Genomic DNA, 55,385 nt, shown 5'->3' on the forward strand with positions numbered 1-55,385 from the left:
GTGCAGGAGATGACCGCCGCGATCTCGGCCAGCGGATCACCCGCTTCCGACAGCATGTGGAGCTGTATGTCAGGAGTTATGGAAGAAAGCAGGAGATCTGCATCTTCCACTTGCCTGTCGACAAAGAGAAGGCGTTCCGGGACAAGTTCTTGCACGGGGAAAAGTCCTGTATTCGAGTATATATCTTAGCTGACGCGACTATTTGAACAAGCCGCTGATTGATTATTTGGATAGAAGTTAATTTCTCTAATTTTCATTGTCAAAGAAACAATAATGACGAATTGTGACAATCAAAAAAGGCGAAAAAAATTGGCATTTTTCAAGGTATGAGTGGCGAATTATTTGTTTTTCAAGAGATTATACTGCGCCAAGTTATATCCGTTCCTGTGCGGTAGGGCTTCATTAGCCGGGCAGCACGCGGACTGGACATAGCTTATCGCTCATTCCCATCCACGAGTTGGATCAGAATGGTCCGGAGATGTTGCAGCAGGGAAGGGGTGTTGCGGTTCTGGCATCAGGCTGCGCGCCGCGCATAATGGCACTGAGGTCTTATCGTCTGATGAAGCCCACTTGCTCAGAAGCGAAAGTCCGGCAGGGCAGTGAAAGCATTCTTCAGTGCATCGCCCCAGCCCTGGGATACCGACAGGTAATAGGGGTCATCAGCAGTGATCCGGCGTTCATGACTGACCTCGAAACTGTCTTCCTCGTACGTCATCAAATCCAGCGGGAGTCCGACGGACAGATTGGCCTTTATGGTCGAGTCGAAGGAGACCAGCAGAAGCTTGACGGCTTGCTCATAGGTCATCGTCTGTTCAAACGCGCGCAGGATGATGGGGCGACCGTACTTGGTTTCGCCGATCTGGAAGAACGGGGTGTCTTCGGAAGCTTCCAGAAAATTGCCTTCCGGGTAGATCAGGAACAGACGGGTGCCGCCACCGCGGATCTGGCCGCCGAGAATGATTGTCGCATCGAAGGTTGAATCCGCCCGCTCTCCTGTCGGGGACGCGGTCCGGATGACATCGCGCAACAACTCGCCGACCTGTCGGGCGACGTCGAACATTGACGGGGCGTCGAGGATTGATGGGCTGCGGTCTTCCGGCGCCTTGGCGCGTTCGTCGAGCAGGCTGACAACTGTCTGCGTCGTCGCCAGATTGCCGGCGGTCATCATGGTGATCACCCGCTCACCGGGTTTCGACCAGGTGAACAGTTTCTTGAACCGGGAAATGTTGTCGACACCCGAGTTAGTGCGGGTGTCCGACATGAACACGAGACCCTTCTCCAGCCGAAGGCCGACACAGTAGGTCATTCTTTAAGTATGCTCCGAACGCGCGGTTACTGTTGTTCCACCTGCAGGCTGACGGAGAAGGATTCGGCGCTGTTGCCGAAACGCATCCCGGATACAGGTGCCGCTTCTTTATAATCCAAACCCGAGGCGACACGAACATATCGTTCATCCGGCGAGATGACGTTCGAGACATCGAAGCCGACCCAGCCGATATTGGCCAGGAAGACTTCCGCCCAGGCATGTTCTGCTTCTTGCTCTACCTGGTCCTCGATCTTCAGATACCCGCAGATATAGCGGGCCGGGAACCCGATCGCTCGAGCTGCGGCGATAAAAATATGTGTATGGTCCTGGCAAACACCATGGCCCGCCTTCAGGGCTTCTTCTGCGGTCGTCGTTACCTCGGTTCGGCCGGTTTCGTAGGCCACTCGTTCGCGAATCAGAGCTGAGAGTGCATGCATACGCGACAGATCGGAATCCTCTTCGCCGAGTGCCTTCAGCAGTTTTCTCAATTCTGGTCCGACAGCAGTGGCAGCCGTTTCGCGACGGTAGTACCAAAACGGCGCATGCTGCGTTTCGAATCCGAGCACGCCATGAGTCTCGTGCGTGTCAATCTCGCCTTCGCAGAGGATCGTCATTTCACTCTGTCCGGGCTCGATGCTGCTCAGGACAACGTGGTTCGCATGCTGGTCAGTAAAACTGAGTTCCTGATTGGCGCCTTCGAGGCTCACATTCCACGACACAATCGATTGCATAGGGGATGGACGCGGCGTCTTGCGAAGCTGCTGGAGTGCGAAATGGACAGGCGTATCATAGTGATAGCTCGTCCTGTGGGAGATCCTGAGACGCATGATTAGCTATAGAATCTATAATCTTGTTCGATCTGGCCGCTGAGTTGTCCAGTATCCTGGATGAAACCTTTTAAAAATTCGTGCAGCCCGGTCGCTAGGATAGAGTCAATGGGGCGTCTGTCCAGCTTGCTGAAGATCTCTGTGGCCTGCTCCGCGCAAATGCTGCGTTCTCCATAGCGTTCGGAGAGCTGATCAAGGTTGTCGACGATCTCTTCCATGCAATGCGCGATGGACCGTGGCATTGACCGGTCCAAGATCAAGAAATCAGCGATGCTGGTTGGGTTTATGTCTTCGCCGTTCAACCAGCGATAGGACCGGTTTGCCGAGACGGAGCGCAGAATCGTCTCCCACTGCACATTGTCCAGCGATGAGCCGACATGTGAAAGCGACGGCAGCAGGACATAGTATTTAACGTCCAGAATTCGAGCGGTGTTGTCCGCCCGTTCGATAAAGGTCCCGAGCCGGGCGAAATTGTAGATATCATTGCGCAGCATGGTGCCGACGAGTGTGCCGCGCACCAGAGTGCTCTGCTGTTTGATGGTGGCCAGAACGGACGGCAGATCCCGTTCGCGGATCGGCCGTTGCAGTACCTGGTCCAGCACCATCCAGCATTCGTTGGTTGCCTCCCAAACCTCCCGGGTCAAGGCGGTACGCACCAGCCTGGCGTTGGTCCGGGCCTGTTCGATGACGGTGCGGACACTCGATGTATTGTCCCGGTCTCGGAGCAGGAAATCGACAACGTTCGGAGCGTTGTATTCGCTGTGGCGGGCGATGAAGCCTTCCGTCACACCGGCCGTGGCGATCACGGATTGCCACTCGCTGCTTGCCGCGCTGGAGCGGGTGAGAGCGATGCGGAAACCGGCTTCCAGAAGGCGCGCGAGATTCTCGCTGCGCTCCAGGTAGCGGAACATCCAGAACAGGCCGCCTGCGGATTTGCCGAGCATCAGTCCTCCAGCACCCAGGTATCCTTGGTCCCGCCACCTTGGCTGGAATTCACCACAAGCGAGCCCTTCTTCAGGGCCACGCGGGTGAGCCCACCGGGCGTGATGTCGATCCGGTCGGGAGAGACCAGGACGAACGGACGGAGATCGACATGGCGCGGTGCCAGACCGGCCTTCGTCAGGATCGGGACTGTGGACAATGCCAGGGTTGGCTGGGCGATGTAGTTACTCGGCTTTGCGTTGAGCAATTTCCGGAACCGTGCGATCTCCCGTTTGCTGGCGGTCGGTCCGATAAGCATGCCGTAGCCGCCAGAGCCATGTACTTCCTTGACGACCAGTTCTTCGAGATTGTCGAGAACATAGGCGAGCGAGTCCGGCTCGCTGCAGCGCCATGTCTGGACATTCTTCAGAATAGGTGCCTCACCTGTATAGAATTCGACGATCTCTGGCATGTAGGAATAGACGGCCTTGTCGTCCGCTACGCCGGTGCCGGGCGCGTTCGCGATGGTAATGCCGCCGGATCTGTAGACATCCAGAATCCCTGGCACGCCCAGCATGGAATTGGGATTGAAATTCATCGGGTCGAGATATTCATCATCGACCCGGCGGTAGATCACGTCGATTGGCTCATAACCGCGTGTGGTTCGCATCGCGACGCGGCCGTCGATCACGCGGAGGTCGTGCCCTTCGACCAGTTCCGCGCCCATTTGGTCGGCGAGGAAGGAATGCTCGAAATACGCGGAATTGTGGATGCCCGGAGTGAGGACCGCTATTCTCGGCCGGCCATTACAGGCATTCGGTGCGGAGCGGGCGAGCGTACGCCTCAGGTTTTTCGGATAATCGCCGACATTCTGCACTGGTATGCGTGAGAACAGCTCCGGGAACATCTGCATCATGGTTTCCCGGTTCTCCAGCATGTAGGAGACGCCGGAAGGGGTGCGGGCATTGTCCTCAAGGACGAAAAACTCGTTATCCTCGGTGCGCACCAGGTCGATACCGACAATATGCGTGTAAACGCCGCCCGGCGGGTTGACGCCGATCATCTTGGGCTCGAAGGCGGCATTCTCAGCGATCAGCCGTTCCGGGACGCGCCCGGCTTTGATTATTTCCTGCTGGTGGTAGAGGTCGTAGAGGAAAGCGTTGATCGCCCGGACGCGCTGTTCAATGCCGCGTGCCAGTTTTGACCATTGCCACGCCGACAGGATGCGTGGAACGACGTCAAACGGGATCAGCCGTTCCGTGTTTTCCGTATCGCCATAGACGTTGAAGGTGATTCCGGTCCTGCGGAAAAAAGCCTCCGCCTCTACGGATTTTTTGAGCAACTGACCGGGGTCCTCTGAGTTGACCCAGTCATGATACTCACGGTACGGCTCGCGGACATTGCCCCCGTCACCGAACATTTCATCGTAATCGTTCTTGCTCTCTGACATTGTTCGAAATTAGAGCAATTTATCTGGGTATTTCGCAAGTGCGAAGATTTCCAGCGAGTGGCAAAGACGTTATCGATGTCGGTTTGGCCGACCTTTTCCTGTTTGGGAAACATAGTTTTCAGGAAAATGGCTGGGCTAGCTGTTAAGCTTCCGAGCCCAGATATTCTAGAAGTTCAGAGGCAACCACATCCATCAGCATCGTTCGTGTGATTTGCGATTTCAGGACATAACGATTGATCTCGTCGTTCTCTCTGGCTTCCCGCTCGGACAGCAAACCCGGCTGGCCGGTGCGCAGAATGATCCGGATATCGCCCTGACCTAGTGTTTCGCGGATGTAATGCGCCAGCTTGAGGCCTGCGTCCGGTGTCTCCATCACCACGTCAAGCAGGATGACCGAGATACCATCGCATTTGCTCAAAACGTCGATCGCTTCGGCGCCAGAATATGCGTGGTGAAAATGCAGATTTCGACCGTGTATGGTCTCTCCGCCAAGGGCAAATAGTGTTGACTGATGCACGTCGGGATCGTCGTCAACGATGAGAATGCGCCATGGCACCTGACTGTCTGTGTCGAATTCGGTCCCGTCTTCGATATCTGACGCTTCATCCATAAAGACCAGCGCATCGTCGTCTTCATCGACGTTGCTTGCGTATGGACTATACGATCCCATTCCTGTCCCGAATATTTCCCACCCTTTGATCATGCCCGCCACCTGAGTGCTTTTGCTTATACCTGTTTTGTAACGTGTGTCCGCTTTTTGAGCGGGCAAGTTTATTTTACAGGCCGGGTGTTAATCTGAGCTTAATGAGCGCGCGTTCAAGCGGTGGAATTTTAAGACTTCTGGAATGGGGCGCGGCAGGCATTCCGGCGCCATGTGACGCCGGAATGAGGTATGTCATCAGCCGACGAAGGCGCGTTCGACCACGAACTCGGCCGGTTTGTTGTTGGCACCTTCATTCAGGCCGGCTTTCTCGCAGAGCTCCTTGACGTCTTTCAGCATCGCCATGGAGCCGCAGATCATGCCGCGATCCATTTCCGGATTGAGCGGCGGTACGCCGAGATCCTCGTATAGCTTGCCGCTTTCCATCAGGTCTGTGATGCGGCCCATCTGGGGGCTCTCTTCGCGGGTCGTGGTCGAGTAGAGCGTGAGCTGGGCCTGGGCGAGTTCGCCAAAGACCTCGTCTGCTTTCAGAGAGGCGACCAGCTCTTTGCCATAATCCAGCTCGGCGACGTCCCGGCAGGTATGGGTCAGGATCAGTTGGTCGAATTTCTCATAGGTCTCAGGATCGCGGATCACGGAAGCGAAGGGGGCGATGCCGGTACCGGTTGAGAACATGTAGAGTCGTTTGCCCGGCGTCAGTGCGTCATTGACCAGCGTGCCGGTCGGCTTCTTGCGCATCAGCACGGTGTCACCCGGTTGGATCTTCTGCAAATGCTCTGTCAGCGGGCCGTCCGGCACCTTGATTGAGTAGAACTCGATGTTCTCGTCCCAGGACGGGCTTGCAATGGAATAGGCGCGGTAGACTGGTTTCTCCGCGTTCGGCAGCCCGATCATGACGAACTCGCCGGAGCGGAAGCGGAAGCTCTGCGGCCTGGTCATGCGGAACCGGAACAGGCGATCCGTATAGTGCTGCACCTCGGTCACCGTTTCGGCGAAGACGCCGTCCGGGATCGGAAAGCCGCCGGTGCCGCGCTCTTCGGCGCTGGCGGGAGCCGCCGCGTGACTGTCCATCATGTTCATTTACCTGCTCACCTGTTGCGAGGGCCGACTGATTGTCGGCACCGCCGGCATTAACCCGGCGACCTGAATTCTGTCGGCCCGTTGAAAGGACAGCGACAGCCGTTATCTAGCGTTGGCGGTCGTTGTTATCAATCTTTCCATGCAGGGGCGGACCCGCAGCCCGGCCCTGCATGGCTCTGAGATGGTTGAAAGAGGCTCAGGCTGCTGCCTGGCCTCGGCTGTTTCGGTGTTGCTGTGCGTCACGACTCAGCGAGCCGTCTGCATTGAGGTGAATGCCGCATTCCGTCTTGTCGGACTGCGCCCAGCGGCCTGATCTTACATCGCCCTCTGCCACGGCTGGGGCGGTGCACGGCACGCAGCCGATCGAGCTATAGCCGTGTGCTTGCAAAGGGTGGCGCGGTAGATCCCGCACGGTGAATTCCGCATCGATCCTGGATGCATCCCAGTCTGCGAGCGGGTTCAGGCGGATGCGCTCGCCGAATTGCTCGATCATCTCTATTTCCGAGCGCAGGCCGCCATGGGCGCGCTTACGCCCGGTGATGATCAGGCCGAATGGCTGGATGGCCTGACGCATTGGGAGCACTTTGCGGAGATTGCAGCAGGTATCTAGATCGGTCTGCCAGAGCGTGCCGTCTCGGTCTTGGCGCCTGATCAGCGCGGTCGAAGGGGTGGCGTTGCGGATATCAGTCAGTCCGAGCCGGGCAGTAAGCTGCTCCCGATAGCGCAGGGTTTCCTCGAAATGCTTTCCGGTGTCGATGAAGATCACAGGCAAGTGCTTGTTCACCGAGGCGACGATATCCAGAAGCACGGCAGACTCCGTGCCGAAGGAAGCGATTACCGCGCTGCGGCCGGGAAATTCATTTTCCGTCAGGGCGGCGAGCATGTCTTGCTCGCTCAGGCTGCCGTATTCAGCGATCAGCCTGCTGCAAAGAGCCGCCGTTTCGGCTTCGTTCTGATCCCTGGACCGGGAGACAGTGTTCTCGTGTATCCGTTCGATTGCTTGCGCCATGCTCGTTCTATCCTTCCAGCGTCGCTCGCAGACGTTCCTTAGCGATTGGGCATGTCCCATCAATTGGACAAGACGGCGCGTTGACGGAATCGGTCCGTCCTTTTCATCGCTCAGGTCATGCAAGACCGCGCAGGACGCGGCATGCCCGCCACTCGGTTCGGGCCCACGGGAATACACCCGTGGCGCTTTAGCAGTTGGTGACGCGGATGCAAGCTGCCCTGTCAAATCCCGCGGGAATGGTTATCCGTTCCGATCCTGAAGGTAGGGACGGTGAAAGGGAGGGTCAACGTGCTGAAAAGGCAGGAAAGTTAAATAAACCAAACCGTTCCCGGATCGGCTTTCGCCGGATTAATTTCGTCTGCGGCCCCGGCGCTGGCGAGAAGATTCTTTGCTCTCTCCATCGCCCAGAAGTTCGGCTGTGGCGCCCGTCAAGGTGCCACAGGCCTGCACGATGGCGGCCATGTCGGGCATATCGCCCTTTGTGTGGCTATCAAGCGCCTCTCGCATGGCGCGGACATGTTCCGGTGTCGTGCCGCAGCAACCACCAATGATCCGTGCTCCAAGATTGGCGGCCAGCCCTGCATAGGCTTGCATCAGTTCCGGCGTGCCATTGTAACGGACCTCACCGTCCTCGAAGACCGGAATACCGCAATTGGCCTTTGAGAGAAGAATATCATCCGCCGCGAGGCTGTCATGGGCACTGAGCAAACCGACCAGAAGATCTGAGGCGCCGGTGCCGCAATTGCCGCCGAAGGCGAGTGGCTTGGTCGGCCGGGCATGCACCATTTCGACGAGGCGTTGCGGCGTCATGCCCATCATGGTGCGGCCGTTTGTATCGAAGGATAGGGTACAGGCAGCTGGAATGCCGACCTCATCGGCAGCATCGAGTGCCGCTGTAAGCTCTTCTTCGGAGGAAATGGTCTCGATCCAGGCGACATCGGCGCCGCCATCCTTAAGGCCGCGCATCTGGGCGGCAAAGGCGTGTTTGCCGTCGTCGACGGTCAGCGGGCCAAGGGGTACATAAAGATCGCCGGTCGGCCCGACGCTGCCCGCATTGACGATTTCGCGTCCGCTCGCGGCGATCTCCGCCGCGAGCAGCTCGGCTGCTGCCTTGTTGATCTCGTAGACCTTGTCTTCCAGCTTGTGGAGTTTCAGCCGGTTTGCCGTGCCGCCGAAAGTGTTGGTCAGCACGATGTCGCTGCCCGCCTCGATGAAATCACGGTAATGCGCCCGGACCTTTTCCTGTTCTTCAAGGTTCCAGAGTTCCGGCGTGTCGCCATGTTGCAGACCGCGCGCGAACAGGTTCGTGCCGGTGGCGCCGTCGGCCAGCAACCAGGGGCGGTCGGCAAGCATTTCGGAGAGCAGATTGGTCATGGCAGAGGTCCCAAAGCTGGACTCGTGATTGATTGATAGGGCAGCATCATCGGCCTGAATACCGGATCGCAGTCACTTTGATTGCGCGCATGCCGACACTATGTGTCGTTGATTGCTGGTTTTACCGCACCGACAGGAGTTCTCATGGCCGCCGATGTAATCGACTACCGGATCGAGGGGGATCATGCACCACTTCTGACCGTAACCCTGGACCCCGGAGAGGCTGTGCAGGCCGAAGCTGGTGCCATGGTGATGATGGACCAGCACATCAAAATGACAACGGAGCTGTCCGGTGGCTTGCTGGGCGGATTGTTCCGCAAGTTCTCGGGCGAGAGCCTGTTTCTGACGTATTTTGTGAACGAAGGCGACGAGCGGCAGGACGTTTCTTTTGCCGGTTCAATGCCGGGCCAGATTCGGGCCATGGATCTCAGCCAGAATGAGGGTCTCTTCTATTGCCAGCGGGATGCTTATCTCTGCAGTGCCCGCGGCGTCGATGTTTCCATCGCGCTGACCCGTAAACTCGGTGCCGGTTTCTTCGGTGGCGAGGGGCTGATTTTGCAGAAGTTGGAGGGCGACGGCCTCGCCTTTCTCAATGCTGGCGGTACATTGGTGGAGCGTGAACTTGGCGCCGGGCAACGGATCACTGTCGATACCGGCTGCCTCGTCGGTTTTTCCGGAACGTGTGACTACGACATTGCCTTTCAGAAAGGCATAAGGAACCTGGTGTTCGGTGGCGAGGGAGTTTTCGTAACGCACGTTACAGGCCCCGGCCGTGTCATCGTGCAGACCCAGCCGATCGCCGAACTGGCAATGTCGCTGGCACGGCTGATGCCGAAAAAAGACGGCTGACTATATAAATTCCGCATACACAAAAACCGCCTCTCGGCATGCGAGGGCGGTTCCGTGTTTGGATCGGGTAGTCTACCGCCGGAGCGGCGAAGCCCTAAAGCTCTAGAAGCCTTCGCGCTCCATGCGCTTGCGCATCAGCTTGCGGTAGCGGCGGACGGCTTCAGCCTTCTCGCGCGCCCGCTTTTCGGACGGCTTCTCAAAGTTGCGGCGCAGCTTCATTTCCCGAAAGACACCTTCGCGCTGCATCTTCTTCTTAAGCGCGCGCAGTGCCTGATCAATATTGTTATCGCGGACCGTTACATGCACGAAACCCGACCTCCAAAACAATTGTGCGAATTCAGAACGCAAAATGCCTCGGGGAAATTCGCCCCCCTTGAGACAAGAACGCGGTGTGTATCACAAGAGATTGCCGCTTGCAAAGGCCGAGCGTGCATAAATCACGCGGCTTTTGCATGGCGGCTTTGCAATCTGTTCTCGGCGCCAGTCTGACGCACTCATATTATAGCCGAGAGTTTACCAAATGGGGAGAGAGTTCTATATCCTAGGTATGACAGCACATCAGATCGTACGCATGGGCGCGCCGGTGCTCGGGCGCCGGGCCGATGAAATTTTGGACCCGGCCTCAGAAGAGATTGCAGCCCTTGCCGCAGACATGGCCGACTCGATGGCGGCAGCCGGTGGCGTCGGCCTCGCGGCGCCGCAGATCGGTGTCCCGAAACGCATCATCGTCTTCAAAGTCCCCGGAGAGCGCGCAACGGCGGCGGCGAATGACGGGCCGCTGGAGTTGCAGATCCTGATCAACCCGGAGATCGAGCCGCTTTCCGGCGAGATGGAGCTTGGCTGGGAAGGCTGTCTGTCGATTCCGGGGTTGAAGGGCGAAGTGCCGCGCTACCGGAAGATTGCCTATCGGGGGGTCGACCTTCAGGGTGAGAAGGTGCTGCGTCAGGCGGAAGGCTTCCATGCCAGGGTAGTCCAGCATGAAGTCGATCATCTGGACGGCATTCTTTACCCCGAGCGGATGACGGATATGCGCCGCTTCGGCTATGGCGAGGAACTGTTGCAGGCGGCGGTCGATGCGTCGCCGGAAGACTTTCGTGGAGACGGAAAATGACCGAAGACACCGATTCCGTGCTGGAACAACGCGAGGCGGAGCGCGGCCGGGTGCTCGACTGTATCCTGCCACATGTCATGTTTGACGGCTGGAGCCGCAAGACGCTGCGTCACGGTGCTGAGGACGCAGGAATTTCGATCGCCGAGCTTGATCGCCTGTTCCCCGCCGGGGTGACGGACTGTATTGGCTATTTCCAGAATCGGGCCGACCGGGACATGATGCAGGTATTCCAGAGCCGGAACCCGTCTGCGATGAAAATCCGGGAGCGCATTGCCGCTGCCGTACGCATCCGCTTGGAACAGGCGGCTCCGCATAAAGAAGCAGTTCGCCGGACCCTTGCCTATCTCGCGATCCCCGGCCATGGCGGCCTCGGCACGCGCAGTCTTTACAAGACAGTGGATGCGATTTGGACGGCGGCAGGAGATACGTCTACCGACTATAATTTTTACACCAAACGCGGCTTGCTCGCGGCAGTCTACAGCTCGACTGTTCTGTTCTGGCTGAACGACACTTCGGAAGACTATGTGGAGACCTGGGCGTTCCTGGATCGCCGTATCCAGAATGTTATGCAGATCCCGAAATTGACCGGACGCCTAAAGGAAGCCGGTGCGAAGCTGAAGAACCCCTTCGAGGCGCTGAAAGCCTGCGCCCCGAAACGGCGTTCTCCCTTTGCAGGTGCCCGTTAGGCTTTAGCTTCCAAGAACTGCTTCGATACCTGCCGCGACGGACAGCGTTTTCGCGTCACCCATTGTCTCGCCCATTACCATCAGGCCGACCGGTGCCGTGCCCGCTTCGTGGCAGGGCAGGGAGACGGCGGAGCGGTCGAGGAAGTTTCCGAGGGACGGGTTGCGCAGCATCAGCTGATTGGTGGTGTGGTAGAGGTGCTCGTCTATTTCCAGGCTGGCGATGCTCGGTGCGATTTGCGGCACGGTCGGCATCAGCACGGCATCGTAATCCCGCGTGGCGGCATTGGCGACGGCCTGGATTTCCACCCGGCGGCGGCTCAGGATCACGTAATCCGCTGCTGCCATCTTGGCGCCGCCCTGAATGCGGGTAGCCACGCGCGGGTCATAGTCGCTTTCCTTGCGGGACAGCAGCTCGCGGTGGATGGCATATGCTTCGGTCGGGGCGAAGCCACCGGCCTTGTTCGAGGCCGGGATCTCCAGCAGCCATTCGAAGCTCTTCTCTTCCAGCAGCGCACCGGCGGCCGACAGCTTGTCCAGCGCGGCCTCAAAGGCCTTGGCGACATGCTCGTCCATGTCGTCCATCACCATGGTCCCAGGTACCACGAGGCGCATGCCCTTGACGGAAAGCGGTGCGACATCAGACGGCGCCTCACCGGCCATGATCGCATCCAGCAAGGCACAGCAATTGACGGAGCGAGCCAGCGGGCCGATCGAATCGAGCGCCCATGAGAGAGGGAAAGCACCATCAGTGGGCACGCGGCGCGCGGTTGGCTTGAAACCCGTCAGGCCGTTCAGCGCGGAGGGAATGCGGACCGATCCGCCGGTGTCCGTGCCGATGCCGGCGGCGGCCATGCCGTCGGTGACGGAGATCGCGGCGCCGGAGGAGGAACCGCCTGGAATGCGGCCGGTCTCACGATCGAAAGGGTTTTCCGGCGTGCCGTAATGCGGGTTGAGGCCGAGACCGGAGAAGGCGAACTCGGTCATGTTGGTGCGGCCGAGGATCACAGCACCGGCGGCCCGGAGACGGGCAACGACCGGTGCGTCCTCGCCGGCAGCGGGTTCATCTTTACGGGCAACGGACCCGGCCATGGTGACGCGGTCCCGGATATCGAACAGATCCTTCACCGAGATTGGAATGCCTGCGAGTGAGGAAGGCACGACGCCTGCGGCTCGAAGGGCATCGCTGGCCTTCGCTTCGGCACGGGCGGCATCGGTGAAGACACCCGTGTAGGTCTTGCCACCTTCACCCTTTGCATCTCCGATCCGGGCCAACGCTTCCTCGGTCAGCTTTTCCGAGCTTGTTTTTCCGGCGGCAAGATCGGCAGCAAGGTCTTTCAGGGGGGCGAACATGGACTCAACTCACAAGTGGCAGGGAATGGATATCGTAGGCGTGGGAGATCGTGACACCGCGAACGGGATCCTCGATCTCCATGGTAAAACGGCTGGCGGGACGGATCCCGCCGATGGCGGCGAAGGTGCCGAGCATCATGACAGAACCGGATGGCAGGGCGCCATTGGCATAGAGTTCCATCATTTCCTCCGGGCGGCGCATGGCCGCGAGTGCGCCGTCCTGATAGGGGACCTCGGTGCCGTCGATGGTCGCACGCGCTCTCAGGCGAAGATCGTCCCAGTGATCCAGCAGGTCGTCGAGCGGCCAGGCTTCCCGGGCGAGAACTTTCGGGCACATCTGTTTCGAGCCGGCGACCGAATAGGCCTCGGCGGCCCGATCCGTGTGATCAGAGCCGACAGTGACCCAGATTCCCTCGTCGGAGGAGACCAATACGGCCTCGACTTCACCGGATGTATCCGGCCCCACGACCTGGATAGCGTCGTCCTGCATCAGGATGTTGACGGCATTGCGATAGAACAGCGGGGTCTCGCTAGGCGGTGTGACGCCGATAGCTTTCAACTCTTCGATGTGATGCTGTAGCGCATCCGTGTCGCGGCCGGTCCAGCCGCCGACGATCAGGTTGGACACAGCGACAGCAAGCATGCCACCGTCGGGTTTCTCAAATCGAAGCGTAACCGTGGCGCCGTCGCGCATGAGTGGTTCCCCTATATCGTCGAATCGGTAGTCGATAACGCAAGAGAAGAAACGATATCCGCTTCCGTCTCGCCGGGAAAGACAGCGGCGAACAGTTTTACAAGAGTTTCACGCAGCGGCGGCTCAAGCGGCCGACCAAGCGCCGTCAGATAGTTCATTGAATTATTTATGGTCGTTTGAAGAAGCGACTCATCCGAATTGGAAGGCAAGGAGCCAAAGCGTTCGTAAAGCCTGCTTTGCTGGATTTTTTCTGCATCGAGTTCGAGGGTGACAAGCTGCTTGCGGAAACGAGACGTGTCTTCGTCTGTGGTTTCGGACTTGAGGTGACGTCGGACCGCACGCAAAGGTGCTATCACCGGGGTTGCCCATTTGTCGGCAAGAGCAACCGCCTGGTTGGCTTGGACCCGGTCAAGAACGGCGCTGCGAGAGCCTAACCAGCAGCAAAGCAGAATGAGGTTCACGTCCAGTCCGAAGCGGTCCTGCAGAGCCAGGCATCTGGCGGCTACGTCTTCCCGGCCATAGGTCGTGAGGGAATAGATCCAGAATGGGGTGTCAGGCACGCTCATACGTCTTGTCTAGCATGCAAAAGCGCCCTACCAAACTATTGTGCTTTGCGATATGACAGACTGTCTCCTCATACAAATAGCAACGGATTGCCTTGTTGGAACAGGATCGCGAAGAACTGTCCCGTCGGCTCGAAGAGCTGAAGATAGAACACCGGGACCTTGACGATGTGATCGCGCGTCTGGCGGACGATGGCCCGTTCAATCAGCTCCAGATCCAGCGCCTCAAAAAACGCAAGCTGCTTCTTAAGGATCAGATGATCAGGCTTGAGAGCGAGCTGCTGCCTGACATCATCGCCTGAACCTGACTGCTCTCAGCTTTCCGCTTCACGAGCGGCCTGCCGAAGGATTTCGATCACCATGGCGAGTTCGTTCTCTGAAATGGTGAGTGGTGGCGACAGGGTTAGAAGCCGCGCGTCGGCTGCGCCGGTATTGAGGCCGAGCCTGTAGCAGGCGCCTTTCAGGGCTTTAAGTTGACTGGGGTTTGAGCAGGCGACTGCCATGGAGAGCCCGCAGCCGGTTGCCGCCTCATATGCCGGAACTTCTTCTGTCATTCTTTCCAGTGCAGCTAATGCGTCGAGACCTTTGTCGGCGGATGCAGCCACCAGATTTTCCGCATCGAGTATCTGCAGTGTCTCAATCCCGGCGCGGGCCAGGACCGGGTTTTTCTGGTGCGTATAATGTCCAATTCCGAGATGCCCAGCGACATCAAGCTCTGCCCTGGCAATTACCGCTGAGAGCGGGAGAACGCCGCCACCGAGGGATTTGCCGAGGACTGTCATATCCGGTGCGGCGCCGGTATGTTCACTGGCGAACATCCGTCCCGTCTTGCCGAGGCCTGTTGGTATCTCATCGAAAATCAGCAGGGTTCCAGCTTTGTCACAAAGAGCGCGAACGCCCGGCCAGAACCAGTCCGGCGCGGTCTGTCCGGTGGATCTCACAGGTTCTGCGATGAGCGCGGCGATCTCATTGCCTTCAAGGATGTTTTTCAGTGCGTCGAATGATCTTCGGGCGCAGCTTTCCGGATCTTCGCCCTGGCGCCGTTGCCAGTAGGATGGAGCGTGATGGCATCCTTCCAGCACCGGCAGACCAACCCTCTCATCACGCGTGCCGCCGACCGAGAGCGCGCCTAGTGCGGCGCCATGCCAGCTTCCGTCAAAAGAAGCCGTGCCGGTCCGACCCGTTGCTATATAGGCGAGCTTGAGGGCCATCTCGATGGCGTCCGCACCGGATACACCGAGTAACACCTTTGCCGGTCCATACGGCCAGCGGTCAGCTAGCATCTCTGCCAACTCTACAGGAGGCTCAGAGGTAAACAGCCGAGGGGTGAAGCAGAGTGTGTCGAGCTGTTGTTTAAGGGCGGAGATCAGCCTTGGGTGCTGGTAGCCGATATTGTGGCAAGAGTTGCCGTGGAGATCGAGGAACCGGTGACCTGTTTCGTCCGTTGCCCAGGCGCCTTCGCAAGAGAGGAAAACATGGTCGACGGGGGAGGAGCCTGCCTGGTGCAGAAAGGCCGATGCATCGCGTGTTTTCAGTGCTGTCATTGTGGCTGACGTCCCGAGATATTAGGTGCTGGGACTGAAGCACGAAGCCCGCGCAGGCGGAAGTCATCAGTCCATGCTTGTAACTGCAAGCGCCGCTCCTATAATGCCGCGCTTCTTTGGCCTGCCCGGCCTTATCCGGGAATGGGGTCGTGACGGAAGCAGGAATGCGTATATGGCCAAGGCCGCTACACCCCTTGTCGGTATCATCATGGGCAGCCAGTCTGACTGGGAAACCATGAAAGAAGCCGCTCTCATTCTCGGAGCACTCGACATCCCTCACGAAACCCGGATTGTGTCTGCGCACCGGACGCCAGCCCGGATGGCGGACTATGCTGCGACGGCGCGGGAACGGGGCCTCAAGGTGATTATTGCCGGGGCCGGCGGTGCTGCGCACTTGCCGGGCATGGTGGCCGCGCAGACGACGCTCCCGGTTCTTGGCGTCCCGGTCGAGAGCAAGGCACTTAAGGGAATGGACAGTCTTCTCTCTATCGCCCAGATGCCCGGCGGTATTCCGGTCGGAACTCTTGCCATTGGCAAGGCCGGTGCGAAGAATGCGGGCTTGCTCTCTGCTGCGATCCTGTCGAATGAAGATGAGGCTTTACACACCCGGCTTGATGCTTGGCGCAAGGCGCAGACTGATTCCGTCGGTGATGTTCCGGTGGATGCCTGATGTCTGACGTTTTGGCTCCCGGATCCGTCATCGGGATTATTGGCGGGGGGCAGCTTGGCCGCATGATGGCACTAGCGGCGGCTCCGCTTGGTTATCGATGTCATATTTATACACCGGAAGAAAACAGCCCAGCCGCACAAGTATCGGAGAAGACCACGGTCGCTTCTTATGAAGACGAGAATGCGCTGGCGGAATTCGCCGCCGCCGTCGATGTCATCACCTATGAGTTCGAGAATATCCCCGTCGACACCGTGCAGCGCCTCTCGAAACTGGCGCCGGTACGGCCAAGGCCAAGTGTGCTGGCGGTCTCACAGCACCGCGTCGCCGAAAAGGATTTTGCGCGCGATTCAGGTGCGGGAACTGCACCTTACCGGCATGTCACCAATCTTGATCAATTACGCGACGCTGTGTCGGAGATTGGCCGTCCAGCTGTTTTGAAGACGTGTCGCTTCGGTTATGATGGAAAAGGGCAGGTGAAGATCACGGCGGAGACAGATCTTGCAGCGGCTTGGGCTTCGCTGAAGACAGACGACGCGGTGCTTGAAGGTTTCGTCTCCTTCGAGAAGGAAGTTTCTGTCATTGTTGCGCGCGGCGTCGACGGCACGACGTTGGCTTTCCCTGTAGCTGAAAACCATCATGTCGATCACATCCTGAGTACAAGCACTGTACCGGCGAACATTCCCGAGGCGACGGAAAAGGCTGCCCGGGCCACGGCCGTTGCCTTGGCGGAGCGACTGGAGTTGGTAGGGCTTCTGGCTGTTGAGATGTTCGTTACGGAAGAGGGCGATGTTCTCGTTAACGAAGTCGCGCCGCGTCCGCACAATTCCGGACATTGGACGCAGGACGGTTGCGCGACATGCCAGTTCGAACAGCTCGTGCGCGCGGTGACCGGACTCCCGCTGGGGCAGGTGAATGTGTTGTTTCCAACCGTGATGAAGAACCTGATTGGTGACGAGGCCGGTCATTGGCTGGATATCGCCGCCGAGCCGCACGCGAAGTTGCATCTCTATGGCAAGTCGGAAGCCCGTCCGGGCCGCAAGATGGGGCACGTGAACAGGATTAGGCTTTCCTAATCGGAAGAGAACCGTGCTTTAGGAAGTAGCGGATTGCCTCTCCCATCCGCTGTGCTCGGTCGGGGACAATGGTTGGAGCGGAACGCGGCTTCACTGGGTAAAGGTTCGGGAACAGGATGTCCCTGCCGTCACCGACAAATAAATATGACTTCTGCAGCCCGATAACGGGGATTCCAACAGAGCAAGCCAAGGCAAGAGCGGCGGTGCCCGGTGATACGGCCAAATCAAGGCAAGACATCAGTGCAGCGACGCGGTCCAGTTCCTTTGTCTGGTTTAGGTCTGGAAAGTCATGAACCGTGATGCCGGTTTTTTCTTTTAGATCGCTGATTTCGTCCGTTGGGTCGCCATATTGCAGATTTATCAGTGTGAAACGATTAGTCGGTATTTCCGCGATCAATTCATCAAGAGATAGATAAGCTATCTTTCGATGGTCTGTTACCAGAGTTCCGCTGCGCCAGCACAAACCGAGATACGGTGCTGGGCCACATTCCTTCAGACGTTTCCGCCATTCCGATCGCATCTGCTCGTCGGTTTTGAGATATCCGTTTTGAGGCTCTGATTTACGTCGCCCATGGCGGTAGAGAGCAGGCAGGTCTCCGGAAATCAGGCTATGGGTGAACCGGTGCGCACTCTGTACATTTTCATAGTCGTGTGTCGTCTCGCCGTTTGGTCCGGGCCGCAACTGTTTCTCGATTAAATTCAAACTGGGAAAGCTGCGCATCAGAAGGGGGAATAGCCGGATGTCAGTCTCGACGGTAACGTGCTCGACCTCTTCCAGCAGATCAGGCAGGCAACTGAGATGTATGATATCGTCGCCGATCCCCTGTTCGGATGCCACCAGGACATGGCTCGGTTTGCCTCTAGTTGGAGTCCAGTGCTTCGGCAAGTGGAAGCGTTTCGCGGCGTTGGCCATGCTCAGCCGATTTGGCCAGTATTTCCATCCTGTCTCGATGTCGCCGATACTGAACGCCGAAAGGCTCAGGTTAAAGCCGATATCACCGAAGCTCGGCGATACGGTTAGGCCATAGCGGGAGATGCGAATAGAGCGTTCGAACTGTCCGAGGTGATAGGTGGCCGTTGCCAGTGAATTGTAGGCGCCGATGAGTTCCGGAGCTAAAACCGCACTACGTTGAGCCGACTTGGCTACGGCCTCATACTGCAGCTCGCTATAATACTCGGCTGCAAGCTGTTCCCAGACTTTGGAAGACGAAGGCTTTACGATTGTCGCAAGTCGTTTTGGGAATAAACCTGTCAAGCGGGCAGAATCCGGGACGTCGTCGCTACGAAAATGTGCATAGATTTCATGTCGACCTGGATCAAGCAGCATTCCCTGTTTAGCGGCTTTGTTCGCAGCGGCGATGTTTTCCAGGGTGATAAAAGTTCGCTGCAAATGAAAATAAGGCTCCGCAGTGTCTGGAGCCATGTTGCGAGCCTGACCGAAAGCCTCTGCGGCCATCTCGTATTTGTTACTCGCGTGCAACGCGGTGCCGAAGCGTAACCATGCATCCGCATTGCCTGGCATGAGGCGGACCGCTTCCTCCGCTTTCGCTAATGCCTTGTCGGGGTGCCCTGTTTCCAGTGCAACAATAGCGGAATTTAGGAAAGCAGAACCCGATGCAGGATTGATAAAGCAAGCGCGCCCATATGCTTTTTCTGCGATGGCCGGGTCGCCCGCGCTACGCATGGCACTGCCGAAATGGTCATAGTAGGAGGCTGATTCTGGCCGCTGGAGAATGGCCTGCCGGATCAGTCGGGCACCTTTGTGTGCGGCTCCTTGCTGAAACTCAAGAGTGCCCAGCAGATGCAATACATCCGGGTTCGGCCCAACGGACGCGCGTAGTTTCTCGTAGATCGGTCGCGCAGTATCCAGGTGTCCGGATTCATGCTGTGCGATCGCTTCGGTGAACAGTTGCTGAAGATTTTCGGTTTCCTGCTTCACCGTGGCTGCCGCCGGTGTCATCGATAATGGCGCCCTATTATTCTTCGCGCTTGAAAACCCACCAGTTTGAATCCCCAAAACCGGTCAGTTTATCCCAGAAAAAGCCGGCTTCGACGGGGCGCCAGCCTGGATTTCGTTCCATGAAGAGCTCGCCATAGTCAGCTTTCCAGAGCATCTCGTTCTGGCCGCGATATTCAACTTCTTGAAGGTGCTTGGAATAATACTCTGTCATCAGCACGTATTTGTTCGCGACACGTCCTAGTTCCGTAAGGGCCTTGTCCAGGGAGTCCGGTTCTACATGGATCAGGACGCCCGATGTGAACGCCATGTCGAAATGCCGGTCTGGAAACGGAATCGACTGCAGCCATCCTTCAACGATGTTTTCTTTGGCGGTTACGCCTGCTGCAATTGCTTTAGCGCGAGCTTTTGCATTCGGTTCGATTGCGTGGAGTTCAGCGGAGGTGATGTTCGACAAGGCACGTAGGGCAATACCTACATTGCAGCCGCATTCCAGAATGGTCGCGGGCGGATCGGCAGCTATGCACTCCCACATTTTTCCGTATGCGCGGGTGTAGTCGCGCACGCGTTCGGCCGTTGCAGAATTGCGCTCGGCATAGATATCGCCGAACCTGCCCTGCCATGTATCAAGCTGCGCCGTAATTGTTTTCTTTTCCACCGGACTCACTCCTGGAAACATCGAAGAATTCAAGGGCATGTATTGGATCACGATGGCCTGAGCGAAGAATCGCTCCGGCCTGTTCTCCAGCATTTAGTAGAAGGTCTACGATTGACATAAAGCTCAGAAAGCTGGAACCGCACTGTCGATAGATCGGGTGATCGTAGCGCTGGAATACTAGGTCTATGCCCGCTTCCTCAAAGCGCTTCATGCCGTCCAGGCCAATATAATCTGCGGAGCCTGGAACGCTGACATAGGTGTCTGCACCGAAGAAACGGCAGATTTCGATCAAGCGCATAACCCGCCCATCGAATTTAGGCAGAGAATTAGCACGGACTGTTTTCGTTGTAATTTTTAAACGCTCCATCGCAAAATGGATGAAGTTTATATTCACGTCTGCCAGGCTTGCGCCGTCGGAAATGCCAGAAAAATGTTCTGCTAAGGCTGGAAACTCGACCTCAAATGCTCGCGCGGCCGAATATTCCTGGCGCAAGGTCCTTGAGAATTTCCGCATGCGATGTTCTGGTTGAACAATCGCTGTGTCGAGGCTGGTTCCTTTACTCAAGCGAGCGAAAACAGGCAAAGAGATCCATTTGCTACCATCACTGGTCTTGATCCGGTTGCGGCAGTGCCAAGACCGCTTGGTGAATTGAACGGTATCAAGAAAAACGAACTGATCGACTTGATCGATCAGATCGAAATATCCCATCCAGGGGAGCCATGTCGGTTGCATGATTGCAACACGCATCTTCGTCTCCTAGGCGCGCCTGCCTGCGATAAACATCGTCCGCCCAAACCCTGACGCTCCGAAGGCTTGATAAAGGCGCCTGCGGACTTCGGTCGGGACTGATCGCTCGAACGCAACGCGCCTGTTGTGACAATCGGCGCCGAGAGAAGGGTTGGAAATATAGTCAAAGCCGAGCAAAAGCCACAGCTCCATCGGGAACTCGCCATGCCGATGGAATGGTGTGACCTCGACGTCGCGCATCATTGCCTCAACGGCATTGAAGGTGAGGTAATTGATATGCCCTGGCGGTGATACCCACCACTCTTCCAGGTCGAGCGAATTGACCGCCGCCATTTGCAACGGGTTGAAGTCATTTCCACTGCGGACCATCAGAAGTCCGCCAGGTTTCAGTATGTGGGACGCTACCTTCAGGTTGTGTAACGGATCGTGTGTAAATTCGAGAACATTGTTGAAGATTACCGCATCGAGACTTTCGGGCTTCAGCGCCCCGCTATCGAACAGGCCGTCAATAGTTCCCTCGAGAGCGTCCAATCCTTTGGATTTAACTGCTTTCACTGCATCGCCCGCCAGATCGATGCCCAGCGGTTCGAGCCCTGCCTGCTTCATATGGTCCACGAGTTCGCCAAGCCCGCATCCGACTTCCGCAACCTGTTTTCCGGGAGCGGACTCGAGAAGGATATCTATGATGTCTTTATGTACGGTCTCCTGGAGCCAACGCTCCTGGTTCGCCGCCTCGTCGCCACCACGGCTGGATCGTCCAATGTCGGGGGCGACCTTACCCTCGTTTACGAGGTTGTAGTACTGCTCAGAATAAAAGAGATCGAGATCTTCCCGCGTCGGAATCGGGTCCAAAACTCTGTGGCCGTATTTTGATGCCGGTTTTGTACTGTACTTTTTCAATCTTCTGAGCCTTTCATTTCCAAACCGTTTGGGCAGGAGTTGATTGCCTGTTCTAGGCTTGAGCCATTGCTATTTTACGCAAACTTAGGATTGCGATACCAGATTTGTTTTGAACCGGTTGACTCAAGAACTGGTGGCCTGGTCGTTCAATTCCGTGCGTAGAGCCCGTCCAGCCGTTCCCAGTATGTCTCGCGAATCTTGTGTCGCCTAACCTTCAGGGTTGGGGTCATCATCGCATTTTCCGTCGTGAACGGTTCGGAAGCGATAACGAAACGGCGGACTTTCTCTATCTGAGACATACGGGCGTTGGCACGCTCCAGAGCGCCGCCCAAAGCCTTGCCGAAGGCTTCGTTTTCCGACAGATCGGCCAGATTTGCCTCCACACCTGAAGACTTGGCCCATTCTTCAATGAAGCTCTGTTCGGGAACCAGGACAGCGACGAGATAGGGACGCTTGTCGCCATAGGTCATCGCCTGACTGATTTCCGGTTCGATCGTCAACTCACTCTCAACTTTGGCAGGCGCAATATTGTCCCCGCCGGAATTGACGATGATGTCCTTCTTCCTGTCGGTGATGACGATATACCCGTCCTCGTCGATCTTCCCGATGTCTCCGGTATGGAGCCAGCCGTCGACGATGGTCTGTGCGGTGGTCTCGGGATCCAACCAGTAGCCTTTCATAAGGAGTTCCCCGCGGATGAGGATTTCTCCGTCCGCCGCGATTTTCACTTCGACACCTTTCAAGGGCGGGCCGACGGAATGGATCTTAATCAGGCCGTTTCTATTGCAGCTTACGACCGGGGAGGCCTCTGTCTGGCCATAGCCTTGGAGGACTGTCACGCCGAGCGAAAGGAAGAAGATGCCAATATCGGGGTTGAGCGCTGCACCCCCGGAGACAAAGGCTTTCAGCCGTCCTCCAAACCGTCCCGAGACTTTTCGGCGAACCAGCGTGTCCAGCAGAGCGTTTTCCGCCCGCTCCAGTAGTGTCAGGCTACGCGGATTTTTATAAGACTTCCGGCCGAGGGCAACAGCGCGCCGAAACAGTTTTGCGCTCAGACCTCCCTTGGCTTCGACCCCGCGGCTGATGCGATCGTGCAGCACCTCGTAAAGTCGCGGGACAGCCGTCATAATCGTTGGCCGGGCTTCTGACAGATTCTGTGCAACCTTTTCCGGCCCCTCTGCATAGTAAATCTGGGCGCCGATAGAGATTGGAAAATGCAGCCCGCAAAGGTGCTCGTAAGAGTGCGACAGCGGCAACAGGGACAGAAAAACCTCATTATCGAGACCGCAGTCGCGCAGCAGATCGTGGGCACCTTCGCAGTTCGCCAGCAGAGACCCGTGGGTCAGCATAACACCCTTCGGGCGCCCGCCGGTCCCTGACGTGTAAATGAAACAGCACACTTCGTCCCGTTTCAGGGATGCTGCCCATTCGACGGGGTCGCCAGCCTCCTTCACGCCCATTTCTGCGATCGCGTCCCAGCCCAACACCCGAACGCCGGCCTGAGTCTCTGCACCTGGAGCATCTATAGAAATGACTGTCTCGCAGGCGTCTGCACTCCGCGCCGCAGGCAGGAGTTTGCGCGCCAGATTCTCTGTTGAGACGATGGCTGCACTGGCGCCGCTATGGTCAAGGATGTAGAGGATATCGTCGGTCGTACTTGTTGTGTAGGCGGGGACTGCGACGCCGCCGATGGTAATAATAGCGAGCTCGGCAATCACCCATTCGGGCCTGTTTTCCGAGAGGAGAAGGACCCTGTCTCCTTTCGCGATCCCGAGTGCCCTGAGACCCTTGGCAATGCGCTGCACTTCCGCGGCAACCGCTGCATAGCTCTGGCTTCGGTAAGTGCCGGAGTGTTTTGCCCAGAGAAACGGCCGGTCTGAATACGTCTCGGACTGATCGAAGAACAGCGTTGCGAGATTTCGTACTGCCTTGTAGTCCATTATTGGTGTTTCCTCCCGTGGTCGCTCGTTTCCTGGCGGCTCTGGACAAGTCTAGCAGACGAACGATCTGTTGAGTGTTCGCACTCACATTAATGAAACGAATGGATAAACAGATGGCCGAAGCCGCACAATCCGAACTTGGCGCTCTCCCCGAATGGGATCTTTCCGATCTCTATCCAGGGCCGGATTCGGAGGCCCTGAACAAGGATCTGGATAAACTTGCCGCAGATGCAAAGGCTTTCAAGAGCCAATATGCTGGCAAGGTTGCGGTCCTTGATGGGACCGATCTCGGCCGCGCCATCCAGATCTATGAGCGTATGGACGAGATCACAGGGCGCATCATGTCCTATGCATATCTCGTCTATGCGGGCGACATGAGTAGCGCCGAGAACGGCCGCTTTTTTCAGTCCATGCAGGAAAAGGTCAATGCCGCGGGCACGGACCTGCTTTTCTTCACATTGGAGATCAACCGGATAGAAGAAGCCGATCTTGAGGCCAATCTGAATGCGCCGGACCTTGCTTTCTACAAGCCCTGGCTGCGCGATGTCCGGGCCTTTCGGGAGCACCAGCTCTCCGATGAGATCGAAGAGAAGCTGCACGAGAAGTCCGTGACCGGAAAATCTGCCTGGGTCCGGCTTTTCGATGAGACTTTCGCCCGCCTGCGTTTTCCGTTCGATGGAGAGCAACTCACCTCTGCCGAGGTGTTGGACAAACTCAGCCACAAGGATGGTGCGATCCGGGAGAAGGCGGCGAAGAGCTTCGCCGGTGTGCTGAAGGAGAATATCGGTCTCTTCGCTCTCGTCACGAACACGCTGGCTAAGGACAAGTCTATCGAGGACAAGTGGCGCGCTTATGAAAATCCGATTTCGGCGCGCAATCTCGCGAACCAGGTTGAAGATGAAGTCGTTCAGGCGTTGTCTGACGCTGTAACCGGAAGTTATGATCGGCTAGCGCATCGTTACTACGCGCTGAAGGCGAAATGGTTCGGCGTTGATGCGTTGAACTACTGGGATCGCAACGCACCGCTCCCGGATGACGACGATACGACTATCCCATGGATCGAAGCGCGGAAGACGGTACTCGACGCTTATGGTGCTTTCTCACCGGATCTCGCCGAGGTCGGCAAGCGCTTCTTTGACAATGCCTGGATTGACGCGCCGGTACGTCCGGGCAAGGCATCCGGTGCCTTCGCCCATCCGACAGTGCCGAGCGCACACCCATATCTGCTGCTGAACTATCAGGGCAAGACACGGGACGTGATGACGCTGGCCCATGAGCTTGGTCATGGTGTGCATCAGGTCCTTGCCGGCAAACAGGGCCAGCTCCTGTCGGACACGCCGCTGACCCTCGCGGAAACCGCCTCGGTTTTTGGAGAAATGCTGACCTTCCGCGCCGTGCTTGCTTCAAAAACCGATCCGAAGCAGCGCCGCACGATGCTTTCCGGCAAGGTTGAGGATATGTTGAACACGGTGGTCCGGCAGATCGCCTTTCACCAGTTTGAGACCAAGGTGCATGCGGCGCGCAGCGAAGGGGAGCTGATGCCGGATGATCTCGGTGACATCTGGATCGAGACTCAGACAGCCAGTCTCGGCCCGTCGATCAAGTTCGACGACGATTACCGGACTTTCTGGTCCTACATTCCGCACTTCATCCATTCGCCGTTCTATGTCTATGCCTACGCTTTCGGCGATTGCCTGGTGAACTCGCTCTATGCGGTCTACCAGAATGCCGAAGAGGGTTTCGCGGAAAAGTACCTTGAGATGCTGTCCGCCGGCGGGACACTGCGTCACAAAGAGTTGCTCGCGCCCTTTGGGCTCGATGCCAGCGATCCGGCTTTTTGGTCCAAAGGCTTGGATGTGATCGACGGGTTCATTACAGAACTTGAAGGTATGGAATAATGCGGACGCCGGACGCGCTGAAACACCGGCTGGATGGTTTCCCACGCGTCCGGCTCGGCCATTTTCCGACGCCGCTGGAGAAGATGGAACGTCTTGCCGGGCACCTTTCGGAGGAGCTTGGCAGTCCGGTGCCGTCGCTTTGGGTGAAGCGGGACGACTGCTCCGGTGTCGCTACTGGTGGCAACAAGGTGCGTCAGCTCGAATATTCCTTCGGCGCCGCACAGGCCGCCGGGGCGGATACCGCAGTGATTACCGGTGCGGTGCAGTCGAATTACATGCGTACGGCTGCTGCCTTCGCGGCGAAGCTCGGCATGGAATGCCATGTCCAGCTCGAGAACCGGGTCGAGGGCATGGGCGAGGAATATCATAAGTCCGGCAACGTCTTACTGGACCGGATGTTCGGCGCCCACATGCACCATTTCCCGCTCGGTGAGGATGAGAAGGCGGCGGATGCCAATCTCAATAGCATTGCCGCGCGGCTGAAGCGGGAAGGCAAGAAGCCCTATCTCTTCACCCTTTCGGCAGACACCAAGCCGCTGACATCCTTTGGATATATGCAGTGCGTAGTTGAGTTATTCGAGCAATCCGTTGCTGGCAACATGCCGTTCGATGCTGTGGTGGTGCCGAGCGGAAGTGCAGCCACCCATGTCGGCACTTTGCTGGGCCTGCGCCTCGCCGGATATACCGGGCCGGTTTACGGCATCTGCGTGCGCCGGAATACGAAAAGCCAGACAGAGCGTGTCCTGTCCATCACCCGGTTGGCGGAAGATATGCTTGGCTGCGGGGAGATTGTGCCCGAAAGCGATGTGATCTGTCTCGACGACTGGCTAGGCCCAAGCTACGGCAAGATGGTGAATAGCACGCATGAGGCTATTGATCTCGCCGGCCGCCTTGAAGCGCTGATTGTCGACCCGGTCTATACGGCGAAAAGCCTTGCCGGATTGATCGGCCTCACCCGCGCGGGAAGCTTCGACGGCATGGAAAACGTGCTCTACATCCATACCGGTGGACTCCCCGCGCTCTTTGCCTATCGTTCCGCGATTTACCCGGACGGCTGATCAGAGGGTATACGGCCATTCAGCCGGAACGAAACGATAGCTGCTTCCTTGGCGCGCGACATGTCCGAAGCCCGGGAAGGGCAGGTGCATGCCAGCGATCATGAGCCGGTCCGTCGCGACCTGATCCAGCACTTTCTTTCTTGTCGCGCGGGCCTGATCGACATCGGTGTCGAATGATATGCCCCAATCCGGCCTGGCGAACTGATAGGTGGCGATATGGGCGACATCGCCCCAGATCAGCAGGCTGTCCTTGCCGGACTCGATGCGGAACCCGGTATGCCCCGGTGTGTGGCCCGGTAGGGCCACAGCATGAAGGCCGGGCGCGATTTCCGTGTTGTCGGTGAACAGGTTCAGCCGGTCGCGGTATGCCGCCACGCCCTTGCGAGCGCCAAGGAAGAAGCCGCGGGCATGTTCGTCCGCCTGGCTGAGAAAGCTGTCATGGTGCCAGAAGCGGTAATCGGTCTCTGAGACCATCAGTTCGGCATTCGGGAACAAGGCCGACCCGTCCGGTGCTAGAGCGCCGTTGATATGGTCCGGATGCAAGTGGGTGATCGCCAGCATGTCGATATCGCTGGGCTCCACACCGGCTGCACGCAAAGCTTCGGGTAGCCGGCCGAGGGTCGGCCCGAACGTATCGGCCGTGCCAGCATCGACGAGGATGAGGTTTCCGCCGCTATTCACAAGATAGGCCGTTACGGGGATGCGCTGCGGCCCCGGTGCTTGAAATGCGGATTCAGCCAGGTTGCGTGCGTCTGCCGCATCGAACCCCACCAGCAATGAGTCCTGGACATCGAGATAACCGTCCAGCAGGGCGGTGACTGTGATATCGCCGATCTTTCTGCGGAGAGCTCCGGGGAAAGGCGGGATAGACTGTGGTGTCGCTGCTGCAGCTTTGGCTTCGGGCAGAGCCCCAGCGGCGGCGGTAACAGCGGCCAGTCCGGCGCAGGTCATCAAGGTGCGGCGATTGATCGTCATTGGAAACTCCCGATCAGAAATGCGGTTCCGGCCCGTGCCGGTTCGATCGAGATGTAGGCGGTGGTTGAAATATTGAAATCGACGAATGATTTATGGGATTGATTAGAGTTTTTTATGACTGAGCTACTTGAAGGGCGAGTTTAACCACGCCATGGACCGTCTAACTGCTCTTACCAGCTTTGTCCGTGCCTGCGAGACGGGAAGCTTTTCCGCCGCTGCCCGCGAGCTCGGCTTTACCCAGCCGGCGGTCAGCCAGCAAATCCGTGCGCTGGAGCAACATCTCGGCGTCCGGCTTTTTGATCGGACCACGCGGCGTGTGCTGCCGACCGAAGACGGTGCGCGTTATTTGGACCATGCCCGCGATATCCTGGAACGGCTGGAGGCGGCGGACAGGGTTGTCGGCAATGAGCAGACGGCAATGTGCGGTCGGCTGGCGATCAGCGCCCCTGTTGGCTTCGGCTCGGACATCCTCAGCCCCTATCTGATCGCCTTCAAGAAAGACCATCCGGATATCCTGCTTGATGTTTCTCTGGTCGACAGGTTCGTCGATCTCGTGGAGGAGCGAATGGATGTCGCAATCCGGATGGGCCGGCTGGATGACGACAGGCTGATCGTCCGCAGGCTTGGTATGATCGGACGGACGCTCGCCGCCACGGCGGATTATCTGGACCGCCGGGGCCGACTGCAGACGCCGGAGGATCTGGCAGAACACGATTACCTGCTTTTCGCCCATGTTGTTACAGGCGATCGGGTGCCGCTTGAGGGGCCAGACGGACGTATTGCTGAGGTTCGGGTCAAACCGGTGCTGCGCTCGGATCACAAGACGGTCGTGCATCAGGCGTTGCTTGCAGGGCTTGGCGTTGGGCTCGTGCATACTCCGTTTCTGGGCGCCATGCTTGAAAGTGGATCGGTCGAAGCGGTCCTGCCTGATTGGCATTATCCTAAGCAGGCCGTGCACGTGGTTTATCCATCGAACCGGTTTGTCCCTCTGAAGGTCCGGCGTTTCGTCGACGGACTGAAGCGCTATCTCGACGATCTCGGTATTCTGGACGAAGAACCGATGGAGGTTCGCGCTGCCGAATAAGTTATTTGATAGCTGCTACTTGATCGCTTGGACTGGGGCTGTATTGTTTCCGCCAGCGCCCTCTCGGCGTCCTGTCCGCGGAAAGGGCTGCGCCCATCCCGACTGATCGATAACAGATCGATTTCCTTGCCTGCTGGCGGACACAGGCGACAAGCGATGAGGGAATCGTATGTCTCAAGCCAACGAGCCGGCAGTGGCCGGTCCGCGCGATTATTTCGGCGGACGTCTCAATCTCGAACAACAGAAAAAGCGTGCAAAAGAGCTGCTGAAAGCTGTCCGCGACGGCGATGCGGATGCTGGAGGGCGGTGGGAACTACACCACCCGAAGGGTGCTGCCGCTGACCGGCAGCTTGCCGACGCGCAGCTTGTCATCGCGCGGGAGAATGGGTTCCTGAGCTGGCCGCGTATGAAAGCGCATATCGACACGCTGCGTATCGCCCGTCAGCGTATTGAAGCGGGACGCCCGCGGATACCGGATAGCTCCGAAATGGTGCATATCCGTTGCGGCGAGGATATCCGGCACAGCCTCAAGGTCGCGGGGTTCTCTGGTGCTTTCGTCGAGTTTTCCGACCCCTATTGTCAGGGACCGGTGCCACGCCTCGACCGGCCGGCCTTTCTCGACAAGCGCTCTGAATTCATCGTGTCCGGATATGATCGCTCATTGAAAGACACTAGGGACAGGCTCGAAGCGGAGTACGGCGCGGTGGACGCGCTCGGGGCGGGCGACCGGGCAACGCTCTGGTTCGAACATGACAGCTACGACCAGCTAATCCTCGCTCGCCTGCTGGCGCATTTCTCCCGGCTCGATGAACGTCCGGAGCTGCAGATGATCTGTGTCGGCGAGGTGCCTGGCGTGCAGGGCTTTGTCGGTCTCGGCCAGTTGCAGCCCGAAGTGCTGCTCTGGCTGTGGGAGAATGAGCTGAAACCCGTGACAGAGGGGCAACTCGCGCTCGGTGTAGAAGTTTGGGATGCGCTGACCGATCCCGATCCGACAGAGCTTTCCCGGATTGCCCGCGATGGCACGCCTGCATTGCCGTTGATGGCTCCGGCACTGCAACGGCACCTCAGGGAGTTACCGTCGGTGCGCACGGGGCTCGGCCTTACCCAGGAGCTGTCATTGTCGATTCTGGCCGGGGCAGAAGGGCAGAGCTTGCCAGCGGGCCGGGTCTTTCAGGCCCTGATGACCCGGCACGAACCACTACCGTTCCTTGGCGATCTGATGTTCTGGCATGTTCTGAAGGATCTTGCTGACAGCACGGAGCCTGTAATCACGCCGGACCCAGAGACAGCGGACTTAGCCTGGCCAAAGCGCGTTTATACGTTGGAGGATACCGGACGTCGTGTGCTGGCAGGTGAGGCCGATTTTCTGACCATCGCGGGGATGTCGCGCTGGGTCGGTGGTATCGAAATCCGCCCGCGTCAGCGTTCCTGGCGTTGGGATGAGGGAGCCGAAACGGTCGTCATGGCTTGATGATACGTTGCAGGGAGGTGCGTTCTTGGAACGGACCTCCCGTGCCGTTACCATCGTTGAATGATCCGCGAATGTATCACCTATCTTACAACGCCCTGCTCTGACCCTTACAGGCGCATGGGCTATCTCCAGGAATGCGTTGGTATCGAAAGCCGATATCGCAGGAACCGGGAGCCATGGGCATCACACCTGGAACAGAGCCGCGCACTTATGCTTGAGGCAGCGGCGAAGTGCGAGGCTCGGGATTCGGTTCTGATCTTCGGCGCCGGATTACTCCATGACATTCCCTTGATCGAGCTGGTTGGCATGTTCCGACGTGTTGTTCTGGCCGATATCCTCTTTATGGCGCCCGCCCGTCGGGCAGCGCAGAAAGAGGAAAGGGTTGAGCTGGTTACGCTGGACGTTACGGCCTCGCTGACATCCCTTGCGGAAGGCCGCACCGAGCTGACGCAGCCGACAGCCTATCTGGACGATCCGTCGATCTCGCTGGTGATTTCCGCAAGCATCTTGTCCCAGCTTTTCGTTGTCCCGAACGCTTATCTCGAAAAGCGCTTCGGTCAGAGCGACGCGGAAAGCGAAGCGTTGGGGCAGGCGCTGGTCCGTGCACATCTGGGTTATCTCGGATCGTTCGAGTGTCCAGTGGCATTGATCGCCGACGAAACCCATGTCATCCGAGACCGATCAGGAGAGGAAACAGCGACGGCATCCGCCCTGCATGATGTGCCATTGCCGCCGGGCGGTAGGTCTTGGGACTGGGACATATGCCCGCTTGGGGAAATTGATCGTGACCATGCGGTTATGCATCGGGTGCGGGGTTATTGTGATTTCCCCAAGGCTTTAGCGACCTAGCGTCGGGAGCAGCGCTAAACCCCCTCGTGTTTTTCGACAAAGGCGTCCCTTTCCACGTCATCGACGATACCAGCGAAATCCCCGATCCCTCCCATGGTGCGCATGTAAGCACGCCGGCTTCCCGCATAGATGTGGAACAAGCGTCTCAGTTCGGTGACGGGCTCGGGGTGGTCGTCGACGCGAATGTCAGCCTCTGCATAGGGCTCGCTTCCCTGAATGAGCAGGGCCGCCGACTGTTTGCCGCGTTTGTCGCCGCCTGCCGCTTCGCCTGATTCCAGAGCCGTCAACAGGCGGTCGCCAAATTCTAGTTCCGGCGTTGCTTGGTAGCGCGCCAGCGTATCCGCAACCACGGCGGGACCAGCCAGCATGTTCCCGGCGACGGTGACTTTGTCTCCCGTCACATGGCCGCACCAGTCCACACAATTTGTGCCTGTATGGGCAAAAATATTGCCTTTGGCGTCGACGCCATGCACCTGGCGGATTTCCCGGCCTTCGTCGTGGGCCAGAGTCATGACAAGGGCTTCGGTTATCGGCAGGCCACGTGTCATCAGGTCCATCGCGAGCGGACCGTGCATCGGGTTCGTGTGAGCCTGGGTGGATATGGCGCCAGTTCCGGCACGGGACCAGGGGCAAATGGCGCCGACGGCAAAGGCGCAGGTAGCGACGGCGATGCCGAAGCGGCCGCTCTTCGGATCACGTGCGACGATTGACCACGTCATAAGCTGTTCCCGTTTTTGTCGATCCGCGCGAGATTGCGCCTATATTCTGTGATTGGTCAAATTCGCCGGGTGATAGGCAATGCGTAACGTGATCCTGCTCGCCGTAGTACTCCTCAGTCTTCTCGCGGGCGCCCTTTGGGGCGTCTGGGAAGTGTGGTTCTCCGTCGAGGATGTCGAGATGAGCATCCACGGGTTTATCGCGCTGGCCTTAGGGGCATTCTTCACACTGTTGCTTGGCGGCGGTTTGATGTGGCTCGCTTATTACAGCTCCAAGCACGGCTATGACGAGCGGACGATCCACCCTGAGGACGAGGACTAGTCCGTCGACCGGTAGGGCATTGTCTCCACCGGCTCATGGCTGGTGGCGTCGCACTTTTCATGGTCCGAAAGCACACCGATGACCCGGCAGTCGGCGACGGTTCCGTGCGAGCAGCTCTCCAGCATCCGTGCCAGTTCCCCTTCCAGGGCCTGCAGGCTGCCGATCCGTCTCTGGACTTCACCAAGGTGACGGCTGACGATTTCGTCCGCCTCGGCGCAGGAGGCAGCCGGTTTGTCGGTCATCTCCAGCAGCTCACGGATGGCGTCTAGAGGGAAGCCGAAGTCACGAGCATGCTTGATGAAGCTGAGCCGGTCGAGCTGATCCTGTCTGTAGACCCTTTGATTACCGGCTGTGCGGGCTGGCTCCGGTAGCAGGCCGATGGATTCGTAGTAGCGGATCGTCTGCACCTTCGTTCCGGTCCGGCGGGCGAGATCGCCGATCGGATAACGCGGGCTGGCAGCGGTGTTGGCCGTTTCCTTCATGGCTTCCTCAAGCTCTTTGTCATTTGTCCTTGAACCTACAGTGGCTGTAGCTCCCATGTTGAGACCCAGTGCGTCTTTTTGTCGAGGAATCTGTTATGGTCGGCTGTTGCGGTCAAAATGATGGAAATGTGGTTTTTGAAGGAATGTCAGAGGCTTACCGCCGGACACTCTGGGCCGTAATTCTGATCAATGGCGTGATGTTCGTTGTCGAGATGGCGGCTGGATTCGGTTCCGGGTCGATGGCCCTGAAGGCGGACGCGCTCGATTTTCTGGCCGATACCGCGACCTATGCGCTGAGCTTTTACGTCATCGGGAAAGCAGCCAGCGTCCGGGCCAGTGCTGCCCTCTTTAAAGGAATTTCCCTCGCCCTGATGGGGATTTGGGTGTTTACATCGACGGCCTATCAGGTCCTGGTGGCCGGAGTGCCGGAAGCTGACGTGATGAGCACCGTGGGCGTGCTTGCCTTTGTCGCCAATATGGCGAGCGTCGGGCTTTTGTTCCGCTTCCGGGACGGGGATGCGAATGTGCGTTCCGTATGGCTTTGCTCACGCAATGATGCAATCGGTAATGTCGCTGTTGTGCTGGCTGCGGGCGGTGTCTGGCAAACTGGGACAGGATGGCCGGATCTGGCTGTCGCTGGCGCCATGGCAGGGTTGTTCTGTTGGTCTTCGTTCCAGATTATCCGGCAGGGACTTGGCGAATTGCGCGCAGTCTCCGCAGCTTGAACGGGGAAATCTTGTCCAAATGGACAAATTCCCGATGTAGATAAAAAAGCTCAACTGTTGTTAATTAGTCATGCACATGCGTCACCGGAGTTTTTCGTAAAGCTATCTGCGGAATGATTGACTCATTCATGGTGCAGTGCAAAATGCCTGATCTAAACAGCCCATCATGGGATCAACCCATGCCCCTCCTAAAGAATACAGAACAGGGATATTAAAAATGATTCGTTGGACACGACGCAGCCTCATGGCTCTCGCGGTCGTGGCCCTGCCATTGGCAGGGGCCCCGACCCTGGCGAGTGCCGAGACGGTTCTGCGGGTTATCCCGCACGCGGACCTCAAGAACCTCGATCCGATCTGGACGACGGCCTACATCACCCGTAACCACGCTTATCTCATCTATGACACGCTTTTCGCGATGGATGAGAGCTTCAAGCCGCAGCCGCAGATGGTCGACACTTGGGAGACCTCTTCCGACGGCAAGGTCTGGACGTTCAACCTGCGCGACGGGCTGAAGTTCCATGACGGTGCGGCGGTCACATCCGAGGATGTCATCGCTTCGCTGAAGCGCTGGGGCGCCCGTGACGGCATGGGCCAGAAGCTGATGGAACAAATGGAAGAGATGGTCGCCGTCAGCGACAAGACCTTCCAGTTCAAGCTGAAGACCGCTTACGGCTTGGTACTGGAGTCGATCGGCAAGATCTCCTCCAACGTGCCGTTCATCATGCCGGCGCGTATCGCGGCTACCGACCCGTTCGAGCAGATCCCCGAGCACATCGGCTCCGGACCGTTCAAGTTCGAAGCGGATCAGTGGGTTCCGGGCTCGACCGTGGTCTATACGAAGTTCGCTGATTATGTCCCTCGTTCCGAAGCGCCGTCTGCTGCCGCAGGTGGAAAGATCGCCAAGGTCGACAAAGTGATCTGGACCTATTTCCCCGATCAGACGACTGCAATGAATGCATTGATCGCCGGGGAAATCGATTTCTTCGAGCAGCCTTCTACTGACCTTATGCCGTTGCTTTCGGCAGCGGAAGATGTAACTGCTGAAGTCAATGATCCGCTCGGCAGCATCGGTTTCGCCCGCTTCAACCACGTTCTTCCGCCGTTCGACAATGTCGAGATCCGCAAGGCGGCGACAATGGCCATGAAGCAGGAAGATTATCTGGCTGGAGCCATCGGTGATCCGAAATTCTGGAAAACCTGTTATTCGATCTATCCCTGCGGTACCCCTCTGGCGACAGAAGTCGCCGCAGAGACCATGAAAACCGGTTCCATCGAAAAAGCCGCCGCTGCCCTGAAGGCTGCCGGTTATGACGGCACACCCATCGTCATCATGCACCCGACGGATATTCCGGTGCTCTCCGCCTTCACCCTGATCTCCGCCGAGAAGCTCCGCAAGGCAGGCTTCGAGGTCGATCTGCAGGCTATGGACTGGTCCACACTGACCTCCCGCCGGGCCAAGCGTGACCCGGTCTCCGAAGGCGGCTGGAACATCTTCCACACCTGGTGGATCGGTGCGGACGTGATGGACCCGATGTCCATCGCCTTCTCCGGTGATCCGGAAAAGGGCTGGTTCGGCTGGCCTGCCGACGCGGAACTTGAAAAGGCGCGCGCCGCTTTCGCATCCGCGACCACGGCCGAAGAAAAGCTCGCTGCTGGCACGAAGGTGCAAGAGCGGGTCTGGGGCATCGCAGCCTCGGCCGAGCTCGGTCAGTTCTTCGTTCCGGTTGCCTACAGGAACAATGTGAAGGGCCTGATCAAGTCTCCGGTCCAGTTCTTCTGGAACATGTCGGTCGAGTAATCTCGCCCGTCGGAAAGCCGCCCGGATCGCCTGATCCGGGCGGCTCCTCTGAAATGCTCTGCCCTCGGGCCGCCAAGGCCCGTTCTGGCGACAGACGCCTTGAGGAGCTTACCTCTCCATGCTGACCTATGTGTTGAAGCGCGTGCTCTCGACCGTCCCCGTGATGGTGATTGTGGCAGTGCTGGTTTTCCTTCTTCTGCGCCTTGCGCCGGGGGACCCTGCTGCGGTGATCGCGGGGGATTATGCGACCGCCGAGGATGTCGAGCGCATCCGCACCCAGCTTGGGTTGAACGACCCGATGTTCGTGCAGCTCTGGCGCTGGATCCTGCAGCTCGCCTCGGGCGATCTGGGTACCGCGATCTTTTCCAAGAAGCCAGTGATGGAGCTGATTGGTCAGCGGATCGAGCCGACCCTGCTGCTTTCCTTGTGCACGATTGTGTTCGCGGTCGCCGTTGCGGTACCGCTCGGAACCATCGCGGCCTGGAAATCGGGATCGCTCATCGACCGGTTCGTCATGTTCTTTTCAGTCGGCGGTTTCTCGGTGCCGGTCTTCGTGCTGGCCTATTGCCTGATCTATGTGCTGGCGATGCAGCTTAAGATCCTGCCCGTCCAGGGCTACAAGTCGCCGTTCGACCACGGGCTGCTCACTTTCCTCAGACACATGGTGCTGCCGGTCCTGGCGCTCTCGGTGATCTTCATCTCACTGATCGCGCGTATGACGCGCGCCTCGGTCATGGAAGTCCTCGAAGAGGATTATGTCCGGACCGCCCGTGCAAAGGGGCAGTCCGAATGGAAGATCCTGATGAAGCACGCTCTTCGCAATGCGGCGGTGCCGATCGTTACCGTGATCGGCGTTGGCATCGCGCTGCTGATTGGCGGTGTGGTGGTGACGGAGTCTGTCTTCAATATTCCCGGCCTTGGGCGTCTTGTGCTTGATGCGGTGTTGGCTCGCGATTACCCGGTGATCCAGGGGCTGATCCTGTTCTTCAGCTTTATCTATATCCTGATCAATCTGCTGATCGATCTCTCCTACACCCTGTTTGACCCGAGGATCAGGTACTGATGACAGCGACAGTTCCTCAACAGATGTCTGACGACGACATTCTTCCGGAACAGCAGCAGCCGTCGACTTTCGCGCTGATGATGCGGAATAGGTCGGTGTTCTGGGGCGGCGTATTGCTGCTGATCATGGCGGCAATCGCGATCATATGGCCGTTCTTCACCGGATCACCGACCGAGCAAAATGTGATGAGCCGGCTGAAGCCGCCGTCGGCTGGTTTCTGGTTTGGCACCGACTTTCTGGGGCGCGATATTTTCGTCCGGGTTGTTCACGGTGGGCGGATTTCGCTCGTCGTCGGCATTTCCGTGGCTGCCATCGCCACCGTGATTGGTCTGTTCACCGGTCTTGTTGCCGGTTATGTCCGCTGGCTCGATGCGCCTGTGATGCGGGTCATGGACGGCTTGATGGCGATCCCGGCAATCTTGCTGGCGATTGCCATGATCTCGATTTCAGGTGCGACCCTGGCTACCGTCGTCATCGCCATTACCATTCCTGAAATCCCGCGGGTCGTCCGGCTGGTTCGCGCCGTTGTGCTGACGGTGCGGGACGAGCCCTATGTGGAAGCGGCGATTGCCTCCGGCACCCGGCTTCCGGCGATTCTGATCCGGCATATCCTGCCGAACACCATCGCGCCGATGATCGTTCAGGCCACCTATATCTGTGGTGCGGCGATGCTGACCGAATCCATCCTCGGCTTCCTTGGGGCCGGCATCCCGCCGGAAATCCCGAGCTGGGGCAATATCATGTCCGAGGGGCGGACCTATTTTCAGCTCACCCCCTGGATCATTTTCTATCCTGGTGTCGCGCTCGCTCTGACCGTACTTGCCGTCAACATCGTGGGAGATGGGTTGCGTGACACGCTCGATCCCCGCATAGCCCGGAAGATGCGCGCATGACTGATACACAAGCCGCAGCGAAGACGACGGGGGGCACAGCGACCACGCCCGTGCTTGAAATCCGCAATCTCTCGGTGGCGTTGCCCAAGGGGGCGGACCGTCCGTTTGCCGTCGAGGATATCAGCTTCACCGTTGGCGCGCGGGAGATCGTCTGCGTGGTGGGTGAAAGCGGCTCCGGCAAGTCCGTGACCGCGTTCACCACCATGGGGCTGAACCCGAAAGAAGTGAAGCCGGTCAGCGGCGAGATCATCCTTCAGGGCGAAGACCTGTTGAAGAAGTCTGATGCCGAGATGCGCCGCCTGCGCGGCGAGAAGATGGCGATGATCTTCCAGGAGCCGATGACCGCACTGAATCCGGTCATCAAGGTTGGCGATCAGATCCGCGAGATGCTGGAAATTCACACAACCCTCTCCGCGGCTGAGCAGAAAGAGCGTGTGCTTGAGGTCATGGCGGACGTCTCTCTGCCTGACCACGTGAAGATGTATGACAGCTACCCGCACCAGCTATCGGGTGGGCAGCGCCAGCGCATTATGATTGCTATGGCTCTGGCGCTTGAGCCGGGCCTGCTGATCGCGGACGAGCCGACGACCGCGCTCGACGTGACCACTCAGGCGCAGATCCTTGACCTGATTAAGGATATCCAGCGCCGGCATGGATCGGGCGTCTTGTTCATCACCCATGATTTCGGCGTGGTGGCGGAGATTGCCGACCGCATCGTGGTCATGCAGAAAGGCAAGATCGTCGAGCAGGGTACGCGGGACGAGATCCTGCTGAACCCGCAACACCCCTATACCCGGATGCTGATCGGCTCCGTGCCGTCGATGGTGCCGAGCCATCGGGTTGAAATCGACAAGCGGGCACCTGCCCTGATCGCGCAGAAGGTCAACAAGGTTTATGGCGGTTTCGGGCTGTTCCGGAAGAGTCGTGAGGTCCACGCCAACAAGGATGTGAATCTCGTCGTGCACCGGCGGGAGACCCTCGGCGTGGTCGGCGAGTCCGGTTCCGGAAAGTCGACTTTGGCCCGCTGCATTGTGCGCCTGCAGGATCCGAGTTCCGGTCATATCCAGGTCGAAGGCGCGGATATCGCGACCATCTCTGAAAACGCCATGCGCCCGCACAGGCGTGATATTCAGATCGTCTTCCAGGATCCGTACCGTTCGCTCAATCCGCGCCGCACGGTTGGTCAGTCGATCCTCGAAGGGCCGATGAATTTTGGCGTGAGCGAGGCCGAGGCGGACAGCCGGGCGCGCGAGCTGATGGAGATCGTCGGCCTTAGCCCTGATGCGCTGGATCGCTTCCCGCACCAGTTCTCCGGCGGCCAGCGCCAGCGTATCTGTATCGCCCGGGCACTGGCGATGCAGCCGAAAGTACTGATCGCGGACGAGGCTGTTTCGGCGCTGGATGTCTCCGTGCAGGCTCAGGTTCTGGATCTGCTGGACGATGTGCGCGAGCGCTACGATCTTGCCATGCTGTTCATCACTCACGATCTGCGCGTCGCGGCACAAATCTGCGACCGGATCATGGTCATGCAGAACGGTGTCGTGGTGGAGGAAGGCGAGACGGCGAAGGTCTATGCCGATCCGCAGCACGAATATACCCGCTCGCTCCTCGCAGCCGCGCCGGGCCGGGACGTCGCTTTCGCGAAGTGATCCGACTGGCGCTTCGTTCGCGCCAGTCGTCTGTTGATACGGGGCTTCATGACTGGTCCCCTCGGTGAAACCGTGATCCTTGATCCCTGTTTACCCGGCGGATGTGACCTTGCTGATCATCGCCTTGTAGGTACCTTCGCCCATGGCGATCAGAGTGCCTTCGGGGCTGTAGACTTCGCAGCTTGCGAAAAAGACCGAGCGTCCGCCGCCGCGGCGCTTGGCGGTGGCGTAGATGCGGCCTTGCTTGGTCGTGCCCATGAAGCTCGTCGTTAACGACAGGGTGAGGGCGCGTTTTTTCTCGGCCCCTTCCGGCACCCAGACACCGCAATAACCGCCAACCGCGTCAATGATTGTGGCCACCACGCCGCCATGCAGGATGCCGCTGCGGTTCAGGTGCTTTTCCGTCAGATCCAGCTCCAGCTTCGCATAGCCGTCCGCCCACTCTGTAAGGCGGAAGCCCAGATCGGCGTTGAAGCCAAGCATGGTCTCGAGGGATTGGGGCTGATCGGATGCGGAAGCGTCGGCCGATTGACTCATGGAAACACATATCCTAGAACATATAGAGAACATTTGGGTGATCGAATGGGCGATCCTAAGCGGAGTAATGGCGCCGGGCAACGGGCCGATTTAGCATCTCTGCGTGCGCAGGTACGGGCTATTGAACGCGGCACAGACGCTGGTGGCAAAGCGGCGCGCTGTCCGCTCGGCCTGAAGAGCCTGGATCAGCATCTTGGCGGTGGTCTCGCCCTTGGCCGTATTCATGAAATCACCGGTGAAACGCGTGCAGAAGTAAGGGACGCGAGCGTCTTCGGTTTTGCTGCCGCCTTGCTGGTGCGGCTGCTGAGTGCGGCGCGTGGCGGGGATATCCTCTGGTGTGTTCGGGATGCCAACATGTTTGGCGGTATGGCCTATGGCTGGGGACTCGCTGGACTGGGGCTCGATATGGACCGGGTTCTTTTCGTCGAGGTGCGGGACGAGGCGGAACGGCTCTGGGCCATGGAGGAAGGGTTGCGCTGTAAAGGTCTCGTTGGGGTCTTGGGCGAGTTCGGCCCGGCACGTGCGGGGGAGGCGGCGCGGGTCGCGGAGCGGCGCCTGCAGCTCGCGGCGGAGACAAGTGGCGTCACCGGCTTTCTGCTCCGGAGCGTTACGGGCGAGACGGCTGCGGGGGCTGTGGATAGCCGTTGGTCCGTCAGGGCTGCACCTTCGGGCGGTGATCCGCGGCCGGTCTGGTCGCTCTCCCTCGACCGCTTGCGCGGAGGGCAACCCGGTGCCTGGAAGCTGTTCTGGGAAGCGCGGGATGGGCGATTCCAAGTGTGGGATGAGCGCGCGAGAGTAAGTCATGTTCGGCCGAAAACGAGGACCCTTGCGGCATCGGGCGCTGCTGCGTAGCCATATATGTACTTTTTGATATTCCTCGTTAACATTGCTTGATGCTGTGCCGGATCGTTCTCTTGCCTGATTGAAGCAAAGATCATCATCCGCAGCCGAGATGGCGACAATCGTGTACATTGTTGCCAAAGATAGAAGGACTCGGAAATGAATGCTGTCGCGGAGACAGTGATCGCTGAGGAAAGACGGAGGCACGGGCGGTGGTCTGTTACTGGTGCCTATGCATTGGTAGAAGGGCGCCGGCTTCCGCTTATCGATATCTCTATCGGCGGCTTTCTTGCCCGCCAGCCGGAGGATGGGCAGGAGATCGGTACTCCTCTTGAGGGCACGATCTACTGGCAAGGCCGTGACGAGGTGATTGAGTTTCCGTTCAGCGCGGATATCGTGCGCCGTCTGAATAACGGGCAGAGTATCGCAGCTCAGTTCCAGTCACTTGCTGGCGAATCTATCGACAGTTTGTTGCGTTTTCTCAGCGCCATCGAAGCGGAGAGGCATCAGCGCATCGAAAGCCAGCAGCGCGCGGCGGAGCGACGGATTTTATTCCGCAAGCTTGGCCTCTGGAGTGTCGTCGGGTGCAGCGTGTTGCTCGCCCTCTACGTCTTCCGGATATTCGGTCTCTCCGGTTACTGATCCCATTTTACGCAAAGCCTGTTTTTGATCATATTGACATTTAGAACAAATCATGAACAAATAAAGTCAACTCATCACGGGGAGACGGTTTATGGCACGGCGATTTCTGTATCTCTTCATTCCGGACTTTGCTTTCGACTGGCGCCGCAACGGCGATAGTGCTCTTGCCTCGGGGGACCGGCCTCTGATCATGACCCGGCCCGTTGCGGGTTCTGAAATCATCGCAGCGGCTGACAGTGCCGCCGTCCAGCAGGGCATACAGGTCGGGCGTTCTCTCGCCGATGCCAGGGCGATGCAACCTGATCTAAAGGCTATCGAGACAGACATGGCAGCCGACCGCAACCGGCTGGAACAACTTGCCGCTTGGTGCCAGCATTATACGCCGATGGTCGCTGTGGATAGCAGCGCTGCACCTTTTACCGGGGATGGCGGCAGCGCTGGCCTCTATCTCGATATTACCGGCTGTGCGCATCTCTTCAGACGGGAAGGCGCTGAGGACGTTCGAACGGAGGAACAGGCGCTTGGGCGCGATTGCCTCACGGCCTTGAGCCGGTTTGGCTTTGCTGCCCGGCTCGCGGTAGCCGATACTCCTGACGCCGCCCGTGCCATCGCCCGTTTCTCACCCTCCACTATGACATTGGTCCCGCCAGGGAAAACCTCCATTGCGCTTGAGCCACTGCCTGTAGCCTCGCTTGGACTCGTGCCGTCCACTGTCGAGGCTCTTGATCGGGTTGGCCTGCGCCGCATTGCTCAGATTATCAGCAAACCGAGGGCGCCGCTCGTGAGCCGGTTCGGGTCCGCTCTGGTGGAAGCGTTGGACCGCGCCCTGGGACAGCGACCGGCCGCGCTCGACATGCGCCTGCCGGAGACGCCCTTCCGGGAGCGGTTGGCCTTTGCAGAGCCTATTGCTCTTCGGGAGGGTCTGGAGCGTGCGGCCCGGCAATGCCTCGCCGGTCTCTGCCGTCGTCTGGAACGCGAACAGGTCGGCGCCAGGCGGGTGCGCATCCGTTTCTTCCGGGTTGATGGAGCCGTACCGCAAATCACCGTCGGTACCAGCCGTCCCTGCCGGGATGCCGATGTTCTATTCCGTCTGCTGGTCCAGCATTTCGATAAACTTGATCCAGGGTTCGGTATCGATGTTGCCGTGGCTGACATTATGGAAAGGGATATGGCGGCCAGCGTACAGAATACACTCGATGCCACGGCAGAACCGGCGTGTGATGCCGTGACCGATCTCGGCGACCGTTTGGCCAACCGGCTTGGGGGCGAGGCGATCTATCGTTTGCAGCAGATAGAGAGTCACCGGCCCGAACGGGCGGAGAGGCGGGGCGATATCCGTCCGTCCAGCAAACCGCTTCATTGGAGCAATCTGCGCCCGCTGACGCCGGAACGCGCACGGCCCGTGCGTCTTATGCGGCGTCCGGAGCGGGTGGAGGCAACGGCGCTCTTACCGGATCATCCGCCAGCTCGGTTCCGTTGGCGCGGCTCAGAATACCGGGTTGCGGATGCTGCGGGCCCTGAACGGCTGGCGCCGGAATGGTGGCGTGCCGATGGGGACGGTGCGGGGGAGGTGGGTGCCATGACACGGGACTATTTCCGGCTGGAAGATCAGGACGGCCGGCGCTTCTGGCTCTATCGCGAGGGGCTGGCAGAGCGCGGCGAATCTCCGCAATGGTATCTGCACGGCCTGTTTTCCTGAGGCTCATATGGACCCATGTCCGGATATGCCGAGCTTCACGTCTCCAGTAACTTCAGTTTCCTGCGGGGTTCTTCTCATCCGGAAGAACTGGTGGAGACGGCAGCCCGGCTGGGCCATGCAGCTATTGCCATCGCTGACCGGAACAGCCTCGCCGGTGTGGTCCGAGCCCATATTGCCGCCAAGGCACATGGCATAAAGCTGATCGTCGGCGCGTGCCTCGACCTTGAGGACGGCACGCGTCTGATCTGTCTCCCGACCGACCGGGCTGCCTATGCACGGCTTTCCCGTATGTTGAGCCTCGGCAAACGCCGCGCCGCCAAAGGGGAATGCCTGCTCACCCGTCAGGATGTGATTGAGTATCGCGACGGACAGCTGTTTCTGCTGCTACCGCCGGAGCGTCTTCCGGATGACTACGCTGCGGATCTCCAGTTTTGGGCTGCGGCGCTTCCCGCCGCCTGCCACGTCGCGGCTAGCATGCTTTATCACGGAGATGATTCCCGAAGGCTGCGGGCGCTTGCTGAATGTGCAGCAGGGGCCGGTCTGAATTTGATTGCGACCAATGACGTGCATTATCACCTGCCGGAACGTCGCCCGCTGCAGGACGTGCTGACCTGCATTCGCGAGCATTGTCGGATCGATGAGGCGGGCTGGCGGCTCGATGCAAATGCGGAGCGCTATCTGAAACCGCCGGGAGAGATGGTTCGGCTATTCCGGGACTGGCCAGAGGCCATTGCCGAAACAATCCGTATTGCCGACCGATGTCACTTCTCACTGGACGAGCTAGCTTATGAATATCCTGACGAGATCGCGCCGAATGACCGGCCGGTGCAGGAAGAACTTGAGGAGATAACCTTCGCGGGTGCGTCCGAACGCTATCCGGAGGGCATCCCGCCGCCGGTGCTGGCCCAGTTGCGACACGAGCTGGACCTGATCGCCCGGCTGGATTACGCGCCATACTTTCTCACTGTCTACGATCTGGTCCGCTTCGCCCGAAGTGAGGGTATCCTTTGCCAGGGGCGGGGCTCGGCTGCCAATTCGGCGGTCTGTTATTGCCTGGGTGTCACATCGGTCGATCCGTCCCGCACGGATCTGCTGTTTGAGAGATTTGTCAGCGAGGCACGCGGCGAGCCACCCGATATAGACGTCGATTTCGAACATGAGCGGCGTGAAGACGTTATCCAGTACATCTACAGGAAATACGGCCGGGAGCGGGCTGGCCTCGCGGCCACGGTGATCAGCTATCGTTCCCGCAGCGCATTGCGCGATGTTGGCAAGGCGATGGGGCTTTCGGAGGACGTGGTCGGTCTGTTGTCGTCCCAGGTCTGGGGACGGCATGGGGATGCCGTCTCGGATGAGCGTATCCGCGAGGTCGGTCTCGACCCGGCGGACAGGCGGCTCACCATGGCAATGAACCTCACCCGGCAACTGATGGGCTTCCCGCGGCATCTTTCCCAGCATGTCGGCGGCTTTGTCATTACCCGTGGGCGCCTCGACGAACTGGTGCCGATCGAGAACGCGGCGATGGCGGACCGCACCGTGATCGAATGGGACAAGGATGATCTTGACGCGCTCGGGATGCTCAAGGTCGATGTTCTTGCCCTCGGCATGCTGAGCTGCGTGCGCAAGGCGTTTGCCTTGCTGGAACGCTATTACGGGCTCGATTACGATCTTGCGTCCGTACCGGCGGAGGACCCGAAGGTCTATGACATGCTGAGCCGGGGGGACAGTCTCGGCGTCTTCCAGGTGGAGAGCCGGGCCCAGATGGCGATGTTGTCGCGCCTGCGTCCGCGCAATTTCTACGATCTCGTCATCGAGGTGGCGATCGTTCGGCCGGGGCCGATCCAGGGCGACATGGTTCACCCGTATCTTCGCCGCCGGGACGGTATCGAGCCGGTCGCGTTTCCATCGGAAGAACTGCGGGACGTGCTTGGCAAGACACTCGGTGTTACGCTCTTCCAGGAACAGGCGATGAAGATCGCCATTGTTGCGGCCGGGTTCACCCCCTCTGAGGCGGATCAATTGCGACGCGCCATGGCGACCTTCAAGAAGACGGGCCAGATCGGTCGGTTTCGCGACAAGATGATCGAAGGCATGGTGGAGCGGAACTATGAGCGCGATTTTGCCGAGCGGTGCTTCCGGCAGATCGAAGGGTTCGGCAATTACGGTTTTCCGGAAAGCCACGCGGCCAGTTTCGCTCTGCTTGTCTATGTTTCCAGCTGGTTCAAGTGCCGGTATCCGGCTGTCTTCGCGGCGGCGCTGCTGAATTCGCAGCCGATGGGCTTTTACGCCCCGGCACAGATCGTACGGGATGCCCGCGAGCATGGCGTCACCGTGCTGCCGCCGGACGTCAATCACAGTGCCTGGGACTGCGATCTTGAGCCGGACGGATCTGGCCGCTTCGCACTCCGTCTGGGGCTCCGGCAGATCAAGGGCATGCGCGCGGAAGATGCCGAGATGGTCGCCGCCTGCCGGGGGCAAGGGTACCGTGATCCGGGTGATCTCTGGCGCCGGGCCGGTATTACGCCGCCAGTGCTGGAAATGCTGGCGCGGGGTGACGCCTTCGCTTCCATGGGGCTGGCCAGACGCGAGGTGTTCTGGGCGGTCCGCGGCCTTGCCCGTGCTGTGACCGGCCTTGTCCGTTCCGATCGGGACCCTGGCGGACTACCGCTCTTTCTTGCTGCCGAAGCCCGGGAGCAGGCACATATCACGCTGCAGGAAGCCGCCGTACACCTCCCGGCGGCGCCGCTGGGGGAGCAAGTGGTGGAGGATTATGCCGCGCTTCATCTGTCGCTTAAGGCCCATCCCGTGGGCCTGCTCCGACCGAGCCTCAAGGGTGATGGCTGTATCCGATGCGAGGATCTGGACCGGACACGCGACGGTAAGAGGGTCCGGCTTGGGGGGCTGGTGCTGGTGCGTCAGCGGCCCGGTACGGCAAAGGGCATCATCTTCATCACTCTGGAGGACGAGACAAGCGTTGCGAACCTGATCGTCTGGCCCGACCGGTTCGAGCAGTTTCGCCGGATTGTGCTCGGCGCCAAGTTCCTCGGCGTCACCGGTCTGGTGCAGCGGGAGGGCCGGGTGATCCATGTGGTGGTCGAAAAGCTGGAGGATTTGACCTACAGGCTTGGATGGCTGACCGACGGTACCGTGGACGGGGCCGGCTTCAATGGGGCCATTGCCAATGCGGATGAGGTTTCCCGACCGCAGGACGACTACCGCGAGAAACCGCCGCGTCCAAAGCTTCCGCTTCATCCGGCGCCGAACCCGGAGCAGATCCGTCCATCAAAGCCGCTCCACACTCATCCCCGCAATATGAAACCGGACTTGAAGGTGGTAAGCCGTGATTTCCACTGATCGGCCTTACTGACCGGTCGATGCCTGATAAGTCATGGGTCGGTGTATGACGACGAGAGGATACATCATCTGGCGCCGACTCGATGAGTCTGGCACCGATCTTTGCCGTATCATGCGAGGCGATGACGCGTGGCTTCTCTCAGGCTCCGCAACAGGGCTTCGTGGCGGGGCTCCGATACATCTTGATTATCATGTTGCTTGCAATGCGGGCTGGGTAACACGGAAAGTGCGTCTTCTAGGGTGGGCGGACAGTCGCCGGATTGATCTGGTTATTCGGCGAGACGATGGCGGGGCCTGGACATGTAACGGGCAACCAGTCCGGTCCGTTACGGGGGCGTCGGACATAGACCTCGGTTTTACTCCGGCAACCAACACTGTCGCCGTCAGGCGGAATGGTCTCGCTCCGGGTACTCCCATTGAAACCACAGCCGCCTGGCTCGACGAGGCTGACTGGAGTCTGAAGCCGCTCCGTCAGATCTATCGCCGCGTAACGAATGACCGGTTTGAGTACGCATCGCCCGCCAATGGCTTCAACGCGACGCTGTTCATGGATGAGGTAGGTCTGGTTCGTGACTATCCCGGGCTTTGGACCGCAATTGACAGGCAGGGCGAATTTGTCGGTGGGATCAGCGGTTAAACGCAGCCACTTCGTGATGACCGATCACGTCCCGGCTGCTCTCCCGGCGAGCGTTTTGATCAATGTTGCCATAGCGCTTTCGTAATCGTCGCGGGGGGCACCGTACGCGATGGCAAGTGCTGCGCGGTCGAATGATGCGGAGAGCATATCCGCAAGGGCCTCCACTTCAGGGTCTGGAGTCCGGCCGATAAGTGCGGCGAGCCCGTCAAGCAACGATCCTCCGCCTGTTTCCCTGTCGATGCGGGACATTTCTTCGGGTCCAAGTATGGCCGGACCGTCGAGCAAGAGTAATCTGACGCGGCCTTGCGCGGCCATTGCGTCGAAATAGGCATTCGATCCGGACACCAGGGCAGAGAGAGGCGTCGCTGTGGCGCTGGCGCTTTGTTCGATTTCCGCGCTCACGGCGACCGCCTCTTGCTCGATAACACTACGGAACAGGTCGTCCTTGTCCCGAAAATGGTGATAGAGCGCACCACGGGTGACATTTGCCGCTTTCACGATTTCTGGAGTGCCGGTGTCCGCATAGCCCTTCTCGATGAAGAGGGCTCGGGCCGCGGAGAGCAAGGCCGTGCGGGTTTCCCTGGTGCGCTCACGATTAGACCGATGGCCGGAATTTTCTTGCATACATACAGCCTGTATGTTTATTGAATTTTACATGCACACTGTATGTAAATGTCATAGGGAGCGAAAGGTATGAAATGTACGCAGTTCTATCCGGTCATCCTGACCCGCGATGTTTCTGGAACAGCGCAGTTCTATCGGGACAACTTCCGTTTTGAGCCTGCCTTCGAGAGCGATTGGTACGTCCATCTTCAGTCAAATGAAGATGAGGCAGTAAATATCGCCATTCTTCAGGGCGATCATGAGACGATCCCCAAGAGCGGTCGTGGCCATACGACCGGGTTGATCCTCAATTTCGAAGTACCTGATGTGGATGCGGAATATGCGCGGGTCGAGGCGGCGGCGTTGCCGGTATTGCTTCCGTTGCGGGATGAGCCTTTCGGGCAACGCCATTTCATTACTCAGGATCCGAACGGGGTGTTGATCGATGTCATCACACCGATCCCGCCAAGTCCGGAGTTTCTGGCTCAATATGCGCCAGCGGCGGTCCCGTCCTAGAGGGCTGGGATTAGCAGTCCGATCCCTGAGAGACCGAGCATCCAAAGCAGCACTTTCTTGAATTGTGCGTCATTGATCCGACGATAGAGCAGGAACCCGAGCGCGCTGCCGAGGATCAGAGCGGGGGCTGACACCCCGAGCAACGTCAGAACATTGTCTGGAAGACGATCCTGCAAAATTAACAGGGTCAGGGTCGCACTGTGCATCGCCGCGTTGAAAAGCTGGAAGGTCGCCCGCTGCTTGTCCTTCGGCCATTTCATCAGGCTGCACCAGATGGTCGGCAGCACGCCAGAGAGGCCGGCGAAGCCGCCCATGACACCGCCGCCGAGACCCACCAGCCCATTCAGAAATGGGTGTTTTCCGGTGACAGCGGGAAACCGGCCGCTGAGAAGCAGGCCGCCGCAATAGAGGATCAGCGTCGCGCCGACGAACACCCGGAAGGGGGCAGGATCAACCAGTGGCAGCAAGGCTACCCCTGCTGGGACACCGATGAGTCCGCCAAGGATAAACACCCAGGCGGAGCGGAAATCAATGGAACGCCAGATCGCAGCGAAAGTGCTGAGCAGAACCAGCAGCGAGCAGATCACCACCATGGGCGCCGCTTCGGCCGGGCTTAGTACATGCGCCCAGATACCGAGCGAGGTGATTGCGAAGGCGAAACCGGCAAGTCCTGAGGCAAGCGCGCCAGCAAAGGCACCCAGGGCGATGATGCCGTAGTAAAAGAGTTCGTTTTCCAAGATCAGAACCGTTCTTCGCCACGTTGGCGCTGCGGGTCCGGGAAATCGCGGTAGAGCGTGAAGCGGACGTTCTGGACTTTCGAATTCACCGCATGATGAAAGCTTTCGACCGGCTCGCTGCGGGTCGAGACATGAGTGAAGGCAGCATCGAGCTGCGTCAGATCTCGGGTCTCCAGCCACATATGGAACTCGGTTCCATCGGAAGGACCGAGGCCGAGCTTGCGCCGAGTGATGCGGGAACCTTCGATCAGGCCCTCGCCTTTCAGATAGGCGAAGTAGCTCTGGACGGAGTCTGCAAACTCCATATCCGACACGCCCGGCTTTAAGTCGCAGTAAATATGATAGAAATCCATCGGTCCCACTCTCTCCGAAATCGAATAAAGCGTTTCCGGCGAAGGCTTGGCCAGAAAATTCGCCCGAAACGAAAGCGGGCCGCCCGAAGGCGGCCCGCTTGTCCGACAGTGCCGGAGATCTTTTAGCTCATCGCCTTCTGCAGGTTCTCGTCCAGTTTGGACAGGAACTGCTGGGTGGTGAGCCAGGGCTGATCCGGGCTGATCAGCAGCGCCAGATCCTTGGTCATGTCACCGGCTTCGACTGTGTCGATACAGACTTTTTCCAGAGCTTCGGCGAATTTCGCCACTTCCGGTGTCTCGTCGAATTTGGCGCGGTAGGAAAGACCACGGCTCCAGGCGAAGATCGAAGCGATCGGGTTGGTCGAGGTTTCCTTGCCCTGCTGATGCTGGCGATAGTGACGGGTCACGGTGCCGTGGGCGGCTTCCGCTTCGACAGTCTTCCCGTCCGGGGTCATCAGCACCGACGTCATCAGGCCGAGCGAGCCGAAGCCCTGGGCCACGGTGTCGGACTGCACGTCGCCGTCATAGTTCTTGCAGGCCCAGACGAAGCCGCCGGACCATTTCATTGCAGCCGCGACCATGTCATCGATCAGGCGGTGCTCGTAGATGATGCCCTTGGCCTTGAACTTCGCCTCGAACTCTTCTTCGAAGACTTCCTGGAACAGGTCCTTGAAGCGGCCGTCATAGGCCTTGAGGATGGTGTTCTTGGTCGAGAGATAGACCGGCCAGCCGAGATCGAGGCCATAGTTCAGGCAAGCCCGCGCGAAACCGCGGATTGAGTCGTCCAGGTTGTACATGGACATGGCAACGCCGCCGCCCGGGAAGTCATAGACTTCGTGGGTGATGGCTTCGCCGCCGTCAGCCGGCTGGAAGGTCATGGTCAGTTTACCTGGACCCTTCACCACCATGTCGGTGGCGCGATACTGGTCACCGAACGCGTGACGACCGATGACGATCGGCTGTGTCCAGCCCGGAACCAGCCGGGGCACGTTCTTGCAGATGATCGGTGAACGGAACACAGTGCCGCCGAGGATATTGCGGATTGTGCCGTTGGGCGAGCGCCACATCTTCTTCAGGCCGAATTCCTCGACCCGGTCCTCGTCCGGCGTGATGGTCGCGCATTTGACGCCGACACCGTGTTCCTTGATCGCGTTGGCGGAGTCGATGGTGATCTGGTCGTCCGTCTTGTCACGGCTTTCCATGCCGAGGTCGTAATATTTGAGATCGACATCGAGATACGGAAGAATGAGCTTTTCCTTGATCATCTCCCAGATGATCCGGGTCATCTCGTCGCCGTCGAGCTCGACGATAGGATTCTTGACCTTGATCTTGGCCATCTAGCTGGCTCCCTTGTGGATGGATTATTTGAGCTGCGGCGGCAAAATATCAGCTAGGCGGCGCAATGCAAGATGCGCGCTGTGGGCCTGCCGCCGGTTTACTGGTCTAAAACAAGATAAGCGGGACAGTCAGACCCACTTTGAGTCTACTTTTCCGTGGCTCACGGGGGCGGCCGCAATCTTCGGGAAAATATCCTCGACGCTGTCAGCGATCTGAAGGATTGATCGGTTTTCAGCGCGCGCGAACCCTGTCTCGACCAGATGATCAACCAGTGCGATCAGGGGATTCCAGAACCCGTTAATATTGGCGATCACCACCGGTTTTGCCGAAAGGCCGAGCTGCGTCCAGGTCACGACCTCGAAGGTTTCATCCATTGTGCCGAGGCCGCCCGGCAGGATCACAAACGCATCGGAGCGCTCATACATGATCCGCTTGCGGTCATGCATGTTGTCGGTGACGATCAACTCGTTGAGCCCGTCATGGCCAACTTCGTAATCCTGAAGGAATTTCGGAATGACGCCGAGGACCGAGGCGCCGGCTGCGAGCGCGGCGTCTGCGGCTATCCCCATAAGGCCAACATGCCCACCGCCATAAACAAGGTCACACCCTTTTTCTCCGACAAGGGTTCCGAACTGGGTTGCGGCCTGCCGGAATGCTTCATCGACTCTTCCTGAAGAACCGCAGAATACGCAGATGGATTTTTTCTCTTTCATACGTTCGTCTATCTCACCCTCCAAAGATTCGGTCAAGTCGCATAAAGTTACAGTTTTCCGCTGCATTGCGCCCGCGATTGTAAGGGTTTATTGTCACTCGACCGCGTGATGGAGCCCCAAAGTATGTTATCGAAGCCGTATCTGATCGGCGCCGCCGGAATCTTGGTGCTCGCCTCGGCAGCGGGGTTGTTCTACTGGACCTCGGAAGAGGAGGGTTTACCGCTTCCAGTGGAAACGCCGAGCACGGAAAATCCTGCTGTAGCGTCTGCACCGAAACCGGAAGCCGTGCCTCCTGCCGTTGAGCAGCCGTCGCCGGCTGTTGAGAAGCCTGATCTTTCGGAGCCGAGCTTCGATGTCGTCCGCGTCGATCCTGAAGGCAACACAGTCATTGCAGGCAAGGCTAAACCGAATGCGAACGTCCGGATTATGGACGGTGAGCGGAAAATCGGTGAAGTGCAGGCTGATGAGAAGGGTGATTGGGTTTTCCTTCCGGAACAGAAACTACCATCAGGCAGCAGCGTACTGACGCTTGAAAGCGATACCGGCACAGATACGGATATCCCGACGAAGTCCGAAAATGCAGTGGTTGTCGTGATCCCGGAAACGGGCAAGGACATCGCAGGGCAGGAGGCCAAGGAGACGCAAAAGCCTTTGGCCATGGTGGTGCCGCGCGATCAGGCTTCCAGTGTGCCGACGAAAATTCTGCAGGCGCCGGCACCGAAAGCTGAAGCCGCGAGCCCGGCGACACAGGCACCGAAAGCTGTGGAGCCGGTTGCAGAACCAGCGAAAGCCCAGTCCTTCCCTGAGACTGCGACGGCAAAAGCAGGCGATACCGCCTCCTCGGATACTGAGACCGATGTGACCCTTGACGTGATCGATTATGACGACACAGGCGCTGTCGTCTTCAGCGGCAAGACCACGCCCGACACAGAAGTTCAGATCTATGTCGACAATACCCTCGCGGCACGCGCGAAGTCAGATGCCGAAGGTAATTGGTCGGCGAAGCCCGAACAGAATATCGAAACCGGAACCCATCAGGTGCGAGTCGACAAAGTGTCGGCAAGTGGTCAGGTGCTCGCCAGGATAGAACTGCCCTTCATTCGTGCGATCCCGTTCACGGGATTGCCGAAGGACTCGATCGTGATTATACAGCCGGGCAACAATCTCTGGCGGATCGCCAGCCGGGTCTATGGCTCCGGCTTCCGTTATACCGAGATCTATCAGGCGAACAGCGATCAGATCCGCGATCCTGACCTGATCTATCCGGGCCAGGTTTTTGGATTGCCGACAGTCAACTAATCGGGCGGAAAATACATGTTAAATCAGCAGGACGATGGCGTTCTGAAGGGCGTACTGGTCCCCGTGGCGCGTGAAGGTTACCCGTTCATCGCCGCCTTTGCGGTGCTTACGCTGCTGCTCTATGCCGTATGGGAGCCGCTCGGTTTTGTCGGCCTCGTGCTGACGATGTGGTGCGTCTATTTTTTCCGGAACCCGGACCGGGTGACCCCGAGCCGTGAAGGACTTGTCATCACGCCGGCCGACGGAGTGGTGCAGATGATTGTTGATGCTCCTCCGCCCAAGCAACTCGACATGGGCGACGAGCCGATGTGCCGGGTCAGTGTTTTCATGAATGTGTTCGATTGCCATGTGAACCGGATCCCGGTCGACGGGAAGGTCAGCAAGCTGGCTTATGTCCCGGGCAAGTTCGTCAATGCCGCTTTCGACAAGGCGAGCGAAGAGAACGAGCGGCAACTGGTCGCGGTCGAGATGAAGGACGGGCGCAAGGTCGCTTTCGTGCAGATCGCCGGTTTGGTCGCGCGCCGGATCATCTGTTATCTTCAGGAAGATCAGGCTGTGCAGGCTGGTGAGCGGTTCGGCCTGATTCGCTTCGGCAGCCGGGTCGATGTCTATCTTCCGAAAGGCGTCAATCCACAGGTCACGGTGGGGCAGCGCGCGGTTGCGGGCGAAACCGTGATTGCCGATCTGAATTCCGCCGAGGCGGCGCGTAAGGGCGAAATCCGCTAGATCACTGGCGGGTCCGATAACTGGACACGGATAAAAACACCATGATCAGGGGCAGACGGCGCCGGCTTCCGGTGATTTCGATCAGCAAGCTGATTCCGAACATGATTACCGTCATGGCGTTGTGCGCCGGGCTGTCCGGTGTCCGGTTCGCTCTAAACGAGCAATGGACGCTGGCCGTTGGTGCGATCGCGGTCGCCGCCATTCTGGACACGCTCGATGGCAGCATGGCTCGCCTGCTGAAGGGGCAGAGCAAGTTCGGTGCCGAGCTCGACTCGCTTGGCGACTTCATCAGCTTCGGTGTCTCGCCGGCCCTGATCCTGTTCCTCTGGTCGACACAGGAACTGAAGAGTTTCGGCTGGATGGCGGCCCTGTTCTTCGCCACCTGCATGGCGCTCCGCCTGGCCCGGTTCAACACGAAGGTAGAAGATCCAACATTGCCGCCCTTCACCTACCGGTTTTTCACTGGAGTGCCGGCGCCTGCCGCTGCAGGGCTTGGCCTGTTGCCTCTGATCCTGAGCTTTGAGGTGGATTTGGGTTTCCTGCATCAACCACATTTCCTGGCGATCTGGCAGGTTGTCGTTGGTTTGCTGATGGTCTCGCAGGTTCCGACCTATTCCTTTAAGGGCGCCCGCGTCCCGCAAAAGCTGGTGCTGCCATTGCTGATCGTGGTCGGTGGCTGCGTCGCCTGGCTGGTCAGTGCACCCTGGCAGTTCTTTGCCGCCTTTATCACGACCTATCTGCTTTCACTTCCGCTCAGCTACCGCTCCTACCTCCGCCTGCAGCGTAAGGTAGACGAGAGTGACGACGTGCAATCTGACGAGGCGCCTGAGAACAAGGCCGCCGAGTCGTCGGAAAATGGATCGGCAGACGATGCTGAGAATGTAACGCCAATTGGCAAGGCGAAAACCTGAACTCATAATCTGGCGCCTTCGTCCTTAGGCAGCTGCAGTCCGAGCAAGATAGACCGTCTGCGTGAAGGGGCGGTCCTGTAGCGGGTTGTGGAAGGTAACTGGCTCGGCCCAGGCCTCGGCGAACACTCCTGAGAGCCTCTCTGTGAATGCCGGATCGGGATCGTCGTCCGACCAGAGGCCGAAGATGCCGCCGGGCTTGAGATGCGCGGCTAGTGCTCCCAGGCCTTCAGAGCCGTAGAAGCCGACGCTTCGGTCATCCAGAAGCGCCTCCGGTGAATGGTCTATATCGACCAGAATGGCGTCGAAGCGGCGGCCTGGGACGTCGGGATCGAAACCGGCCTTGCTACCGGCCCCGGCGAAGAAGTCTCCCTGTACCAGCTTGCAGCGGGCGTCGTCTGCTACCTCCGTGCCGAGTGGGACCAGTCCGGCACGGTGCCAGTCGATCACCGCTTCCAGCATGTCAACCACCAGCATAGAGCCGACGCTGTCATGCTCCAAGACCGCCTTGGCCGTGTATCCGAGGCCGAGGCCGCCGACCAGGATGTCGAGCTTGCCGCCACTGAGTGCTGCAAGCCCCAGATCGGCGAGAGCGATCTCCGACGCCGTGAACAGGCTCGACATGAGGTGCTCATCGCCGAGCATGATCTCGAAGACATCGACGCCGAGCCGCAGCTCGCGCCTCCGCCGTAGACTGATTGGGCCGATTGGCGTGGGCCGGTAGTCCAACTCTTCGAAATACAAGCTCATCAGGCTCGCGTACCTCCTCGGGAGCAAGTGACTCTTGCCTGACTGGGCTGGGTTAATTCGGCGTGTTGGCGTTCCCGTCGCCCAATTTTTGCGCCAGTGAGGCTTCCAGAAACTGGTCGATATCTCCGTCGAGCACAGCCTGCGTTGCTGAGGTTTCTACGTTGGTCCGCAAGTCTTTTACCATCTGGTACGGCTGCAGCACGTAGGAGCGTATCTGGTGACCCCAGCCGATATCCGATTTCCCGGCCTCAACCTCGGTTGCCTCATCCTCGCGTCGTTGCAATTCCGCCTCATAGAGACGTGCTTTCAGCATGTCCATGGCGGTTGCCCTGTTGCGGTGCTGGGAGCGGTCGTTCTGGCACTGGACAACGATATTTGTCGCGATATGGGTGATGCGAACGGCCGAGTCGGTTCTGTTCACGTGCTGACCGCCAGCGCCTGAGGCCCGGTAGGTGTCGACCCGGATATCCTTGTCCTCGATAACGATGTCGATGCTGTCATCGATCACCGGATAGACCCAGATGCTGGAAAAGCTCGTATGTCGGCGCGCGGCGCTGTCATAGGGCGAGATCCGCACCAGACGATGTACGCCGCTTTCGGTCTTCAGCCAGCCATAGGCATTGTGGCCGTTGACCTTGATGGTCGAGGATTTGAGCCCGGCTTCTTCACCGGCGCTTTCTTCGAGCCAGTCGACCTTGTAGCCATGGCTCTCGCACCAGCGCGTATACATGCGCAGCAGCATTGAGGCCCAGTCCTGAGCCTCCGTGCCGCCTGCACCTGCGTGGACTTCGAGATAGCAGTCGAAACCGTCCGCCTCGCCGGAAAGCAGGCTCTCGATCTGACGCTTCTCACAGACTTCCTTCAAACCGAAGATCGTCGCTTCGGCTTCGGCGACGATATCTTTATCCTCTTCCATCTCGCCGAGTTCGATCAGCTCAATCGCATCCGCGAGGTCTTGTTCGAGTTGCTTGACGCCGTTCAGGTTTTTTTCGAGCTGGGTTCGTTCGCGCATCAGTTTCTGAGCGCGGTCCGCATCGTCCCAGAGGCTCTGGTCCTCGACGAGGGCATTCAGTTCCGAAAGGCGGACATGGGAAACATCCCAGTCAAAGATGCCTCCTCAGCAGCTCTATCGACTGCTTGATCTCTTCGGCGGTCGCGGTGATTTCCGCACGCATGGCCGACGCACTCCCTGATTGGATTGAAAAGAGGTGGGCGCTCTTAATATAGCCCGGAGCCGCGTCCCGCAACCGGAGCCGTGTTACCAGGACCGGCCGATCCCCATCCGGCAGTATCGCCGCCGAACACGATCTCACTTTCGCCGGTCGGCTCGGTGCCGCTCTTGAAGCTCTCTACCATCACGCTTCGGTCGCCCGGCTGAG

56 protein-coding genes (1 of these 56 running past the window's edge) are annotated in these 55,385 nt (G+C 58.7%); 26 read left to right on the forward strand and 30 right to left on the reverse strand.

All coding sequences use genetic code 11. From position 1 onward, the window contains the following. Positions 1–574 precede the first annotated feature (574 nt). The 8 genes from ABJ076_RS00040 to bmt form a co-directional block, all read right to left on the reverse strand. Positions 575–1,306, reverse strand: a complete 732-nt coding sequence (locus ABJ076_RS00040; protein WP_348192442.1) for a proteasome-type protease — start codon at positions 1,304–1,306, stop codon at positions 575–577. 26 nt (positions 1,307–1,332) lie between these two features. Next, positions 1,333–2,133 carry a transglutaminase family protein gene (locus ABJ076_RS00045; protein ID WP_348192445.1) on the reverse strand — a complete coding sequence of 267 codons (801 nt, stop codon included), beginning with the start codon at positions 2,131–2,133 and terminating at the stop codon, positions 1,333–1,335. Between the two features lie 2 nt (positions 2,134–2,135). After that, positions 2,136–3,077 carry an alpha-E domain-containing protein gene (locus tag ABJ076_RS00050; protein ID WP_348192448.1) on the reverse strand — a complete coding sequence of 314 codons (942 nt, stop codon included), beginning with the start codon at positions 3,075–3,077 and terminating at the stop codon, positions 2,136–2,138. Further along, positions 3,077–4,504: a circularly permuted type 2 ATP-grasp protein gene (locus tag ABJ076_RS00055; protein ID WP_348192451.1), complete on the reverse strand. Its 1,428-nt coding sequence runs from the start codon at positions 4,502–4,504 to the stop codon at positions 3,077–3,079. The genes ABJ076_RS00050 and ABJ076_RS00055 overlap by 1 nt, the downstream gene beginning before the upstream one ends. A gap of 142 nt (positions 4,505–4,646) precedes the next feature. Next, complete coding sequence (locus ABJ076_RS00060; protein ID WP_348192454.1) at positions 4,647–5,174, reverse strand: hypothetical protein; 528 nt, start codon at positions 5,172–5,174, stop codon at positions 4,647–4,649. A 228-nt stretch (positions 5,175–5,402) separates the two neighbouring features. Continuing rightward, positions 5,403–6,239 (reverse strand): ferredoxin--NADP reductase, encoded by an 837-nt coding sequence (locus ABJ076_RS00065; RefSeq protein WP_348192456.1) that lies wholly within the window; start codon positions 6,237–6,239, stop codon positions 5,403–5,405. A 202-nt stretch (positions 6,240–6,441) separates the two neighbouring features. Continuing rightward, positions 6,442–7,254 (reverse strand): phosphoadenylyl-sulfate reductase, encoded by an 813-nt coding sequence (locus ABJ076_RS00070; protein ID WP_348192459.1) that lies wholly within the window; start codon positions 7,252–7,254, stop codon positions 6,442–6,444. 348 nt (positions 7,255–7,602) lie between these two features. Continuing rightward, on the reverse strand, positions 7,603–8,628 hold the full coding sequence (gene bmt, locus ABJ076_RS00075) for a betaine--homocysteine S-methyltransferase (RefSeq protein ID WP_348192462.1): 1,026 nt from the start codon (positions 8,626–8,628) through the stop codon (positions 7,603–7,605). 144 nt (positions 8,629–8,772) lie between these two features. On the opposite strand from bmt, the gene ABJ076_RS00080 reads away from it, so the two are divergent. After that, positions 8,773–9,477: a TIGR00266 family protein gene (locus ABJ076_RS00080; protein WP_348192463.1), complete on the forward strand. Its 705-nt coding sequence runs from the start codon at positions 8,773–8,775 to the stop codon at positions 9,475–9,477. 102 nt (positions 9,478–9,579) lie between these two features. Here ABJ076_RS00080 and rpsU read toward each other — a convergent pair whose 3' ends face one another. Further along, the gene (gene rpsU, locus ABJ076_RS00085; RefSeq protein WP_028467376.1) at positions 9,580–9,783 is read right to left on the reverse strand and encodes a 30S ribosomal protein S21; all 204 of its coding nucleotides are present in this window, start codon (positions 9,781–9,783) and stop codon (positions 9,580–9,582) included. Positions 9,784–9,997: 214 nt separating this feature from the next. On the opposite strand from rpsU, the gene def reads away from it, so the two are divergent. Both def and ABJ076_RS00095 read left to right on the forward strand, forming a co-directional pair. Then, the gene (gene def / locus ABJ076_RS00090; RefSeq protein ID WP_348202636.1) at positions 9,998–10,588 is read left to right on the forward strand and encodes a peptide deformylase; all 591 of its coding nucleotides are present in this window, start codon (positions 9,998–10,000) and stop codon (positions 10,586–10,588) included. Continuing rightward, the gene (locus tag ABJ076_RS00095) at positions 10,585–11,274 is read left to right on the forward strand and encodes a COQ9 family protein (protein WP_348192469.1); all 690 of its coding nucleotides are present in this window, start codon (positions 10,585–10,587) and stop codon (positions 11,272–11,274) included. Before def ends, ABJ076_RS00095 begins: the two co-directional genes overlap by 4 nt. A gap of 3 nt (positions 11,275–11,277) precedes the next feature. Here ABJ076_RS00095 and ABJ076_RS00100 read toward each other — a convergent pair whose 3' ends face one another. From ABJ076_RS00100 to ABJ076_RS00110, 3 genes are read right to left on the reverse strand one after another with little or no spacing between them, the layout of a single operon-like run. Continuing rightward, complete coding sequence (locus ABJ076_RS00100; RefSeq protein WP_348192472.1) at positions 11,278–12,624, reverse strand: amidase; 1,347 nt, start codon at positions 12,622–12,624, stop codon at positions 11,278–11,280. Between the two features lie 4 nt (positions 12,625–12,628). Next, complete coding sequence (locus ABJ076_RS00105) at positions 12,629–13,318, reverse strand: DUF2848 domain-containing protein (RefSeq protein WP_348192474.1); 690 nt, start codon at positions 13,316–13,318, stop codon at positions 12,629–12,631. Positions 13,319–13,329: 11 nt separating this feature from the next. Continuing rightward, positions 13,330–13,884 carry a TIGR02444 family protein gene (locus tag ABJ076_RS00110; RefSeq protein ID WP_348192477.1) on the reverse strand — a complete coding sequence of 185 codons (555 nt, stop codon included), beginning with the start codon at positions 13,882–13,884 and terminating at the stop codon, positions 13,330–13,332. A 95-nt stretch (positions 13,885–13,979) separates the two neighbouring features. On the opposite strand from ABJ076_RS00110, the gene ABJ076_RS00115 reads away from it, so the two are divergent. Then, complete coding sequence (locus tag ABJ076_RS00115) at positions 13,980–14,183, forward strand: DUF465 domain-containing protein (RefSeq protein ID WP_348192480.1); 204 nt, start codon at positions 13,980–13,982, stop codon at positions 14,181–14,183. Positions 14,184–14,195: 12 nt separating this feature from the next. On the opposite strand, the gene ABJ076_RS00120 is transcribed toward ABJ076_RS00115, so the two are convergent. Continuing rightward, on the reverse strand, positions 14,196–15,425 hold the full coding sequence (locus ABJ076_RS00120) for an aminotransferase class III-fold pyridoxal phosphate-dependent enzyme (protein WP_348192483.1): 1,230 nt from the start codon (positions 15,423–15,425) through the stop codon (positions 14,196–14,198). 172 nt (positions 15,426–15,597) lie between these two features. Here ABJ076_RS00120 and purE point away from each other — a divergent pair, with 172 nt between their 5' ends. Both purE and ABJ076_RS00130 read left to right on the forward strand, forming a co-directional pair. Further along, a complete protein-coding gene (gene purE / locus ABJ076_RS00125) occupies positions 15,598–16,095 on the forward strand; it encodes a 5-(carboxyamino)imidazole ribonucleotide mutase (RefSeq protein ID WP_348192486.1) in 498 nt (165 codons plus the stop codon). Then, the gene (locus tag ABJ076_RS00130) at positions 16,095–17,168 is read left to right on the forward strand and encodes a 5-(carboxyamino)imidazole ribonucleotide synthase (protein ID WP_348192489.1); all 1,074 of its coding nucleotides are present in this window, start codon (positions 16,095–16,097) and stop codon (positions 17,166–17,168) included. The genes purE and ABJ076_RS00130 overlap by 1 nt, the downstream gene beginning before the upstream one ends. Here the strand turns inward: ABJ076_RS00130 and ABJ076_RS00135 are convergent. From ABJ076_RS00135 to ABJ076_RS00155, 5 genes are all read right to left on the reverse strand, one after another. Next, on the reverse strand, positions 17,155–19,128 hold the full coding sequence (locus ABJ076_RS00135) for a tetratricopeptide repeat protein (protein ID WP_348192492.1): 1,974 nt from the start codon (positions 19,126–19,128) through the stop codon (positions 17,155–17,157). The genes ABJ076_RS00130 and ABJ076_RS00135 overlap by 14 nt on opposite strands. 16 nt (positions 19,129–19,144) lie before the next feature. After that, the gene (locus tag ABJ076_RS00140; RefSeq protein ID WP_348192495.1) at positions 19,145–19,783 is read right to left on the reverse strand and encodes a pseudaminic acid biosynthesis-associated methylase; all 639 of its coding nucleotides are present in this window, start codon (positions 19,781–19,783) and stop codon (positions 19,145–19,147) included. Then, positions 19,752–20,531 carry a WbqC family protein gene (locus ABJ076_RS00145; RefSeq protein ID WP_348192497.1) on the reverse strand — a complete coding sequence of 260 codons (780 nt, stop codon included), beginning with the start codon at positions 20,529–20,531 and terminating at the stop codon, positions 19,752–19,754. The genes ABJ076_RS00140 and ABJ076_RS00145 overlap by 32 nt, the downstream gene beginning before the upstream one ends. Before the next feature lie 9 nt (positions 20,532–20,540). Continuing rightward, the gene (locus ABJ076_RS00150) at positions 20,541–21,383 is read right to left on the reverse strand and encodes a class I SAM-dependent methyltransferase (RefSeq protein WP_348192498.1); all 843 of its coding nucleotides are present in this window, start codon (positions 21,381–21,383) and stop codon (positions 20,541–20,543) included. Positions 21,384–21,577: 194 nt separating this feature from the next. Then, entirely contained in the window at positions 21,578–23,371 is a 1,794-nt protein-coding gene (locus ABJ076_RS00155; protein WP_348192501.1) for an AMP-dependent synthetase/ligase, read from the reverse strand. A 113-nt stretch (positions 23,372–23,484) separates the two neighbouring features. Here ABJ076_RS00155 and ABJ076_RS00160 point away from each other — a divergent pair, with 113 nt between their 5' ends. Beyond that, positions 23,485–25,269, forward strand: a complete 1,785-nt coding sequence (locus tag ABJ076_RS00160; protein WP_348192504.1) for a M3 family oligoendopeptidase — start codon at positions 23,485–23,487, stop codon at positions 25,267–25,269. Continuing rightward, the gene (locus ABJ076_RS00165) at positions 25,269–26,327 is read left to right on the forward strand and encodes a D-cysteine desulfhydrase family protein (protein WP_348192505.1); all 1,059 of its coding nucleotides are present in this window, start codon (positions 25,269–25,271) and stop codon (positions 26,325–26,327) included. The genes ABJ076_RS00160 and ABJ076_RS00165 overlap by 1 nt, the downstream gene beginning before the upstream one ends. Here the strand turns inward: ABJ076_RS00165 and ABJ076_RS00170 are convergent, their stop codons facing one another. After that, positions 26,328–27,302 carry an MBL fold metallo-hydrolase gene (locus tag ABJ076_RS00170; RefSeq protein WP_348192508.1) on the reverse strand — a complete coding sequence of 325 codons (975 nt, stop codon included), beginning with the start codon at positions 27,300–27,302 and terminating at the stop codon, positions 26,328–26,330. A gap of 151 nt (positions 27,303–27,453) precedes the next feature. Here ABJ076_RS00170 and ABJ076_RS00175 point away from each other — a divergent pair, with 151 nt between their 5' ends. The 3 genes from ABJ076_RS00175 (at position 27,454) to ABJ076_RS00185 (ending at position 30,706) form a co-directional block, all read left to right on the forward strand. Next, positions 27,454–28,386, forward strand: coding sequence for a LysR family transcriptional regulator (locus ABJ076_RS00175; RefSeq protein ID WP_348192511.1), 933 nt, complete (start codon positions 27,454–27,456; stop codon positions 28,384–28,386). 169 nt (positions 28,387–28,555) lie between these two features. Beyond that, a complete protein-coding gene (locus tag ABJ076_RS00180) occupies positions 28,556–29,857 on the forward strand; it encodes a DUF1835 domain-containing protein (protein WP_348192514.1) in 1,302 nt (433 codons plus the stop codon). A gap of 210 nt (positions 29,858–30,067) precedes the next feature. Further along, a complete protein-coding gene (locus ABJ076_RS00185) occupies positions 30,068–30,706 on the forward strand; it encodes a hypothetical protein (protein WP_348202637.1) in 639 nt (212 codons plus the stop codon). Between the two features lie 14 nt (positions 30,707–30,720). On the opposite strand, the gene ABJ076_RS00190 is transcribed toward ABJ076_RS00185, so the two are convergent. Then, the gene (locus ABJ076_RS00190) at positions 30,721–31,425 is read right to left on the reverse strand and encodes a DUF1028 domain-containing protein (RefSeq protein WP_348192519.1); all 705 of its coding nucleotides are present in this window, start codon (positions 31,423–31,425) and stop codon (positions 30,721–30,723) included. Between the two features lie 79 nt (positions 31,426–31,504). On the opposite strand from ABJ076_RS00190, the gene ABJ076_RS00195 reads away from it, so the two are divergent. Continuing rightward, positions 31,505–31,744: a hypothetical protein gene (locus ABJ076_RS00195; RefSeq protein WP_348192521.1), complete on the forward strand. Its 240-nt coding sequence runs from the start codon at positions 31,505–31,507 to the stop codon at positions 31,742–31,744. Here the strand turns inward: ABJ076_RS00195 and ABJ076_RS00200 are convergent. Continuing rightward, the gene (locus ABJ076_RS00200) at positions 31,741–32,226 is read right to left on the reverse strand and encodes a helix-turn-helix domain-containing protein (protein ID WP_348192736.1); all 486 of its coding nucleotides are present in this window, start codon (positions 32,224–32,226) and stop codon (positions 31,741–31,743) included. The two genes, ABJ076_RS00195 and ABJ076_RS00200, sit on opposite strands and share 4 nt — an antisense overlap. Positions 32,227–32,294: 68 nt before the next feature. On the opposite strand from ABJ076_RS00200, the gene ABJ076_RS00205 reads away from it, so the two are divergent. From ABJ076_RS00205 to ABJ076_RS00225, 5 genes are all read left to right on the forward strand, one after another. Then, a complete protein-coding gene (locus ABJ076_RS00205) occupies positions 32,295–32,951 on the forward strand; it encodes a cation transporter (RefSeq protein ID WP_348202638.1) in 657 nt (218 codons plus the stop codon). 217 nt (positions 32,952–33,168) lie between these two features. After that, positions 33,169–34,749, forward strand: a complete 1,581-nt coding sequence (locus ABJ076_RS00210; protein ID WP_348192527.1) for an ABC transporter substrate-binding protein — start codon at positions 33,169–33,171, stop codon at positions 34,747–34,749. Positions 34,750–34,867: 118 nt separating this feature from the next. Further along, the gene (locus ABJ076_RS00215) at positions 34,868–35,812 is read left to right on the forward strand and encodes an ABC transporter permease (RefSeq protein ID WP_348192530.1); all 945 of its coding nucleotides are present in this window, start codon (positions 34,868–34,870) and stop codon (positions 35,810–35,812) included. Further along, positions 35,812–36,705, forward strand: coding sequence for an ABC transporter permease (locus ABJ076_RS00220; protein ID WP_348192532.1), 894 nt, complete (start codon positions 35,812–35,814; stop codon positions 36,703–36,705). The genes ABJ076_RS00215 and ABJ076_RS00220 overlap by 1 nt, the downstream gene beginning before the upstream one ends. Next, entirely contained in the window at positions 36,702–38,354 is a 1,653-nt protein-coding gene (locus ABJ076_RS00225) for an ABC transporter ATP-binding protein (protein ID WP_348192535.1), read from the forward strand. Before ABJ076_RS00220 ends, ABJ076_RS00225 begins: the two co-directional genes overlap by 4 nt. A gap of 90 nt (positions 38,355–38,444) precedes the next feature. On the opposite strand, the gene ABJ076_RS00230 is transcribed toward ABJ076_RS00225, so the two are convergent. Beyond that, positions 38,445–38,891: a PaaI family thioesterase gene (locus ABJ076_RS00230; RefSeq protein WP_348192538.1), complete on the reverse strand. Its 447-nt coding sequence runs from the start codon at positions 38,889–38,891 to the stop codon at positions 38,445–38,447. A gap of 45 nt (positions 38,892–38,936) precedes the next feature. On the opposite strand from ABJ076_RS00230, the gene ABJ076_RS00235 reads away from it, so the two are divergent. The 5 genes from ABJ076_RS00235 to ABJ076_RS00255 all read left to right on the forward strand — a co-directional run bounded on the left by ABJ076_RS00235 (position 38,937) and on the right by ABJ076_RS00255 (position 46,063). Continuing rightward, entirely contained in the window at positions 38,937–39,743 is an 807-nt protein-coding gene (locus ABJ076_RS00235) for a hypothetical protein (RefSeq protein ID WP_348192541.1), read from the forward strand. A gap of 147 nt (positions 39,744–39,890) precedes the next feature. After that, positions 39,891–40,373 carry a PilZ domain-containing protein gene (locus tag ABJ076_RS00240; RefSeq protein ID WP_348192543.1) on the forward strand — a complete coding sequence of 161 codons (483 nt, stop codon included), beginning with the start codon at positions 39,891–39,893 and terminating at the stop codon, positions 40,371–40,373. 91 nt (positions 40,374–40,464) lie between these two features. After that, the gene (locus ABJ076_RS00245) at positions 40,465–42,072 is read left to right on the forward strand and encodes a DUF6504 family protein (RefSeq protein ID WP_348192546.1); all 1,608 of its coding nucleotides are present in this window, start codon (positions 40,465–40,467) and stop codon (positions 42,070–42,072) included. Positions 42,073–42,087: 15 nt separating this feature from the next. Next, positions 42,088–45,426: an error-prone DNA polymerase gene (locus ABJ076_RS00250; protein WP_348192549.1), complete on the forward strand. Its 3,339-nt coding sequence runs from the start codon at positions 42,088–42,090 to the stop codon at positions 45,424–45,426. Between the two features lie 46 nt (positions 45,427–45,472). Continuing rightward, entirely contained in the window at positions 45,473–46,063 is a 591-nt protein-coding gene (locus ABJ076_RS00255; RefSeq protein WP_348192552.1) for a putative glycolipid-binding domain-containing protein, read from the forward strand. A 24-nt stretch (positions 46,064–46,087) separates the two neighbouring features. Here ABJ076_RS00255 and ABJ076_RS00260 read toward each other — a convergent pair whose 3' ends face one another. Beyond that, positions 46,088–46,687: a helix-turn-helix domain-containing protein gene (locus ABJ076_RS00260; protein ID WP_348192555.1), complete on the reverse strand. Its 600-nt coding sequence runs from the start codon at positions 46,685–46,687 to the stop codon at positions 46,088–46,090. A gap of 69 nt (positions 46,688–46,756) precedes the next feature. On the opposite strand from ABJ076_RS00260, the gene ABJ076_RS00265 reads away from it, so the two are divergent. Further along, the gene (locus tag ABJ076_RS00265) at positions 46,757–47,182 is read left to right on the forward strand and encodes a VOC family protein (RefSeq protein WP_348192558.1); all 426 of its coding nucleotides are present in this window, start codon (positions 46,757–46,759) and stop codon (positions 47,180–47,182) included. Here the strand turns inward: ABJ076_RS00265 and ABJ076_RS00270 are convergent. The 4 genes from ABJ076_RS00270 to ABJ076_RS00285 form a co-directional block, all read right to left on the reverse strand. Next, positions 47,179–47,919: a sulfite exporter TauE/SafE family protein gene (locus ABJ076_RS00270; RefSeq protein ID WP_348192560.1), complete on the reverse strand. Its 741-nt coding sequence runs from the start codon at positions 47,917–47,919 to the stop codon at positions 47,179–47,181. The two genes, ABJ076_RS00265 and ABJ076_RS00270, sit on opposite strands and share 4 nt — an antisense overlap. Before the next feature lie 2 nt (positions 47,920–47,921). Beyond that, positions 47,922–48,272: a DUF6614 family protein gene (locus tag ABJ076_RS00275; RefSeq protein WP_348192563.1), complete on the reverse strand. Its 351-nt coding sequence runs from the start codon at positions 48,270–48,272 to the stop codon at positions 47,922–47,924. 122 nt (positions 48,273–48,394) lie between these two features. Next, on the reverse strand, positions 48,395–49,609 hold the full coding sequence (locus ABJ076_RS00280; protein WP_348192566.1) for an NADP-dependent isocitrate dehydrogenase: 1,215 nt from the start codon (positions 49,607–49,609) through the stop codon (positions 48,395–48,397). A gap of 129 nt (positions 49,610–49,738) precedes the next feature. Beyond that, the gene (locus ABJ076_RS00285) at positions 49,739–50,323 is read right to left on the reverse strand and encodes a TIGR00730 family Rossman fold protein (RefSeq protein WP_348192569.1); all 585 of its coding nucleotides are present in this window, start codon (positions 50,321–50,323) and stop codon (positions 49,739–49,741) included. Between the two features lie 123 nt (positions 50,324–50,446). Between ABJ076_RS00285 and ABJ076_RS00290 the strand changes: the two genes are divergently transcribed. The 3 genes from ABJ076_RS00290 to ABJ076_RS00300 are packed head-to-tail and all read left to right on the forward strand — an operon-like array spanning position 50,447 to position 53,259. Next, positions 50,447–51,622: a LysM peptidoglycan-binding domain-containing protein gene (locus ABJ076_RS00290; protein ID WP_348192571.1), complete on the forward strand. Its 1,176-nt coding sequence runs from the start codon at positions 50,447–50,449 to the stop codon at positions 51,620–51,622. A 15-nt stretch (positions 51,623–51,637) separates the two neighbouring features. After that, positions 51,638–52,348 carry a phosphatidylserine decarboxylase gene (locus ABJ076_RS00295; protein WP_348192573.1) on the forward strand — a complete coding sequence of 237 codons (711 nt, stop codon included), beginning with the start codon at positions 51,638–51,640 and terminating at the stop codon, positions 52,346–52,348. A 41-nt stretch (positions 52,349–52,389) separates the two neighbouring features. Further along, entirely contained in the window at positions 52,390–53,259 is an 870-nt protein-coding gene (locus tag ABJ076_RS00300) for a phosphatidylcholine/phosphatidylserine synthase (RefSeq protein WP_348192576.1), read from the forward strand. Positions 53,260–53,283: 24 nt separating this feature from the next. Here ABJ076_RS00300 and ABJ076_RS00305 read toward each other — a convergent pair whose 3' ends face one another. From ABJ076_RS00305 to ABJ076_RS00315, 3 genes are all read right to left on the reverse strand, one after another. Further along, positions 53,284–54,006, reverse strand: coding sequence for a spermidine synthase (locus ABJ076_RS00305; RefSeq protein ID WP_348192579.1), 723 nt, complete (start codon positions 54,004–54,006; stop codon positions 53,284–53,286). A 52-nt stretch (positions 54,007–54,058) separates the two neighbouring features. Then, a protein-coding gene (prfB, locus tag ABJ076_RS00310; protein ID WP_348192582.1) for a peptide chain release factor 2 occupies positions 54,059–55,181 on the reverse strand; the annotation gives its coding sequence in 2 pieces (ribosomal slippage) (positions 54,059–55,111 and positions 55,113–55,181; 1,122 coding nt in all). Positions 55,182–55,224: 43 nt separating this feature from the next. Continuing rightward, positions 55,225–55,385, reverse strand: the 3' portion of a protein-coding gene (locus tag ABJ076_RS00315; RefSeq protein WP_348192585.1) for a penicillin-binding protein 1A. Its footprint extends 2,281 nt past the window's final position; the window shows 161 of its 2,442 coding nt (coding positions 2,282–2,442); its start codon lies off the right edge, out of view — the gene reads right to left on this strand; it ends in the stop codon at positions 55,225–55,227.

The organism is Nisaea sp., from assembly GCF_039990255.1.
Lineage (GTDB): Bacteria > Pseudomonadota > Alphaproteobacteria > Thalassobaculales > Thalassobaculaceae > Nisaea.

Excerpts from the sequence above, each read along its gene's own strand:
- ABJ076_RS00055 (WP_348192451.1), bottom strand. The coding sequence starts at position 4,504 with ATGTCAGAGAGCAAGAACGATTACGATGAAATGTTCGGTGACGGGGGC.
- ABJ076_RS00060 (WP_348192454.1), bottom strand. The coding sequence starts at position 5,174 with ATGGGATCGTATAGTCCATACGCAAGCAACGTCGATGAAGACGACGAT.
- ABJ076_RS00155 (WP_348192501.1), bottom strand. The coding sequence starts at position 23,371 with ATGGACTACAAGGCAGTACGAAATCTCGCAACGCTGTTCTTCGATCAG.
- bmt (WP_348192462.1), bottom strand. The coding sequence starts at position 8,628 with ATGACCAATCTGCTCTCCGAAATGCTTGCCGACCGCCCCTGGTTGCTG.
- ABJ076_RS00040 (WP_348192442.1), bottom strand. The coding sequence starts at position 1,306 with ATGACCTACTGTGTCGGCCTTCGGCTGGAGAAGGGTCTCGTGTTCATG.
- ABJ076_RS00045 (WP_348192445.1), bottom strand. The coding sequence starts at position 2,133 with ATGCGTCTCAGGATCTCCCACAGGACGAGCTATCACTATGATACGCCT.
- ABJ076_RS00130 (WP_348192489.1), top strand. The coding sequence starts at position 16,095 with ATGTCTGACGTTTTGGCTCCCGGATCCGTCATCGGGATTATTGGCGGG.
- ABJ076_RS00215 (WP_348192530.1), top strand. The coding sequence starts at position 34,868 with ATGCTGACCTATGTGTTGAAGCGCGTGCTCTCGACCGTCCCCGTGATG.
- ABJ076_RS00260 (WP_348192555.1), bottom strand. The coding sequence starts at position 46,687 with ATGCAAGAAAATTCCGGCCATCGGTCTAATCGTGAGCGCACCAGGGAA.
- ABJ076_RS00265 (WP_348192558.1), top strand. The coding sequence starts at position 46,757 with ATGAAATGTACGCAGTTCTATCCGGTCATCCTGACCCGCGATGTTTCT.
- ABJ076_RS00280 (WP_348192566.1), bottom strand. The coding sequence starts at position 49,609 with ATGGCCAAGATCAAGGTCAAGAATCCTATCGTCGAGCTCGACGGCGAC.
- ABJ076_RS00190 (WP_348192519.1), bottom strand. The coding sequence starts at position 31,425 with ATGACGTGGTCAATCGTCGCACGTGATCCGAAGAGCGGCCGCTTCGGC.
- ABJ076_RS00065 (WP_348192456.1), bottom strand. The coding sequence starts at position 6,239 with ATGATGGACAGTCACGCGGCGGCTCCCGCCAGCGCCGAAGAGCGCGGC.
- ABJ076_RS00095 (WP_348192469.1), top strand. The coding sequence starts at position 10,585 with ATGACCGAAGACACCGATTCCGTGCTGGAACAACGCGAGGCGGAGCGC.
- ABJ076_RS00175 (WP_348192511.1), top strand. The coding sequence starts at position 27,454 with ATGGACCGTCTAACTGCTCTTACCAGCTTTGTCCGTGCCTGCGAGACG.
- ABJ076_RS00300 (WP_348192576.1), top strand. The coding sequence starts at position 52,390 with ATGATCAGGGGCAGACGGCGCCGGCTTCCGGTGATTTCGATCAGCAAG.
- def (WP_348202636.1), top strand. The coding sequence starts at position 9,998 with ATGGGGAGAGAGTTCTATATCCTAGGTATGACAGCACATCAGATCGTA.
- ABJ076_RS00195 (WP_348192521.1), top strand. The coding sequence starts at position 31,505 with ATGCGTAACGTGATCCTGCTCGCCGTAGTACTCCTCAGTCTTCTCGCG.
- ABJ076_RS00070 (WP_348192459.1), bottom strand. The coding sequence starts at position 7,254 with ATGGCGCAAGCAATCGAACGGATACACGAGAACACTGTCTCCCGGTCC.
- ABJ076_RS00235 (WP_348192541.1), top strand. The coding sequence starts at position 38,937 with ATGGGCGATCCTAAGCGGAGTAATGGCGCCGGGCAACGGGCCGATTTA.
- ABJ076_RS00145 (WP_348192497.1), bottom strand. The coding sequence starts at position 20,531 with ATGCGTGTTGCAATCATGCAACCGACATGGCTCCCCTGGATGGGATAT.
- ABJ076_RS00165 (WP_348192505.1), top strand. The coding sequence starts at position 25,269 with ATGCGGACGCCGGACGCGCTGAAACACCGGCTGGATGGTTTCCCACGC.
- ABJ076_RS00250 (WP_348192549.1), top strand. The coding sequence starts at position 42,088 with ATGTCCGGATATGCCGAGCTTCACGTCTCCAGTAACTTCAGTTTCCTG.
- ABJ076_RS00105 (WP_348192474.1), bottom strand. The coding sequence starts at position 13,318 with ATGCGCGACGGCGCCACGGTTACGCTTCGATTTGAGAAACCCGACGGT.
- ABJ076_RS00285 (WP_348192569.1), bottom strand. The coding sequence starts at position 50,323 with ATGAAAGAGAAAAAATCCATCTGCGTATTCTGCGGTTCTTCAGGAAGA.
- ABJ076_RS00110 (WP_348192477.1), bottom strand. The coding sequence starts at position 13,884 with ATGAGCGTGCCTGACACCCCATTCTGGATCTATTCCCTCACGACCTAT.
- purE (WP_348192486.1), top strand. The coding sequence starts at position 15,598 with ATGGCCAAGGCCGCTACACCCCTTGTCGGTATCATCATGGGCAGCCAG.
- ABJ076_RS00225 (WP_348192535.1), top strand. The coding sequence starts at position 36,702 with ATGACTGATACACAAGCCGCAGCGAAGACGACGGGGGGCACAGCGACC.
- ABJ076_RS00160 (WP_348192504.1), top strand. The coding sequence starts at position 23,485 with ATGGCCGAAGCCGCACAATCCGAACTTGGCGCTCTCCCCGAATGGGAT.
- ABJ076_RS00220 (WP_348192532.1), top strand. The coding sequence starts at position 35,812 with ATGACAGCGACAGTTCCTCAACAGATGTCTGACGACGACATTCTTCCG.
- ABJ076_RS00240 (WP_348192543.1), top strand. The coding sequence starts at position 39,891 with ATGAATGCTGTCGCGGAGACAGTGATCGCTGAGGAAAGACGGAGGCAC.
- ABJ076_RS00210 (WP_348192527.1), top strand. The coding sequence starts at position 33,169 with ATGATTCGTTGGACACGACGCAGCCTCATGGCTCTCGCGGTCGTGGCC.
- ABJ076_RS00245 (WP_348192546.1), top strand. The coding sequence starts at position 40,465 with ATGGCACGGCGATTTCTGTATCTCTTCATTCCGGACTTTGCTTTCGAC.
- ABJ076_RS00255 (WP_348192552.1), top strand. The coding sequence starts at position 45,473 with ATGACGACGAGAGGATACATCATCTGGCGCCGACTCGATGAGTCTGGC.
- ABJ076_RS00230 (WP_348192538.1), bottom strand. The coding sequence starts at position 38,891 with ATGAGTCAATCGGCCGACGCTTCCGCATCCGATCAGCCCCAATCCCTC.
- ABJ076_RS00185 (WP_348202637.1), top strand. The coding sequence starts at position 30,068 with ATGCTTGAGGCAGCGGCGAAGTGCGAGGCTCGGGATTCGGTTCTGATC.
- ABJ076_RS00100 (WP_348192472.1), bottom strand. The coding sequence starts at position 12,624 with ATGTTCGCCCCCCTGAAAGACCTTGCTGCCGATCTTGCCGCCGGAAAA.
- ABJ076_RS00050 (WP_348192448.1), bottom strand. The coding sequence starts at position 3,077 with ATGCTCGGCAAATCCGCAGGCGGCCTGTTCTGGATGTTCCGCTACCTG.
- ABJ076_RS00180 (WP_348192514.1), top strand. The coding sequence starts at position 28,556 with ATGTCTCAAGCCAACGAGCCGGCAGTGGCCGGTCCGCGCGATTATTTC.
- ABJ076_RS00275 (WP_348192563.1), bottom strand. The coding sequence starts at position 48,272 with ATGGATTTCTATCATATTTACTGCGACTTAAAGCCGGGCGTGTCGGAT.
- ABJ076_RS00290 (WP_348192571.1), top strand. The coding sequence starts at position 50,447 with ATGTTATCGAAGCCGTATCTGATCGGCGCCGCCGGAATCTTGGTGCTC.
- ABJ076_RS00305 (WP_348192579.1), bottom strand. The coding sequence starts at position 54,006 with ATGAGCTTGTATTTCGAAGAGTTGGACTACCGGCCCACGCCAATCGGC.
- ABJ076_RS00135 (WP_348192492.1), bottom strand. The coding sequence starts at position 19,128 with ATGACACCGGCGGCAGCCACGGTGAAGCAGGAAACCGAAAATCTTCAG.
- ABJ076_RS00295 (WP_348192573.1), top strand. The coding sequence starts at position 51,638 with ATGTTAAATCAGCAGGACGATGGCGTTCTGAAGGGCGTACTGGTCCCC.
- ABJ076_RS00170 (WP_348192508.1), bottom strand. The coding sequence starts at position 27,302 with ATGACGATCAATCGCCGCACCTTGATGACCTGCGCCGGACTGGCCGCT.
- ABJ076_RS00120 (WP_348192483.1), bottom strand. The coding sequence starts at position 15,425 with ATGACAGCACTGAAAACACGCGATGCATCGGCCTTTCTGCACCAGGCA.
- ABJ076_RS00200 (WP_348192736.1), bottom strand. The coding sequence starts at position 32,226 with ATGAAGGAAACGGCCAACACCGCTGCCAGCCCGCGTTATCCGATCGGC.
- ABJ076_RS00080 (WP_348192463.1), top strand. The coding sequence starts at position 8,773 with ATGGCCGCCGATGTAATCGACTACCGGATCGAGGGGGATCATGCACCA.